This window comes from Clostridium sp. JNZ X4-2 (assembly GCF_054889485.1).
The window spans coordinates 2247826-2305496 of the sequence record NZ_CM142685.1; the positions used below are offsets into that span (position 1 = coordinate 2247826).

Annotated in this window: 56 protein-coding genes, 1 pseudogene and 1 riboswitch (1 of these 58 running past the window's edge); of the genes and pseudogenes, 10 read left to right on the plus strand and 47 right to left on the minus strand. The window is 34.2% G+C overall.

The genetic code is table 11. The features are described from left to right. The 7 genes from ACYUJ6_RS10755 to ACYUJ6_RS10785 form a co-directional block, all read right to left on the minus strand. On the minus strand, positions 1-913 hold the 5' portion of the coding sequence (locus ACYUJ6_RS10755) for an exonuclease SbcCD subunit D (protein ID WP_461842785.1). It extends 308 nt beyond the left edge of the window; only the first 913 of its 1221 coding nucleotides appear in the window; its start codon is at positions 911-913; its stop codon lies beyond the left edge, outside the window. A 158-nt stretch (positions 914-1071) separates the two neighbouring features. Continuing rightward, complete coding sequence (locus tag ACYUJ6_RS10760) at positions 1072-2325, minus strand: nickel pincer cofactor-dependent isomerase, group 22 (protein WP_461842786.1); 1254 nt, start codon at positions 2323-2325, stop codon at positions 1072-1074. A 177-nt stretch (positions 2326-2502) separates the two neighbouring features. Continuing rightward, positions 2503-3486 (minus strand): bile acid:sodium symporter family protein, encoded by a 984-nt coding sequence (locus ACYUJ6_RS10765; RefSeq protein WP_461842787.1) that lies wholly within the window; start codon positions 3484-3486, stop codon positions 2503-2505. Positions 3487-4085: 599 nt separating this feature from the next. Continuing rightward, on the minus strand, positions 4086-5960 hold the full coding sequence (htpG, locus tag ACYUJ6_RS10770; RefSeq protein ID WP_461842788.1) for a molecular chaperone HtpG: 1875 nt from the start codon (positions 5958-5960) through the stop codon (positions 4086-4088). Between the two features lie 212 nt (positions 5961-6172). After that, the gene (locus ACYUJ6_RS10775) at positions 6173-7399 is read right to left on the minus strand and encodes a S8 family serine peptidase (RefSeq protein ID WP_461842789.1); all 1227 of its coding nucleotides are present in this window, start codon (positions 7397-7399) and stop codon (positions 6173-6175) included. A 92-nt stretch (positions 7400-7491) separates the two neighbouring features. Then, a complete protein-coding gene (locus ACYUJ6_RS10780) occupies positions 7492-7620 on the minus strand; it encodes a hypothetical protein (RefSeq protein WP_461842790.1) in 129 nt (42 codons plus the stop codon). A gap of 29 nt (positions 7621-7649) precedes the next feature. After that, positions 7650-7787 (minus strand): aspartyl-phosphate phosphatase Spo0E family protein, encoded by a 138-nt coding sequence (locus ACYUJ6_RS10785; protein ID WP_461845490.1) that lies wholly within the window; start codon positions 7785-7787, stop codon positions 7650-7652. A 157-nt stretch (positions 7788-7944) separates the two neighbouring features. On the opposite strand from ACYUJ6_RS10785, the gene ACYUJ6_RS10790 reads away from it, so the two are divergent. Further along, complete coding sequence (locus tag ACYUJ6_RS10790; RefSeq protein WP_461842791.1) at positions 7945-8175, plus strand: helix-turn-helix domain-containing protein; 231 nt, start codon at positions 7945-7947, stop codon at positions 8173-8175. A 95-nt stretch (positions 8176-8270) separates the two neighbouring features. Here ACYUJ6_RS10790 and ACYUJ6_RS10795 read toward each other — a convergent pair whose 3' ends face one another. Beyond that, positions 8271-8450, minus strand: a complete 180-nt coding sequence (locus ACYUJ6_RS10795; protein WP_461842792.1) for a small, acid-soluble spore protein, alpha/beta type — start codon at positions 8448-8450, stop codon at positions 8271-8273. A 230-nt stretch (positions 8451-8680) separates the two neighbouring features. Then, a riboswitch (SAM riboswitch) is annotated at positions 8681-8793 on the plus strand. Between the two features lie 107 nt (positions 8794-8900). Here ACYUJ6_RS10795 and ACYUJ6_RS10800 point away from each other — a divergent pair. Continuing rightward, positions 8901-9185 (plus strand): DUF2325 domain-containing protein, encoded by a 285-nt coding sequence (locus tag ACYUJ6_RS10800; RefSeq protein WP_461842793.1) that lies wholly within the window; start codon positions 8901-8903, stop codon positions 9183-9185. A gap of 22 nt (positions 9186-9207) precedes the next feature. On the opposite strand, the gene ACYUJ6_RS10805 is transcribed toward ACYUJ6_RS10800, so the two are convergent. Genes ACYUJ6_RS10805 through ACYUJ6_RS10840 form a run of 8 tightly spaced genes read right to left on the minus strand, consistent with a single transcriptional unit; the run spans position 9208 to position 15640 of the window. Further along, on the minus strand, positions 9208-9498 hold the full coding sequence (locus ACYUJ6_RS10805; protein WP_461845491.1) for an EamA family transporter: 291 nt from the start codon (positions 9496-9498) through the stop codon (positions 9208-9210). Next, positions 9474-9707 carry a hypothetical protein gene (locus tag ACYUJ6_RS10810; protein WP_461842794.1) on the minus strand — a complete coding sequence of 78 codons (234 nt, stop codon included), beginning with the start codon at positions 9705-9707 and terminating at the stop codon, positions 9474-9476. The genes ACYUJ6_RS10805 and ACYUJ6_RS10810 overlap by 25 nt, the downstream gene beginning before the upstream one ends. Positions 9708-9751: 44 nt before the next feature. Beyond that, positions 9752-10714 (minus strand): ABC transporter ATP-binding protein, encoded by a 963-nt coding sequence (locus ACYUJ6_RS10815; protein ID WP_461842795.1) that lies wholly within the window; start codon positions 10712-10714, stop codon positions 9752-9754. Next, positions 10680-11507 (minus strand): ABC transporter ATP-binding protein, encoded by an 828-nt coding sequence (locus ACYUJ6_RS10820; protein ID WP_461842796.1) that lies wholly within the window; start codon positions 11505-11507, stop codon positions 10680-10682. Before ACYUJ6_RS10820 ends, ACYUJ6_RS10815 begins: the two co-directional genes overlap by 35 nt. Further along, positions 11504-13054 carry an ABC transporter substrate-binding protein gene (locus ACYUJ6_RS10825; protein ID WP_461842797.1) on the minus strand — a complete coding sequence of 517 codons (1551 nt, stop codon included), beginning with the start codon at positions 13052-13054 and terminating at the stop codon, positions 11504-11506. Before ACYUJ6_RS10825 ends, ACYUJ6_RS10820 begins: the two co-directional genes overlap by 4 nt. A 22-nt stretch (positions 13055-13076) precedes the next feature. Then, positions 13077-13901, minus strand: a complete 825-nt coding sequence (gene nikC, locus ACYUJ6_RS10830) for a nickel transporter permease (RefSeq protein ID WP_461842798.1) — start codon at positions 13899-13901, stop codon at positions 13077-13079. Between the two features lies 1 nt (position 13902). Next, positions 13903-14841 carry a nickel ABC transporter permease gene (gene nikB / locus ACYUJ6_RS10835; RefSeq protein WP_461842799.1) on the minus strand — a complete coding sequence of 313 codons (939 nt, stop codon included), beginning with the start codon at positions 14839-14841 and terminating at the stop codon, positions 13903-13905. A 52-nt stretch (positions 14842-14893) separates the two neighbouring features. After that, positions 14894-15640: a class I SAM-dependent methyltransferase gene (locus ACYUJ6_RS10840; RefSeq protein WP_461842800.1), complete on the minus strand. Its 747-nt coding sequence runs from the start codon at positions 15638-15640 to the stop codon at positions 14894-14896. Positions 15641-16016: 376 nt separating this feature from the next. Here ACYUJ6_RS10840 and ACYUJ6_RS10845 point away from each other — a divergent pair, with 376 nt between their 5' ends. Then, entirely contained in the window at positions 16017-17399 is a 1383-nt protein-coding gene (locus ACYUJ6_RS10845) for an amino acid permease (RefSeq protein ID WP_461842801.1), read from the plus strand. A 126-nt stretch (positions 17400-17525) separates the two neighbouring features. Here ACYUJ6_RS10845 and ACYUJ6_RS10850 read toward each other — a convergent pair whose 3' ends face one another. Both ACYUJ6_RS10850 and ACYUJ6_RS10855 read right to left on the minus strand, forming a co-directional pair. Next, a complete protein-coding gene (locus tag ACYUJ6_RS10850) occupies positions 17526-18971 on the minus strand; it encodes a HAMP domain-containing sensor histidine kinase (protein WP_461842802.1) in 1446 nt (481 codons plus the stop codon). Then, the gene (locus tag ACYUJ6_RS10855; RefSeq protein ID WP_461842803.1) at positions 18961-19641 is read right to left on the minus strand and encodes a response regulator transcription factor; all 681 of its coding nucleotides are present in this window, start codon (positions 19639-19641) and stop codon (positions 18961-18963) included. The genes ACYUJ6_RS10850 and ACYUJ6_RS10855 overlap by 11 nt, the downstream gene beginning before the upstream one ends. 171 nt (positions 19642-19812) lie before the next feature. On the opposite strand from ACYUJ6_RS10855, the gene ACYUJ6_RS10860 reads away from it, so the two are divergent. Both ACYUJ6_RS10860 and ACYUJ6_RS10865 read left to right on the plus strand, forming a co-directional pair. Next, complete coding sequence (locus tag ACYUJ6_RS10860) at positions 19813-20538, plus strand: ABC transporter ATP-binding protein (protein WP_461842804.1); 726 nt, start codon at positions 19813-19815, stop codon at positions 20536-20538. Continuing rightward, positions 20519-21697, plus strand: a complete 1179-nt coding sequence (locus ACYUJ6_RS10865; protein WP_461842805.1) for an ABC transporter permease subunit — start codon at positions 20519-20521, stop codon at positions 21695-21697. The genes ACYUJ6_RS10860 and ACYUJ6_RS10865 overlap by 20 nt, the downstream gene beginning before the upstream one ends. Before the next feature lie 203 nt (positions 21698-21900). On the opposite strand, the gene ACYUJ6_RS10870 is transcribed toward ACYUJ6_RS10865, so the two are convergent. The 7 genes and pseudogenes from ACYUJ6_RS10870 to mdcA all read right to left on the minus strand — a co-directional run bounded on the left by ACYUJ6_RS10870 (position 21901) and on the right by mdcA (position 28805). Next, a complete protein-coding gene (locus tag ACYUJ6_RS10870) occupies positions 21901-23313 on the minus strand; it encodes a LysM peptidoglycan-binding domain-containing protein (RefSeq protein ID WP_461842806.1) in 1413 nt (470 codons plus the stop codon). A 319-nt stretch (positions 23314-23632) separates the two neighbouring features. Next, positions 23633-23971 (minus strand): annotated as a pseudogene (eutB, locus tag ACYUJ6_RS10875) (ethanolamine ammonia-lyase subunit EutB); the annotation flags it as partial. Positions 23972-23984: 13 nt separating this feature from the next. After that, the gene (locus tag ACYUJ6_RS10880) at positions 23985-24233 is read right to left on the minus strand and encodes an ethanolamine ammonia-lyase reactivating factor EutA (protein ID WP_461845492.1); all 249 of its coding nucleotides are present in this window, start codon (positions 24231-24233) and stop codon (positions 23985-23987) included. After that, entirely contained in the window at positions 24212-24958 is a 747-nt protein-coding gene (locus ACYUJ6_RS10885) for an ethanolamine ammonia-lyase reactivating factor EutA (protein ID WP_461842807.1), read from the minus strand. Before ACYUJ6_RS10885 ends, ACYUJ6_RS10880 begins: the two co-directional genes overlap by 22 nt. Positions 24959-25203: 245 nt before the next feature. Further along, positions 25204-26841 carry a biotin-independent malonate decarboxylase subunit beta gene (locus tag ACYUJ6_RS10890; RefSeq protein WP_461842808.1) on the minus strand — a complete coding sequence of 546 codons (1638 nt, stop codon included), beginning with the start codon at positions 26839-26841 and terminating at the stop codon, positions 25204-25206. Next, positions 26825-27136, minus strand: coding sequence for a malonate decarboxylase acyl carrier protein (locus ACYUJ6_RS10895; RefSeq protein ID WP_461842809.1), 312 nt, complete (start codon positions 27134-27136; stop codon positions 26825-26827). The genes ACYUJ6_RS10890 and ACYUJ6_RS10895 overlap by 17 nt, the downstream gene beginning before the upstream one ends. Before the next feature lie 16 nt (positions 27137-27152). After that, positions 27153-28805 (minus strand): malonate decarboxylase subunit alpha, encoded by a 1653-nt coding sequence (mdcA, locus tag ACYUJ6_RS10900; RefSeq protein ID WP_461842810.1) that lies wholly within the window; start codon positions 28803-28805, stop codon positions 27153-27155. 104 nt (positions 28806-28909) lie between these two features. Here mdcA and ACYUJ6_RS10905 point away from each other — a divergent pair, with 104 nt between their 5' ends. Next, positions 28910-29776, plus strand: coding sequence for a LysR family transcriptional regulator (locus tag ACYUJ6_RS10905; protein WP_461842811.1), 867 nt, complete (start codon positions 28910-28912; stop codon positions 29774-29776). Positions 29777-29785: 9 nt separating this feature from the next. Here the strand turns inward: ACYUJ6_RS10905 and ACYUJ6_RS10910 are convergent, their stop codons facing one another. The 3 genes from ACYUJ6_RS10910 to tnpB form a co-directional block, all read right to left on the minus strand. Further along, the gene (locus ACYUJ6_RS10910) at positions 29786-29962 is read right to left on the minus strand and encodes an ATP-binding protein (protein ID WP_461842812.1); all 177 of its coding nucleotides are present in this window, start codon (positions 29960-29962) and stop codon (positions 29786-29788) included. Next, positions 29937-30065 (minus strand): ANTAR domain-containing protein, encoded by a 129-nt coding sequence (locus ACYUJ6_RS10915; RefSeq protein WP_461842813.1) that lies wholly within the window; start codon positions 30063-30065, stop codon positions 29937-29939. The genes ACYUJ6_RS10910 and ACYUJ6_RS10915 overlap by 26 nt, the downstream gene beginning before the upstream one ends. 297 nt (positions 30066-30362) lie before the next feature. Then, positions 30363-31469 carry an IS200/IS605 family element RNA-guided endonuclease TnpB gene (gene tnpB, locus ACYUJ6_RS10920; RefSeq protein ID WP_461842427.1) on the minus strand — a complete coding sequence of 369 codons (1107 nt, stop codon included), beginning with the start codon at positions 31467-31469 and terminating at the stop codon, positions 30363-30365. 95 nt (positions 31470-31564) lie between these two features. On the opposite strand from tnpB, the gene ACYUJ6_RS10925 reads away from it, so the two are divergent. Together ACYUJ6_RS10925 and tnpA are read left to right on the plus strand one after the other, a co-directional pair. Further along, positions 31565-31738 (plus strand): hypothetical protein, encoded by a 174-nt coding sequence (locus ACYUJ6_RS10925; protein ID WP_170065774.1) that lies wholly within the window; start codon positions 31565-31567, stop codon positions 31736-31738. Next, the gene (gene tnpA / locus ACYUJ6_RS10930; RefSeq protein ID WP_242977743.1) at positions 31704-32045 is read left to right on the plus strand and encodes an IS200/IS605 family transposase; all 342 of its coding nucleotides are present in this window, start codon (positions 31704-31706) and stop codon (positions 32043-32045) included. The genes ACYUJ6_RS10925 and tnpA overlap by 35 nt, the downstream gene beginning before the upstream one ends. Before the next feature lie 148 nt (positions 32046-32193). Here tnpA and ACYUJ6_RS10935 read toward each other — a convergent pair whose 3' ends face one another. From ACYUJ6_RS10935 to ACYUJ6_RS10995, 13 genes are all read right to left on the minus strand, one after another. Continuing rightward, on the minus strand, positions 32194-32466 hold the full coding sequence (locus tag ACYUJ6_RS10935) for a response regulator (protein ID WP_461842814.1): 273 nt from the start codon (positions 32464-32466) through the stop codon (positions 32194-32196). Between the two features lie 56 nt (positions 32467-32522). Beyond that, positions 32523-33692, minus strand: coding sequence for a M20 metallopeptidase family protein (locus ACYUJ6_RS10940; RefSeq protein ID WP_461842815.1), 1170 nt, complete (start codon positions 33690-33692; stop codon positions 32523-32525). A 17-nt stretch (positions 33693-33709) separates the two neighbouring features. Next, positions 33710-35152 (minus strand): M20 family metallopeptidase, encoded by a 1443-nt coding sequence (locus ACYUJ6_RS10945; RefSeq protein ID WP_461842816.1) that lies wholly within the window; start codon positions 35150-35152, stop codon positions 33710-33712. Between the two features lie 31 nt (positions 35153-35183). Continuing rightward, positions 35184-36098, minus strand: a complete 915-nt coding sequence (gene opp4C / locus ACYUJ6_RS10950) for an oligopeptide ABC transporter permease (RefSeq protein ID WP_461842817.1) — start codon at positions 36096-36098, stop codon at positions 35184-35186. 12 nt (positions 36099-36110) lie between these two features. Beyond that, on the minus strand, positions 36111-37061 hold the full coding sequence (locus ACYUJ6_RS10955; protein ID WP_461842818.1) for an ABC transporter permease: 951 nt from the start codon (positions 37059-37061) through the stop codon (positions 36111-36113). Between the two features lie 20 nt (positions 37062-37081). Then, positions 37082-38095 (minus strand): ABC transporter ATP-binding protein, encoded by a 1014-nt coding sequence (locus ACYUJ6_RS10960; RefSeq protein ID WP_461842819.1) that lies wholly within the window; start codon positions 38093-38095, stop codon positions 37082-37084. Positions 38096-38098: 3 nt separating this feature from the next. Continuing rightward, complete coding sequence (locus ACYUJ6_RS10965; protein ID WP_461842820.1) at positions 38099-39094, minus strand: ABC transporter ATP-binding protein; 996 nt, start codon at positions 39092-39094, stop codon at positions 38099-38101. A gap of 95 nt (positions 39095-39189) precedes the next feature. Further along, positions 39190-40818, minus strand: coding sequence for an ABC transporter substrate-binding protein (locus tag ACYUJ6_RS10970; RefSeq protein ID WP_461842821.1), 1629 nt, complete (start codon positions 40816-40818; stop codon positions 39190-39192). A gap of 382 nt (positions 40819-41200) precedes the next feature. Next, a complete protein-coding gene (gene hydF / locus ACYUJ6_RS10975) occupies positions 41201-42439 on the minus strand; it encodes a [FeFe] hydrogenase H-cluster maturation GTPase HydF (protein WP_461842822.1) in 1239 nt (412 codons plus the stop codon). A gap of 16 nt (positions 42440-42455) precedes the next feature. Next, positions 42456-43853 (minus strand): aspartate ammonia-lyase, encoded by a 1398-nt coding sequence (locus ACYUJ6_RS10980; protein WP_461842823.1) that lies wholly within the window; start codon positions 43851-43853, stop codon positions 42456-42458. A 37-nt stretch (positions 43854-43890) separates the two neighbouring features. Further along, positions 43891-47484, minus strand: coding sequence for a BREX-1 system adenine-specific DNA-methyltransferase PglX (pglX, locus tag ACYUJ6_RS10985; protein ID WP_461842824.1), 3594 nt, complete (start codon positions 47482-47484; stop codon positions 43891-43893). Between the two features lie 87 nt (positions 47485-47571). Beyond that, positions 47572-47907 carry a hypothetical protein gene (locus tag ACYUJ6_RS10990; RefSeq protein ID WP_461842825.1) on the minus strand — a complete coding sequence of 112 codons (336 nt, stop codon included), beginning with the start codon at positions 47905-47907 and terminating at the stop codon, positions 47572-47574. Between the two features lie 76 nt (positions 47908-47983). Further along, positions 47984-49099, minus strand: coding sequence for a YibE/F family protein (locus ACYUJ6_RS10995; protein WP_461842826.1), 1116 nt, complete (start codon positions 49097-49099; stop codon positions 47984-47986). Between the two features lie 276 nt (positions 49100-49375). Here ACYUJ6_RS10995 and ACYUJ6_RS11000 point away from each other — a divergent pair, with 276 nt between their 5' ends. Next, a complete protein-coding gene (locus ACYUJ6_RS11000; protein WP_461842827.1) occupies positions 49376-50092 on the plus strand; it encodes a TerC family protein in 717 nt (238 codons plus the stop codon). A gap of 22 nt (positions 50093-50114) precedes the next feature. Here the strand turns inward: ACYUJ6_RS11000 and ACYUJ6_RS11005 are convergent, their stop codons facing one another. From ACYUJ6_RS11005 to ACYUJ6_RS11030, 6 genes are all read right to left on the minus strand, one after another. Then, positions 50115-50576 (minus strand): PadR family transcriptional regulator, encoded by a 462-nt coding sequence (locus ACYUJ6_RS11005; protein WP_461842828.1) that lies wholly within the window; start codon positions 50574-50576, stop codon positions 50115-50117. 5 nt (positions 50577-50581) lie between these two features. Continuing rightward, positions 50582-51433: a DegV family protein gene (locus ACYUJ6_RS11010; protein ID WP_461842829.1), complete on the minus strand. Its 852-nt coding sequence runs from the start codon at positions 51431-51433 to the stop codon at positions 50582-50584. A 230-nt stretch (positions 51434-51663) separates the two neighbouring features. Then, positions 51664-52059: a hypothetical protein gene (locus tag ACYUJ6_RS11015; protein WP_461842830.1), complete on the minus strand. Its 396-nt coding sequence runs from the start codon at positions 52057-52059 to the stop codon at positions 51664-51666. Between the two features lie 155 nt (positions 52060-52214). After that, the gene (locus ACYUJ6_RS11020; protein WP_461842831.1) at positions 52215-53486 is read right to left on the minus strand and encodes an L-cysteine desulfidase family protein; all 1272 of its coding nucleotides are present in this window, start codon (positions 53484-53486) and stop codon (positions 52215-52217) included. Positions 53487-53691: 205 nt separating this feature from the next. Next, positions 53692-55446, minus strand: coding sequence for a sigma-54-dependent Fis family transcriptional regulator (locus ACYUJ6_RS11025; RefSeq protein ID WP_461842832.1), 1755 nt, complete (start codon positions 55444-55446; stop codon positions 53692-53694). Between the two features lie 117 nt (positions 55447-55563). Continuing rightward, positions 55564-56376, minus strand: coding sequence for an ABC transporter substrate-binding protein (locus tag ACYUJ6_RS11030; RefSeq protein WP_461842833.1), 813 nt, complete (start codon positions 56374-56376; stop codon positions 55564-55566). A 223-nt stretch (positions 56377-56599) separates the two neighbouring features. On the opposite strand from ACYUJ6_RS11030, the gene ACYUJ6_RS11035 reads away from it, so the two are divergent. Then, positions 56600-57607 carry an AI-2E family transporter gene (locus ACYUJ6_RS11035; protein WP_461842834.1) on the plus strand — a complete coding sequence of 336 codons (1008 nt, stop codon included), beginning with the start codon at positions 56600-56602 and terminating at the stop codon, positions 57605-57607. The last annotated feature ends 64 nt before the right edge of the window (positions 57608-57671 follow it).

The window sequence follows — 57671 nt, forward strand, 5'->3', positions numbered from 1 at the left end:
CCTCTTCAATACTTTTACATTTCCAAATTTCTATAGGCTTATATACTTTAAATTCAACTTCTTCAACTCTGCAGTCCTCCCCTGCTTTCACATCTATAATAAAACATTTTTTCTTAAAATTAATTTCCCTTTTATTATATTGAATAGGTGAACCCGAATATCTTGCCCTTCCATGAGTTCCAGGCACTATTTGGGGTTTATGAACATGTCCCAGTGCAATGTACTGGGCACTTTCAGGAAAACAGCTTCCATCTACAATAAAACTTCCGCCCAGCTGAACATTCCTTTCTGAACCCGCCTCATCACTTCCCATTGCAAATAGATGGGAAACTACAATATTTATAGTATCCTCCCTATAATTTTTACTCAAATTATCAAATAACATTTTAATTCTGTCACTGTATGATTTTACCTTTTCCCTTTCCTCCTCCATTTCGTCATACAAAACTTCATTCAACCTTTTTTCACTAGGATATGGCACCGTAATAATCACAGCTTTTTCTCCATTTATTTCAACCTCAATGAAACCTTCACCAGAATTGACAACCTTGTGTTTGCCATAATTGCCGCAAGGTATTACTGTTTTTGGTGTACCTACCATTATAATTCCATGATCCCTTGCCAGAGGTCCTGCTGCCACCAGCCTGTCCGGATTATCATGATTGCCTGCTATGACTAAAGTTATCCTTTCTCCATTTGAAGATAATTTTTTCAGCGTATCATAGAAAAATTTTTCAGCCCTGGCCGGGGGATTAGCATTGTCATAAATATCTCCTGCAATAATTATCAAATCCACATGATTGGTTTGAACTATTTTTATAAAATCTTCAAGAAAGGCCTCTTGTTCATCCATTCGGCTGTATCCCTCTAAATTTTTACCCAGATGCCAATCAGAAGTATGTAAAATTCTCATTGTTTTCTCCTCCAAATCAAATAGTATGATATTTGTATATTGACAATTATAACATATGAACAGACAGCTCTAATATTTAAGGCGGCTGTTTCAAAATAGAATTTTGAAACAGCCGCCTTCAGCATCCTTGGGGGATGATTTTACATATTAATACTTTTTTAAAACAAAACTAAATTTCCTTCTTCATCAAAAACCTTTGTAATATCAGTTCCAGAAATTTTATATTCAGGTGGAACTTCCGGCAATAGTGCCGAAGATACATATACCTGTGAAAGTTCAAGAGTGCTGTCTATCAGCATAATACGTGCTGTTTCCTGATTTACAGCCCGTCCACAAGTTTGTAATCCTATTCGAATGGCCTCCTTATCTGTAGGAGCTACTACCGGTATAAAACAGCGCTCCAAGAAACCAGATGTTATAGTATTCATATAAGTTTTTTGAATATCAACTTTATCATAAAGTCTGCGTGTAGTTACATCAGCAATACCCATTCCCAAAGCATTTCCCTCGGATTCATCTGTCAAATCCAGTATGACAATTCTACTTGCAGTACCCTTGTCATCAGGTATACCGTTAATTCTCATACGTCCAATTACATTTGGATCCATTCCAACACCAGAAATATTCTTTCCCATTTCTTTAATTACTAAAACATCTAAATTGTTTAAGGGCAATTTAGCTAATAATTTTTTTGAATGTTTGAGAAGTTCTGCATCCCTTTCAAAAATATTTTCGGCGTTTAAAACTTCTACAACTGCTGTCATATCTTTTTTATTTTCAACAATAGCTACAGCAGCCAACAGTGGAATATGTTCCAATACTTTTGCAGCTACTTTGGGAATCAGATTTTTAAGCCCACTGGCACCATGCTGGTGTACTGCTTCCGCCTGAGCTTGTTTTCCTATGCCGATAACAAGCATTTTTATAACTCCGCTCTCATGTTCACCATGAAAATCAGTATGAGCTTTAACCCGGTTCACTGGAACTATATAGTCCAGATCCAGCACCTTTTTATCTACATATACCGGCTGGTTACCTATATGATCAATAGTTGCCACTTCCATGTTTGACACTATTGGAACTCCAAGTTCCTTTTCGTTGATACCATAATGATCCAGAATTGAACGCTGTCCCTCTGCCGTTGCACCCCCATGACTGCCCATGGCAGGTAAAACCACTACATCAGCTCCATGTGCCTTTAAATTAATTATAACATGTTTTATAATCAGCTGAATATCCCGTATGCCTCTGCTTCCAGCCAGTACACCCACTTTTTTTCCCTTAACATTTTTTCCTGCAAGTTCCTTGTCTATTCCATTTTTAACTGTCTCAATTATTTCTTTTTCTGATAAACAGCTGCAACTTTCTTCAGTAACTATTTTATGAATTACCGGCATTTTTATATCAAGCATAATAAGCCTCCTTATAAGAATAAATTTCAATTATATTATGCATAAAATCGCATCGTTCACATAAGCTGCGTAAACTCTTTGTACTATTTGAAGTTTTTATATAAGTCCAACAAATCTTTCTTTTTGTATATAATACAGTTTTAAATTATATTATCAATACCATCTTGCATAATTTTTCTAAACTACACCATTTTCAGTTCCAATATTTTTAGCATCTTTGGCATCTTCAGCATCGTCTTTCTCTGCTCTTTTAGCCCAGTAAGTTGCCAGTGTAGATCCTGTAACATTATGCCAAGCACTAAAAATTGCACCTGGAATAGCAGCTAAAGGATTTAAGTTCATTAAAGCCAGAGTAACTGCAAGTCCTGAGTTTTCCATACCTATTTCAAATGCAATTGCTTTGGATTTACGTTTGCTGAGTTTACCCAATCTGCGGGCAGCATTATATCCAAGGAATAATCCAGTCGCATTATGAAGTGCTACTGCTAAAAAGGCCATGAATGCTACGCTGGCAAGGTTTTCAGCATTGACAGCAACACCTGTTGTTATAATAAACATAAGTGCAATTGTAGATGCTACGGGTACAAACTCCACAACTTTCTGAACTGGTTTATCCGCAATTCTACGAATTAATACTCCCAGGAAAACGGGAACAACCACGCTTTTTACAATACTGAGAAGCATTGATGCTGCATTCACCTTAACCATTGAACCTGCAAGCATCAAGAAAATTGCCGGTGTGAGAATAGGTGCCAGAACAGTGTTTACACTTGAAACAGTAATTGAAAGTGCCTCATCCCCTTTTGACAAAAATGTCATAAGATTTGAAGCAACAGCACTAGGACAACATCCAACTAGAATAAGTCCGGCAGCTATAGGAGCTGGCAAGTGCAGCAGTTTTGATATTGCAAATGCAACAAAAGGCATAATAAGATAACGTGGTACCACACCCCAGAGTACATCAAGCGGGCGGGAGAATACCAGTTTAAAATCATCAGTTGTCATGGTAAGACCCATACAGAACATTACAGTTCCTAAATAGTAAGCAGTATAGGCACTTAAAGGCTTAACATGAGCCGGGAATATGAAAGATAAAATTGAACCTATAACCACCCACACCGGAAAATATCCAGTAATTAATTTACAAATCTTTTTTATCATTTTTTTCAATCTCCTTTTTAAAGTTTTTTAGTGAAAATTTTTATACATAGCTTTTTATTTTCACATCACCCCCTTTTATCTGCTTTAAAAATTGATAACTTAAAAACAATTAATATTTTTTAAACCGTTTTCAAGGGTTTATCCAGCATACTCATTTATACCTACTATTAATTAGTATAGAAATAATATTTTTATTTTTCCTGAAGGAATTTTAATTAATTCTTTAGTAGTAAATATACTATTATGTATAATATATAGAAGTAAATTTACTACTATATATAAGTATACTATTTAATTGTTTTCATGTAAATAGAAACAATCAGGTTACTATTAACATTTTACACAGCAATAACTATACCAATTGTCTATTTTTCTATCAATAGTTCCTTAAAGTTACTTAAATAGACCTTTATCTTACGACACCAGTTATGGCATTTTGTTAGAGAATTTTAAAAATGTGAGATAATTGTTATATTCATTGTTATAATTTGATTATCCTAACAACTTTTTAATTCAGATTTCTTATTATTTATCTATTTGCAAAGTATAAAAATACAGGCTTTGCCATAAAAGCAAAGCCTGTAACATTGAATTATAAATTATTTAATTAAGCAGCACACATCATTTGCAAATTGCACGGGATCCTCTACAGGAAGTCCTTCAATTAGGAGTGCCTGGTTATACAGCAGATTGGAATACATTTTTAATTTGTCTTTATCTTCTGCATATGCTTTTTTAATTGCCTTGAACATCTCATGGTTAGTATTTACTTCCAAGATTTTATCTGCTTTGATATTTTGATTATTTGGCATCATATTAAGTACCTTTTCCATTTCAATAGACACTTCCCCTTCATTTGCAAGGCAGACAGGATGGGTTTTCAATCTATTGGATGCCCTGACCTCTTTAACTTTATCTTTTAGCACCTCTTTCATAAAATCAAACAGCTGCTTGTTTTCCTCAGTTTCTTTTTTACTTTCCTTATCATCGGAATCAAAACCCAAATCTTTGCTGGAAACAGATTTAAATTCTTTTTCCTTATATTTTGCAAGCATTTTAATTGCAAATTCATCCACATCATCAGTAAAATATAATATTTCAAAACTCTTATCTTTAACCAGTTCAGTTTGAGGTAATTTCTCAATTTTTTCTATGTTTTCACCGGCTGCATAGTATATATACTTTTGATCCTCTTTCATACGTGAAACATATTCATCAAGACTTACAAGCTTTTTCTCCGTAGAAGAATAAAACATCAGTAAATCCTGCAGCACTTCCTTGTTAGCTCCGAAGTCAGAATAAACTCCATATTTAAGCTGTTTTCCAAAGCTGGTATAAAATTCAATATATTTCTCTCGATCATTTTTAAACATCAAAAGAAGTTCATCTTTTATTTTATCCTTTATTTTTTTTGCAATAAATTTAAGCTGCCTGTCATGCTGAAGAAGTTCTCTGGAAATATTAAGTGAAAGATCTGCTGAGTCCACAAGACCCTGCACAAAGCTAAAATAATCCGGCAATAAGTCAGCACATTTTTCCATTATCAAAACGCCATTTGAATAAAGCTCCAATCCTTTTTCAAATTCCTTTGTATAAAAATCATAAGGTGCCCTGGCCGGAATGAAAAGCAAAGTTCTATAACTTACCACTCCTTCAACACTTGAGTGTATCACCCTGAGAGGTTTGTCATAACCAAAATGCTTATCCATATAGAATTGATCGTAATCCTCAGGTTTCAATTCATTTTTATTTTTTCTCCAGATAGGTACCATACTATTTAAAGTTTCATCCTCAAAATAATCTTCCTGCTCCTTGTCATTATCCTTTTTAGGTCTGCTTTTCTTTACCATCATCTTAATTGGATACTTTATAAAATCAGAATACTTTTTAACCAATGATTTGATTTTATATTCATCTAGAAACTGATCATACTTTTCATCTTCAGTATTTTCTTTAATCTTTAATATAATTTCAGTACCTGCGGTTTCCTTTTCACAAGGCTCAATATTATATCCATCTGCACCTTTTGATTCCCATTTATATGCCTTATCCGAATTAATGGAACGACTTTTTACAGTTACTACATCAGATACCATGAAAGCAGAATAAAATCCAACTCCAAATTGACCTATGATATCCACTCCGTCTTTTATATCATTTTGACTTTTAAATGCAAAAGAACCGCTTTCTGCAATAGTTCCAAGATTATTTTCAAGTTCCTCCTCTGTCATACCTATACCTGTATCGGTAATTGCAAGTGTTCTTTTTTCTTTATCCGCAGTAATTCTGATATAGAAATCATCCTTGTTGAAACTGACATTTTCGTCAACAAGTGACCTATAATAACTCTTGTCAATTGCATCACTGGCATTTGATATAAGTTCCCTTAAAAATATTTCTTTATTTGTGTAAATTGAGTTAACCATTAAATCAAGCAGTCTTTTTGATTCTGCCTTAAATTCTTTTACAGCCATTCTATCATTTCCTTTCAATTCAATTATATCTAATATATCTAATATGTATTAACTTAAATAATACTTGAGTTGATAAGTATTTAAATGTTTTTTGTTAGCACTTATATCACTTGAGTGCTAATTTTATTTTAGCAATAATTCTGCCTTTGTCAATATGTTTTTGTAAATTTATCTACTGAATTTATTTATCAGGATTATAACATAGAAAATTCTCATGAATTGTTTTTTAAACTTTGAATCAATTTTAGCGGATTAATTATCTTAGCTGAACTACATAATTTACTATTTTTACCAAATTTAACGGTACTTCCGGTTTTTAGTGCTGTCCTCCAAAATTCATCGGGAGTTATACTCGGCTTCACTTCACAAGAAAGAGCATAAATACCCGCTATATAAGGAATTGACCAACTCCAACCACCCTCCCTGTAGAAAACATAATCCTTGTATCCTGTTGGACTTGCTGTACATCTTGAATCCATGGGAATAAGCAATGTATTATTCAAATTATATTTTCCTTCATAATATTCGTTCTGCCAGAATAAACCTGGAGTATAAGATGAAGAAGCATCAGGATCAGACAGAGGGTTTCTTCCAAGCCCATTAAATTTAAATCCATAAGTATCTTTAAGTGATGATGAAACTACAAATATATTTTCTTCTTTGGCCCTGTCCACCGCTTTTACCACTTCATTATAACCCACATCTCTTGAGCCCCATCCTATTGAAATGGAAATAACCCTTATCTTTTTACCTCGAGGTAATTTTTTATTGAGTTCTATTATTCTGTTTATGGCATGAGCAGTGTAATTAAAATTGGCTTTTGATTTTTGGCATATATCAATAGGATCTTGCCCTATATAATACAAATCAGATTTTGGAGCAATACCCGTTTTTTTACCAACAGCTATTGAAGCTACTGCAGCTCCATGCATTGAAGTCTCACGTCCACAATGGAGCTCTTCATAAGATTTTACATTATCTTTATATTCATCATGATTTACAAGAAGACGCTGATCTATTATTGCAATACCAATATTTTTCCCATTTACTCCCAAATTATGGACAGTCCTTATCCCAAGTCCTGGATTTTTCCCTAATGACATAATTTTTTCAGGTAAAAAAACTGATGTGATATTTTGGGGCCATTTTGTTTTACTATCAAAACTTGAATTTAAAAGTTCTTTTTCCTTCCCACCAATATCAGCTTCTGATAGATCCTTTGAACGTAAATCCATTACTTTACTGTTTTTAAAACTTGAGGTTAACTGTGGCAGTTTATCTAATTTTCTAACCTTCCAATCTGCTGGCGTCACTTTTACAGCAATTCCAGCAGTTCCTTTATTTAATGCCGTGTTGGGCTTTCTCAATACATTTAAAGATACCATACCCACAATAAACAATATAAATACTATAATTAAAATTTTATATTTTTTCTTCATGTAAAATATCTCCTTATTTTTTTAATTTTCATTATAATTAAATTGTAGTATTTATTTTTAAAGAAACACTTATCAAACCCATTAAGATTTGATTAAGATATTATATTTGAAATATAGCCCCATCTTTTTGAGATGAGGCCTTTCACTATTTTAACATTATTTTTGACAAGTCCGCTGCCTGCTGCTGAATCCAGTACATTCACTATCTGCCTATACCTCAAAAAAGGCAGATCTCCGCTTTTTTATATAATTAACTGCTTGTACTTTTCAGGACTTGATTTATATATTTATCTAATTTTTGGCTTACCTTTAATATTTCCCTGTAATCTGCCTTTTCCTCAATTAATTTATGCAATCTCTCTCTTAAATCGTTTACCTTATCATCCATCACGTAAATTTCAAACCGCCTTTCTTAATAAATAACAAATTAAAGCTTATAATTCAAAACACTTTTAAATTATATCACAAAAATTCTCTGCTGTAGACTATAGTATGATGACAATTTGCAACATTTTTTTTAAAATTAAATTTGAGAGGTGGTTTACGTGACATTAGAAAGTGCACTTGCTATAACTTTAAAAAACCGCAGAATAAAATGTGGATTATCACAGGAAGATCTTGCTCACAAATGTAATATTGATAGAACTTATATAAGCATGATCGAGCGCCAGAAGCGAAATCCTACTTTAAATATCATTTTTAGAATCTGCAAAAGTTTAGATATAAAAGCCAGTGATTTTATTTTAAACATTGAAAAAACAATGGAAGGTAACTGAAAAATCAAAATTATTTTCCAGCTGACTTGATTCACATTTATAAATAAATTGAATGAAGTTAAAAAGCCCTATCCTCTTGGGACGGGCTTTTAATATTATTTTAATTTTTTTTCATATTTTTCAACCATTTTTTTAACCATCTGTCCGCCTATGGAAAAATTATTTACTGCATTAGGATCTCTGTTCTTTTCAGCCAGTTCCCTGGCTGCTTCTATTTTTAATTTTTCCATACCAATTCTAGCTTCCGGAACCAGTATTTTATTTCTTCTAGACATAAATATCATCTCCTCTATATTAGTTTATACATTTCAAAGAAGCATATAATAGAAATTCATAGTATTATTATGAGAATTTGTAAAATTCCTAATTCATCCCTTTAGTCCACTTTTCCCTCACCATCATTTTAAACATCATGAAATCTGTATTGGTAAAAATAATTTTCAATATTTATTTGCACTGTGAATCACATTGTAGTACAATAAAATTTATATAATTTAATAATGTTCTCTTATCAAGAGCGGTGGAGGGACTGGCCCTTTGAAACCCGACAACCGGACATATTATATGTACCGGTGTTAATTCCTGCAAAGTGAATTGGATCACTTTGAAAGATAAGAAAAATGCTAATTTTAAAAAATTGTTATCAAAAGCTATTTTTCTTATTAAAGGAAAATAGCTTTTTTAATTATATTATAAAAATAAAATGCAAATTGGAGGTATAACTAATGGGGATTTTAGTAGTGGGCGGAGACAGAATTGCAAGCATAAAAAACAAGTTAAGAGAAAATGGATTTAATAAAATAATACATGTAACTGGGAGAAAAAAGGGTGACAGAAAAATAATTATTCCATCAAATATGGATTTAGTAATGGTTCTTACAGATTACATAGGACACAACATGGCTGAAATAGTAAAAGAGCGCTCAAAACGAAATAATGTTACAGTAATGTTTTGCAAGCATTCTTGGTCAAATATATATAAAAATATAAATATTTACATGAAGAAATAGATATTCTGAGTATAATTCCATATTAATTTTCATTACCATTAACAATCCATATACCAATACAGGCTAAAACCAATGCTCCCGGAGTCTTCACCTTCAATATGGAATCTCCAAGTAAAATGGCCGATAATATGACTCCAAACACAGGTATCATAAAACTGTATACAGCTATTCTGCAGACCTTGTTGTATTTATACAAAGCCGACCATATTACCAGTGATACCGAAGACAAAAGTGCCATATAAAGCAGCAGGATTCCACACCTAGGTGATACAAAGATTAAACTTCCACCTAAAGATTTCCCGTCAATTGACAGGGCAAAATCTCAGAGGCCAGCTCGATAGCTGTCTCTATTCCTCCATATTCTGCATTATGCACACCTCCGGAGATAAACACAGTTTTTCCCTCTTTTTCCCCGCAAATAATTGTAACCGGAAGGTCTATTTCTGTTCCTTTCACATTTACATATTCTGATATCTTTTCTCCTGTTTTAGCAGACATGTTTCCTGCTCTTACTGTTTGCATAAAACAAAACTCCTTTCTTCCCTAATATGTACGCAGCCTATACATTATTTATCAAATAAGTGACAAGCCACTAAATGACTTTTTCCTATTACTTTTAATTCAGGCTTTTCTTTCAAACATACATCACCGCATCTTTCACACCTGGAGCTGAAACTGCATCCTGGAGGTAGACAAGAAGGACTTGGCGGCTCACCTTTAATTATTTCTATTCTGCTGTTATCAGCTTTTTTAACAGACAGCACGGATGACAGCAGGGCTTTTGTATAAGGATGGCATGCACTTGAAGTGAGTTTGCAGCTGTCAATAATTTCAACAATTTTTCCAAGATACATAACCACAACCCTATGACTTATATTTTTTACCACTGCCAGATCATGACAGATAAAAATGTAGGACAATTTTTCTTTCCTCTGCAGATCCGCAAGGAGAGAAAGAACCTGCTTTTGTACGGAAACATCCAGGGCTGAAGTGACTTCATCACATACTATAATTTCAGGTTTTAAGGATACCGCCCTTGCTATTGCCACTCTCTGCCGCTGTCCTCCGCTAAGCTGATGGGGATATCTATCTGCAAAATTTTCACTCATGCCAACTGTTTCAAGAAGCTTTGCCGCTTTTTTACGGGCACTGTGCTTATCTATGAGTTTAAAATTCAAAAGAGGCTCAACTATGGTTTCCCAGACCTTCATCCGGGGATTGAAGGTCTCAGAGATGTTTTGAAATATCATCTGAATTTTCCTCCTGTTCTGCCTCAATTTTTCTCCTCTTAAATTTGTAATATCCTGCTTTTTAAAAATAATCTTTCCAGAAGTAGGTTCTTCAAGATGAACCATCATATCGGCCAGAGTACTTTTACCGCAGCCGCTTTCTCCAACCAGTCCCAGGCACTCTCCCCTATACAATTTCAAACTAACATCATTCACTGCAGTCAGCTTTCTTTTATCCTCCATTTCAAATTGTTTTGTAAGATTTTCAATCTCCAGTATAGGCTGCTTCTTTTCCTCCAAAATCGCATCCCTCCAATTCAGGTACCGCCGATAATAATTCCATAGTATACTTGTTTCTTGGATTATTTATCACCTGATCCTTAGTTCCCCACTCCACCAGCCTTCCTTCCTGCATTACTCCTATTTTATCGCATATATAAGCTGCTACTCCCAGGTTATGGGTAACCAGCACTATGCTTGTATTAAAATTCTTTCTGAGTTCAGCCATCTGCTTCACAACCTGGGCCTGAACAGTTACATCCAAAGCGCTGGTAGGTTCATCTGCCAGAAGAAGTTCAGGTTTCATAACCATGGCCATGGCTATGGCAACCCTCTGTTTCATACCGCCGCTCAGCTGAAAGGGATATGAATTCATTACAGCAGCTGCATCTGCCATGTCCATTTTTTTTATCATGAAAACAGCTTTATCAAAAGCCTCTTTTTTTGAAATACGAAAATGACTCCTTATAGTTTCTACAAATTGATTCCCTACTTTTTTTACAGGAGTCAAAAATTCGCCTGAATCCTGAAATATCACTGCCATTCTGTTTCCCCGTATTTCTCTCCATTTTCTTTCAGAATAATTGAAAATATCTTCATTTTTAAAAATTATATTTCCTGAGGAAACAGCTGCTCCTGCAGGCAAAAGTCCAAGTACAGCCCTTATAATCGTGGATTTTCCACTGCCGCTTTCACCTACAATTCCAACTATTTCTTTATTTTTAACTGTCATGCTTAAATTTTCCACCACAGGTGCCTGTTCTCCGTATTTTATAGATATATTTTTTATATCCAATATACTTTTACTTGTCATTTTATACTCACACTGCTGTTAAGCAGATAATAATCAACAGGATACATTGTCAGCCCTCTCACATTACTCTTGCTTACCAGATTAAGCATTGGCGTAACTAAAAATATATTGGAATTATCCTCCAGCAATCTTTTCTCTACATCTATGGCAATATCATTTCTTTTTTGAGTATCTTTTTCATTTTTTAGCCTATCAATAAGAGAATCCACTTCAGTATTACTGTATTTACCATAATTTTCACTTCCTCCAGTCTTGAAATACAATTCCAGAAAAGACTGTGGATCTCCCGATGTTGCAGTATTCACGCTATACAAGCAGAGATCAAAGCTGCCGCTTTTAAGCACATTGGCTACTGATTCATAGGACTGCAGTTTAACAGCTATGCCCATTTCCTTAAGCTCGGACTGCATTGCCTGTGCAATTACCGGAAGCTCGGAACGGCTTGTATAAAATGCCAGGTTCAATTCCAGCTTTTTCCCATTTTTTTCTCTTATACCATCTCCGTCAGTATCCGTATATCCTGCATCATTTAAAAGTTTGACTGCCCCATCCTTGTCATATTTATATGCCTTAAGTTTTTTTTCTCCAAAGGGCAGGGATTTAGGGAAAGGTCCAACTGCAGTTTCAGCAGTGCCTTTTAAAACATCTTTGGCATAGGATTCTCTATTCACTCCCAGAGCTATGGCTTTGCGGACTGCAGGATCCTTCAAAAATTCATTGTTCAGATTTTCATAGGACATTATTATTCTCAGGCTGGTAATCTTATCTATATTGTATTTGGACTTATCAGCAAATAAAGATATGTTGTGGCTTGAAATACTCTGTGCCGCATCAATTTCTCCTGACTGAAGCGCCATTGCCCGGGTATTGGCATCTTTGATATACTTGAAAGTTGCCCCGTCTATCTTGACTTCATCTCCCCAATAGCTTTTGTTCTTTTCCACCACCACTTCTGAATCTGGAACATAGGATTTAACTTTAAAAGGTCCTGTACACACAGGAGCCTTGGTAAATGTATCCTTTGCAGCACTGGTATTTACTATTATGGCAACGGGATCTGCAATGTTTCCCAAAAATGCCTCATAGGGGGTTTTTGTTTTTATACTAACATATTGACCATCTTCTGTTATAGAATCTATAAGTAATATTGACTCTGCTCTTGGATTTAACTTCAGTGACCTTTCCAGAGAAGCCTTTACAGTTTTACCGTTAACAGGTGTACCATCTTGAAACTTAGCTCCATCTTTAATATGAAACTTCCAGGTCAAGTCATTCACTCTTTTCCATGAATCGGCAAGCAGTGGTTCTATTTTCATATTTTTATCAAGCTTCACCAGTGTCTCTCCTACACCATACATGGAAACAAACCAGCCGTTGAATCCTTCTGCCGGATCCAGATTGCTGGGAAACTGATTTACTCCAAATACAATATTTTTTGATTGTCCATTGTCACTTTTTTCAGCAGTCCTCTCACTTTTACACCCTATAAAACCTGCACATAAAAAAATCATTGAAAGTATAACTGCTAGATATTTTTTTATTTTCATTTTCACTAAGTCCTCCTCAATGTTATTTTTTAGGATCCAGTATGTCTCTCATACTATCTCCCAGTAAATTAAATATCATGACGGTTATAAATATGGCAATGCCGGGATATATCATAAGCTCTGGTGAGGTCTGCATATAATTTCTGCCTTCACTGAGCATATAACCCCACTCTGGAGTAGGCGGCTGGGGACCCAGTCCCAAAAATGACAGGGAGGATATTTCAAGCATCATAGTACCTATATCCATGGTGGCCATTACCACAAGAGGTGATATTATATTGGGTGCTACATATTTCAAGATCAGTTGATATTCTCTGGCACCACCCATTTTTGCCAATTTAACATACTCCTTTTCCTTTACAGCCATGACCAGGCTCCGGCTCACCCTGGCATATTTTACCCAATTTACTGCAATCAAAGCTATAACTGTATTAATAGAACTAGGTCCAAGCACTCCTGCAATTGCAATGGCAAAAATAATTCCAGGGAAGGCAAGAAAAACATCGGAAAATCTCATTATAATATTATCGGCCAGTCCTCCAAAATACCCCGCTGCTGTTCCCACCGCCGTGCCAACTATAAATACGGATACAACAAGACTGAAAGTCATTTTCAGAGAATCCTGACCTCCATAGAGCAGTCTCGAAAAAATGCATCTTCCAAGATTATCCGTACCTAGTGGAAACCTGCCGTCTCTTCCCCGAAGAGCATTTGCCATATTGGTTTTAAAGGGATCATTAGGTGCCAGGAAAGGTGCTGTGACAGCTGCCGCAATCAAAGTCAATGCCAGTATACAGAGAAATACAAACAATTTATTATCCTTTAAAAATGTTTCAAATCTCTTCATATCAAGCCCCCTTTTCCAATCGGATACGAGGATCTAAAATGTAGTATGAAATATCTACAGCAAGATTGACAAATACATAGATCAATGTCATCCACACCACATATCCCTGTATTAGCGGATAATCTCTGGTAAATATACCCTCCACCGCAAGTTTCCCCACTCCTGGCCAGGAAAAAATAGTTTCAACTATAGCTGTTCCTCCAAGAAGTGATCCAAGAGACAAACCCAGCAAAGTTATAATTGATAAAAGAGAGCACTTGAGTACATGCTTCAGCAATATGCACCATCTACCAATTCCTCTCGACTTGGCGCCAACTACATAATTCTGGGATATTTCCTCCAGTATGGAGGCCCTCAGCTGCCTTGTATATTTTGATGCCATTGCAGCAGTCAAAGTTGCCGAGGGCAGTATAATACTTGTCCATCCTGAGTCACCCATAACCGGTAAAACTTTTAACTTCAATGAAAATATATACATTAACAATAAGCCAACCCAGAATCCAGGCATGGATATGCCAAAAAATGATACAGTTCTTATTACATAATCAGCCAGCTTGTTTTTATAAAGTGCAGATAAAATACCAAGTGGAAGTGCTATGAGCAGCATCAGAATCATGGACATCACCGCAAGTTTAAAAGTAGCCGGAAGTGTCTCGAATATTAAATCCAGCACCGGCCTATCGTACTTGTAGGAAATGCCAAAATCTCCTCTAATCACACCGGACAGCCAGCTAAAATACTGAAGCAGAAAAGGTCTGTCAAGTCCCAATTCACCCCTCACTTTCTCTACAAGTTCCGGAGAAGGAGTTACCCCTGTGGCATTTAGCATAAGCACTGCAGGATCACCCGGTGAAAAATACGTCAGGGCAAATGTTAAAAATGTAATTCCAAATAAAATCGGAATTAAATATATCAATCTTTTCAATATGTATTTCTGCAACTTGTTTTTGTCACCCCTTCTTAGTAATGCCCTTCAATATGAGTATACTTGTTTACAATTTACAGGCACATATGCTGAACATAGGTGTACTTCTATAGGCCGTTTTTTCCTCTTCAGTGTATATCTTCTCTGAAATATCATTTTCCAGATCAACCTTTGAAAACCCACACTTCATCAATACCTTTTCATCCCATGCAGGACGTAATTCATAAGTCAAGGGAAGATCCCTTGCAATATCTTCACATATTTTCCTCTGTTTTTCATAGGTTTTACAATCATAGCCCAGTTTCAGGGCCTCATCCATATCCTTTACATATTGCTCCTGAAGTTCAGGACATGACAATCTCAGATACCAATTGGCATCAAATATAATTAACTTCCCCTCTGGCCTTAAAAGTTTAAACCAATTTTCATAGGTTCTAACCGGATTTTTCAATGTCCAGGTGACATTTCTGCTTATAATCAAGTCAAACCTCTCTGGAGATAAATTGAGATTTTCCACATCTCCTTTTATAAAATTTATATTTGTTCCTGCCACTTCTGCGTTTTCCCGGGCTTCCTTGATCATTGTGCAGGAACCATCTACTGCAGTTACTTCATATCCCATCTGTGCCATGATTATTGCAAAAAAACCAGGGCCTGTACCTATATCCAATGCCCTTATATCTTTTCTATTTCCCATTTTATTACTGATAATTTCACTCCAGCACTTTCTCTTGAAACTGTTCATATCCTCATTTATCATTTCACTGTATGTATCCGCCCTATTGTCCCAGTAATCTTGAATAATTGTTTCCATCAAATTTCCTCCTATCTAAAAACTTTTCATTTTATACTAAATCTTTTTTCCTACATATATGTAAAACTCATTGTCATCCTGAGTATAAATAAGAATTACTTGATGTATAGTGATTTTAATTAACTTAAGCAGCAATATTCGTGCCAAAAGCATCAATATGTACAGAAATCTTGTCAATACAGCACTACATACCTCTTAATATGAAAATATCCACAAATTGCATTGCTCAAATCAATTCAAAAGTGCAAAATATATCATTATGAGATTATTTTCATTTCATAATGATATCCTAGTTTCATTTTGATAAATTTGAAATTTATATCCTTTTAATGTATAATACCGATAAGAATAGACATCTTGAAGGGAGATATTTTAAGTGGAAAAAAAAGAATTATCACGGGGCCTAAAAGCACGTCATATTGAATTAATTGCTTTAGGCGGTACAATTGGTGTAGGCCTGTTTATGGGATCGGCTAGCACAATCAAATGGGCTGGGCCATCAGTACTGTTGGCTTATGGAGTGGCCGGCATGGTGATGTATGTAGTTATGCGAATTATGGGAGAAATGCTTTATCTTGAACCACTAACTGGTTCCTTTGCAAATTATGCAAAAAAGTACATATGCCCTTGGGCTGGCTATATAACAGCATGGTGTTACTGGTTTATGTGGATAGCTGTAGGCATGTCGGAAATTACTGCCATCGGAATTTATATGAATTATTGGTTTCCAACTTTACCGTCCTGGATTCCGGCCTTAATCGGCGTAGGTATTATAGCTGCTGCTAATATGACTTCAGTTAAGTTCTATGGTGAATTTGAATTTTGGTTTTCTTTGATTAAGATTGTTACAATTATAGCTATGCTCCTAGTGGGATTTGGCTTGATTTTTTTTGGCTTGGGCAATCATGGTATAGCCATTGGTTTAACAAATCTTACAGCAAACGGCGGCTTCTTCGCTGGTGGCTTGAAAGGTTGGTTATTTGCCTTATGTCTGGTAACAGCATCTTATCAAGGTGTAGAACTTATCGGTATCACGGCCGGCGAAGCACAGGATCCAAAAAACACATTGAGAAAAGCAACAAAAAATATAATTTGGCGTATATTAATTTTCTACATTGGTGCTATATTTGTAATTGTAACTATTTATCCATGGAATCAAATCAGTACTCTTGGCAGTCCATTCGTTCTGACATTTGCTAAGATTGGGATTTCCTCTGCTGCTGGTATCATAAATTTCGTAGTGCTGACAGCTGCAATGTCTGGCTGCAACAGCGGAATTTACAGCTGTGGACGTATGCTTTATACTTTGTCAAGAAATGGTCAAGCTCCTAAATTTCTCGGCAAGGTAACCAAACATGGTGTACCAGCAAATGCTATTAAAATAACTTTGCTTTGTTTACTGTTTTGTGTAGTTTTAAACTATATCTATCCAAATTCTAAATTATTTGTTTATATCTATAGTGCCAGCGTTCTTCCAGGTATGGTTCCCTGGCTTGTTTTGTGCATCAGTCAATTAAAATTTCGAAAAGAACATGCAGCCGAAATGGCAGCACACCCTTTTAAGTCAAAGTTTTTCCCATATGGCAACTATATTGTAGTAGTGTATCTTTGCTTAGTTTTAATTGGTATGTGTTTTAACTCCGAAACGCAAATGTCTTTATTGATTGGAGCTGTATTCTGCATCATCGTTACTATAGGCTATTTTGTTCTTGGCATCAACAAACGGACTGCTCCAACAGAAGAAGAATTTAAAAATTAGGAATAAAAACTGAATAAGCAAAAAGTTTTTCAAGGTAGATCTTCTTATAACAGAAGTATCTACCTTATTAATTCGTACAATCAAAATAAATGGTATTAAATTATCAGCTGCAATATTAACCATTATTTACCCTAACCTTATTTTATTTTTCTCCGCTGACATGGATATTTTAAAGCATATTCTGTCATCCTTGTATAAGGAAGTTATTTTTCCTCCATGATGCTCAATTATACTTTTAGCTATGGATAACCCAAGCCCCGAATTGTTATCCGGGCTTGACCGTGATTTATCAGCTCTGTAAAATCTTTCAAAAATCATCTTTATGTTCTCTTCATTTAAATCTTTACAGCTGTTGCTTATGGAGATTACAGCTTTGTCATCTTCTTTACCCAGAGCTACATTCACTTTAGATGGTTTTACACTATATTCCAGTGCATTATAAAATAAATTGTTAAGGGCCCTTAGGAACATGTTTACATCTATATTCACCATTAAATTTTCAGAAATTATATTGTCTTCCAGTTCAAGATTGTTTTCTTGAAAAATAACGGAGAATTCATCCACCACTTGATAAATTAACTCATTAATACATACTCTTGAAAAACTCGACTTCATATTAAGACTATCCAATTTAGTAAACATAAATAAATTATCTGTAAGTCTTTTCATGGATCCGGCTTTTTTTAATGCAATATCTATAAACTTCTTCATCTCTTCTTCAGATTTGTATTCACTGTTTTTCACAATTTCAAGGAAGCCAATTACACTGGTAAGGGGACTGCGTATATCATGGGCAACATTTGTTACAAGTTCACTTTTGGATCTCTGAATGTTTTTCTCCCTCGTGATTTTCTCCTGTATTTTATCTGCCATGTAGTTTACATTGGATACTATACCTGCCAGCTCATCATGACCTTTTTTCATTATTCTAAACTCTATATCTCCACCTGCAATTTTATTTAGTCCCCTGCATATTTCCTTTATATATTTCATTTTTGACATAGTGATCATGTAAAATATGAATACTGATAGACAAAGCATAAGTACAAGCCCCCTTTTACTCATCCAGTTAAAGGAAGTGTCATTTAATGCATTAAAGGGAACACCTGTAATCCACAGCATATATATTCTGTCATTTATTTTCAAGGGAACAGTATAGGAAAATTTAAAGTAATGTGTAACGTTACCTCCTACATTCTTTCCTTTAAAAGTATCTACCATGAATTTTCTCAATTCATTCACATCTATATGCGTCTGCCTGAATTTATAAATAACCCTGTCCCTGCCATCCGTTATTATGAAATTTATTTTAAACAAATGATACCTCTTTTCATAACTTTGAAACAGAGGCTCCAGCTCATTTATGTTTCTAAAATTGCTTTTGCTTAAATCAACGGACAGATTTTCGCCTGCTTCTCTAAGGCTGCTGAAACTATAATTGTAATTTTGTATATTTTCATTGTATGAAGAGTAGATTCTAGTAAAAATGCTCAGTAGGATAAAACTCAAAATCAGAGAAAATATCAATGCTGCAGCAAATTTCAGCTGAATACCAAATATTTTAACTTTCAATTTTATATCCCACTCCCCATACAGTTTTTATATAACCCACCTTTATCTTCTTTCTAAGACGCCTTATATGAACGGTAACGGTTCTGTCAAATTTAAGATAAGGCTCCTCCCATACATTTTCGTATATCTGTTTTATACTCAATACTTTGTCCTTGTTTTTTGCAAGAAAGGCAAGTATCCCAAATTCATGGGGAGTAAGCTCTACCCCCTGCCCATTTATTTTCACCTGATGCCTGCCTATATCCACCACCATATCCTGAATTTTAATCATGTCTAAATCTACAGCAAGGTCAAGATTAAATTCTTTATACCTTCTCAGCTGTGCTTTCACCTTAGCAATTACCACCATTGGGTTAAAGGGTTTGGATATATAATCGTCCGCCCCTATGGTAAGCCCCATTATTTTATCGGAGTCATCTATTTTAGCGGATATCATTATAATGGGCATGTTCAATTTTTCACGTATTTTCATACATGCCATCATGCCATCCATTTTTGGCATCATAATATCCAAAAGTATAAGATCTATTTTATTGCTTTTTAGTATGTGAATTGCTTCCATACCGTCTTTTGCACAGATAGTATCTATATTTTGATTTCTCAGCATTATATTTAGAAGTTCTCTTATGTTTTCATCATCATCTACAATTAGAACTGAATTTTTGTACATATATAAAGACGCCTTTCTAAGTTTATATATTTATTATATACATATTTCTTGTATTTGTAATAATCGTAATAAAATCTTAATAAACTCCATCCATTTTGTAATATTAAATATACCCTTTATGTAATATTGTAAATCTATAATAGATATATTACATAAAGGGATGTGAATTTTGTGGAAGTGCTTAAACTGGAGAATGTATCCAAAAGAATAGGAAAAAGACAAATAGTGAGTGATCTAAATCTAACCGTAAATCAGGGGGAAATCTTTGGATTTTTAGGCCCCAATGGGGCGGGAAAAACAACTACCATAAAGATGATTGTTGGATTTTTAAGGCCTGCCACTGGAAAAATATATATTCAGGGCAGAGATATTCTGCACCATAGAATTGAATCCATAAAAGATATGGCCGCCATGGTGGAATCACCTGATATGTATCCTTATCTTACAGGACTTCAAAACCTCCAGCAGCTTGCCAGACTGGACAGGGGAATTGAAGAAAAGGACATATTAAAGGCTCTAGAGGAAGTAGAGCTAAAAGATAAGATGAACCAGAAATTCAGAACCTATTCCATGGGTATGAAGCAGAGACTGGCAATATCACAGATACTTCTTGGAAATAAAACAATATGGGTGCTGGATGAACCTACAAACGGCCTTGATCCCAGTGGAATAATTCATTTTAGAAATCTATTTAGAAAATACGTCAGGGAAAAGGGAGTCACCATTTTTATTTCCTCACATATACTTGGAGAGATGGAAGTTCTCTGTGACAAAATTGCCTTCATAAAGGAAGGAAGAATCAAAGGCATACAGGATATGTCCAAGCTTCATGGAAGCCTTGAAGACAGATATATTGAACTTATAGGAGGAGATGTTGATGTTGCTGAAAATAATTGAAAATGAACTTATAAAAATATGTCATAAGAAGAAACTCATAGTATGTTTTATACTGATGTGCCTGGTATTTACCGCCTCTTTTTTCTTTTTTAACAAAGATCGCGGTGAAGGTGGTCTGGCAAACAATAAAAGGATTGAAAAATATTATATGGAACAGAAGAAAAATTCCAAAGATCCTTCAGTAATAAAGGAGGCCCAGGAACATGTGGATGAAATTGAAACAGGCATAAGAGAATACCAGCTGGATAAATCCCATCCTGACAGTTGGAAGTCAAATTTAGAAAAACAAATTGCTATCCTGGAGAAAACCTCCAAAGGCAAAAGCATCAGCAATCCGGAATATAAAGCTTTACAATTAAAGGAATATAAATACCTGCTGAAAAACAATTTAAAACCCCTAAACAGCCTTTCAACTACAGGATTCACCTTTTTTCTTGAGTATGTCATGCTCCTCAGCTTTTCAATGATCATAATATTTTTGATAGCCGCTATTATAACTTCGGATATACTATCCAGCGAATACACTCCTGCCACTTTGAAATTTATACTTCTAAGACCTGTAAGCAAGGCAAAGCTCATTTGGGGAAAGTTTTTTGCAGGTGTGATTTCAAGTTCAGCCCTGGTGATATTTTTCTATGCTGCAGTATATGTTTTTGGCGGTATAAAATATGGTTTTGACAGTTTTAAATACCCCGTAACCATAGGCCCTTCTTTCAAATACAGTGCCATAAAAAATATGACTTACAATAAATTTATAGAGGTTATACCAGGCACTTCCACCCTTATACCCCTTTACAAATTTTTAGGTGAATTTGCACTGCTGCAGATACTTTTCATCATTGCTTCTGTGAGCTTTTGTGTTTTGATGTCCACCCTGTTTAAAAACAGTGCAGTTGCAGTCTCCAGTACCATACTCTTTGGAGGTGTCTTTATATTTATTTCAAAAATGCCAGGCTTTTTAAGCGATAAATCCTACATTACTTCTGCTTTTTTTCTAGGATTGAGCAGTCCTCTTGAAATAATAACCAGATCCTTTGTCCAAAAAACAGGAGCATATTACATAAATACCCTGTCTGCAGCTGTAATAATGATTGGGTGGACAGTTTTATTCCTGGGACTGAGCATATTTATATTCCAGAGAAGAGAAGAATACATATAATATGTGAGTTTATTCCCTTTTAGTTGGATATATAAAAACAAGCCCAATACTGTTAAATAATTCAAATTAGAAATACATATATAGAATATACTCCAAAAAAGAAGTGAGTACAAATTTGACTTTTATACGAATCTATACTCATTTCCCAATTTTAATATAATTCTATCATAAATTTTCTTAGATAACTATTTCAGTACACCACATTATACAAGTTTTATGACATTGAAATTATCTTGAAGCAAAGTCCAATTTTGTGGAAATGCAAAACCCAATGCCCAGTAACTGACACCTTTTAATCCATAATCCTTAACTGTATCAAATTTGGCCTGAGCGCTTCTTGCATCCTCAAACCATACCTGGTGCCGCCTTCCCTGTGAATCCGTATAATTATAAAATGGTGTCTGGCTGACTGGATCAAATTGTATGACCACTTGATGTCTCACTGCCCTTGCCACAGCCTCCTGCATGCTGAAAGTCTCTGCCTCCATACCCTGGACATGGGGAAGAATCCAGTCCCTTGCATAAAGTTGAAAACCAAATAAAATCTTTTCCCTTGGTATAACAGTAACCGCATAATCCAGCACCTGTTTTATCCTGTTTAAAGGTGAAATTGCCTGGGGAGGCCCTAATCTATATCCCCATTCATAGGTCATAAGCACGACAAAATCCACAATTCTTCCATGGGCTTCATAATCATGAGCTTCATACAATAATCCCTGCTGACTTTCTCCTGTCTTTGGTGCCAGGGCAGTGGATACAAAAAAATTTTTCCCGTGCAGTCTCTGAACCGCAAGCTCAAGAAATGTATTATAATTTTCCCTGTCAGATGGCAGTACATTTTCAAAATCAATATTCACTCCCAAATACCCTTTAGTTCTCATGATATTAATTATGTTTGTAATAAGATTTTCTCTGATATCCTCATTGGACAGAACAACATGTGCCAAATTATTGCCTAACTCTGTAGCTGTAAAATTTGTTACTGCCATCATGGGAACTATATTTTCAGCATAAGCAGCATTTATTACGGCAGAATCATCTATAGTTTCCAAAGTACCATCTTCTCTGATTCTATAGGCAAAAGGACTTAAATAGGTTAAATCTTCTCCCACTTCCCTCACAATGCCGGGAGAATTTTCAGTAAAATCATAGATATAGCCATTTACATAGATAGAAGGTCTTTTCCTGGGAATAACAATTACAGTCCCAGGATATACAAGAGATGCATTTGGAATATTATTTACATTTATTAATCTTTTCAGTGAAACATGGTATCTTTCAGCAATCTGCTCTAAAGTTTCTCCGGATTTTATCCGGTATCTAACTGCAGGAATATATAATTGAAGCCCTGGATAGATATTTTGCGGATTGATTATTCTATTTGCCTGTAGAATCTCCTGCAGAGAAATCCCATAATTTTGAGCAATCTGCCAAAGGTATTCTCCTGGTTTTACAATATGAGCAGTATCTTCTACGGGAATTATCAAGGATTGACCAATAAGAAGATTGTTTGGGTATTGAAGTCCATTGGCACTGATTATTTCAGCCGTTGAAATTTTATAAGAATTTGATATTTTCCAAAGTGAATCTCCCTGCCTAACTACATAAATAAACACAGACATCCTCCATATTATTACTGTATATATTAACCTATGCATATGATCCGAAAAAGTTCCTATGCTGACACTTTTATCCCATGACTGTCCCTGGCTAAGGCCCCAAAAACAAGTAATACTGTACCCCTTGATAAGCTTTCCTAAGGTTCAGGCAGGGGAAAAAAGCATTCTTTATGGACAAACTCTACCTGAACCTTAAAATCACTTGATATCCATCCCTTAGTTTACTGCTTCTTTCTCTTCTACTTCCAAATCACCTGTAACCTCTGTTCTCTTCTTAAATACTGCAAAATAAAGAATGAACCCTACTAATATAAGTACTACCTTTTTTCCCAATTGCAGTATTGCATGTGGCAAGATCTTTTATCTTTTTAGCTCCATAGATCAAATCCATATTGCTCATAAGCTTGGTAACCACTGCTATCATCTCAGAAGTCAAGCCGTCTCTTATTTCCTTTATGCTCTTTTCATCAGCTCTCAATAAGAACTCTCTAAACCCGCCTACAGTTAAAGATTTTATTTTATTGTAGCAATTTTCGTCCACCTGATCCTGTATAACCCTGGTAACCTCGTCTTTTTCATAGGGTACCACCGGGTTGTTTCTTAAATCTTCAAGAGTTAGTTCGGATAAAACAACTTTTGCTGCAACCCTCTCAGCATCATTTTCTCAATCAACCTTTGAGAATCAAGGTTTTTATAACTACCGGCACTACCCCTGATATAGATTTTCCTATATCAATATAATCTCCATTTGTCACTTCTATGTTGTCAATACATATTACTTTATGATTTGAATCAATATTTTTAATAGTTTGTCCTAACGCTTTTGCAAAATCGCTTTCTACAATTACAATTATTGGATTATCACTGCAGCTAAAAACTTCAACTATGGCATTTGCTATTTTTTTATCTGTGAATATTTAGGAGATTTAGGTCCTTTAAAAGCAATTGCCCAATTTGTATCTTTATATATTCTGGACTTGCTGCAGATATTTTTATAAATGGACTCAGATTTTTCATCTTCACCCATGGGGATTTTCACAATTGGAACACTTTTCACAGGCAATATATCATCTTCAAACATTATGGTACTTCCACTTATCTTTACAGAATGGCTTCCTGCTCCTATTACAGTAGCCCTTATTTTTTCTTTAGGCTGCAGTAATTTACCCTTTTGCATTTTAAAAATCTGCCTTATGGAATATCCTAGGACAGGTCCTATATCCTTGAACCTTAAAGCCTCTGAAAGTGTGTCTATTTTTAAACTGCTGTATACAAATTCAGATACTCCACCTGAGAACATAAGAAATTGTGACTTTATATTTTTACTTTTATGTTGAATAAAAAGTTTCTCCTCTTCTCTGGATAAATCTTGATTATTGAAAGTTTTAAAAATCACTTTTGCAAATTCATCTGTAAGAGCTTTCAAATCACTGAACTCAGGCTTTTCTCCAACACAGAGATTCAATTTTAAATTATATATGAGTTTTCTTATCTTATTTGATATATAGGTTATTTTATCTTCAATTTTGATATTAGGGACAAGAAAAGAGTCAGCTGTATTTTGCATTGTGATTTGACTAAATATAATCTGTGTAGTGCTTGTTCCAATATCAATTCCCACACTTAAAATTTTATCTTCCATTACCTTCTGCAATCACCTCTTTTATTAGAAAATTTTAATTTAAAAAATAGAGCCCAAACACTCCTGTGTTTAAGCTCCATTGCTTATTAAAATTCTATTAATTTTTTCAGAGATATTAAAAACTTTTAATATAAAGTAACTGCTCCATTGCACTTACTTTTTAATTTACAGTAAGTTTATCACAATAATTTGTCAATGTAAAGCGTATTTTTATAATAATTTAATAAAATATTTGTAATTTATTATTAAATCGATTTCCATTCTTCTTCTAATCTTTTTATAACTTCAACTGATACAGGTCTTCCATTCTGTAGACTTTTACTTTTAAGTCCAACCCCAGCGCCTAAATCTGCAGATGAAGAATTTCTTATGTCATCTATATTGGCTTTAATAATTTTTTTGGTTTTTTCCACCTGGACATCCGTTGGGTCATCTACATTTATGCCATCTATGATATTTGAAAGCGAACCCAGTTTACCATAGCAGTTTATGTCATAGGATAATCCTGGGATTTTCTTGCCAATTTCATTCAGGTATTCAGTGTCTTTCTTTAAGGTCTTTGCATAATCATCTTTTTCCATTACATGAACAAATACCTTTGGATCATCAAAAGCTATAATTCTGTTTGCCTGATATCCATGTGAAAGGAATGCTGCCGACACTGCTTTGCCTGCAATAAGAGCAATTACGGGATGTCCTTCTCCCCTGGCAGTTGCATAGGCATCCACTGCAGAAGCACAGGACTGAAATATTCCTAAAAGCTCTTCATTGTATCCATAGGCCTGTCCTGGTACATCCACCACAGCTATTATAGGGGTTTTTTTATTAATAGGCTTGTGTTTATCCTTTTCCACTATCCCCCTTATTCTTTCTGCAATGGTCCATCCTTCATATAATCCCATTTCTCCATTTTTTGCCCCTGGAAATCTATTATTTAAATTTGGAACTACAGATATAATATAAACTTTATCTTCATAAAAACTGGCCACCGTGCTCAGAACAGAGTCATCAACAGCAGCAGTTCCACTCTTTCCAGATAATTTTTCAAACCAGGTTCTTCCCCTGCTTACAGGATTCTTCACTTGTTTCATATCTACTTTTTGGGCAAAATCAATACTGTTTATTTTATCCAGGTAATATTCCTGTTTTCTGCTTCTTAAATCTTTATTTCCATCAGAAGCCATAGCCTTGATTATGGTATTTCTTATACTATCTATATCATCATCAGCTAAATAATCACAAAATCCCTGAGTATATCTTGCCTTGCCCCCAATTGTGTCCCATATAAGTGATTTATTTCTGGAATTAAATTCACTAGCTCCAACTTTTTCTTCTATTGCAGCAGGTTCATTCATAAAATACTTTCCGTGCTTTGTCATTATTAAAATGGAACACAAGGCTGCAGTTACTGCCATTGATCCACAGTTTCCCAGTTTCCCGGGTATGACCCCAATAACAGGCACATACTTTCTAAGTGCAATAACTGCAGATTGTATTTCAGAAACAGCCATAAGACCATAGTTGGCTTCCTGAAGTCTTACTTCTCCATTGTCAAACATAATTATTGGGACTATTTTATTTCCCCTTTTATTTTCTCTCAGGGCAATGTTCAGTGCTCCTGAAAACTTAGCACCAGAAACCTCTCCTATTCCGCCATTTAAGAATATTCCTTCTACTGATATAACAAGACTTTCCTGTCCGTTTATCCTGCCCCTTGACACTATAACTCCGTCATCGCTTTCAGGAACAACATCTTGAATTTCAAGATGTGGGGATTCCATATAATCCTGGGGCCCTAAAAGTTCTCTGAAGGTTCCACTGTCAAAAACTATTTTTGCTCTTTCCCTGCCTTTTAATTCAATGAAACTATCCTTTAATAACATCTTTACTCTCCTCCAATGCTTCAAGTATCCTGAGCTCTATTATACCAGGGGTATTTCCAAAGTCATTTATTTTCATGTTAATGGATACGGGATATTTTTTAAAAAATCTATTTATAATATTTTTGTATATATCCTTTTTCCCCATAGTTCCTGTTCTTATAATCACTTTTGATACATTGCTTTCATTATTTGGTTCAATAGTAACTTCAAGATTTTTTGGACCTACAACTCCTGTATGACTTCTTTTATATACCTTTTTATTGCAATTTTCATATTCAAATTCATATAACTCCATAATTTACATCTCCCATCTACCAATTTCTAAATTTCACAGGTGGCTCATAGAGTCCCTGGGACCATTGAACAAGATCATCTATATCCTTTGCAGCAAGAAGATTTCTCTTTGCATCAGTTCTTTTTATTCCCATATCCTCAGGATAGGCAACAATTCCCCTTCTTCTGAGAGCATTGATTTCACCATCTGTTATTTCAAGTCCAAGATCAGTTACACCTGCAATTGCTGCAAGAGCCTTTTTTCTTTCATTTATGTTTTCTGCCTTATACAAATAAGCTATTCCCTCTTCAGTTACCACATGAGTAACATCATCGCCATATATCATTACAGGTGTTACAGAAAGTCCTGAATCTTTTCCGACTTTCACTGCATCAAGTTTATCTACAAATACAGGATTGTCACCTCTTTTAAAGGTTTCAACAGTTTGAATTACAAGTTTTCTTCCCTTCTCTGTTTCTCCTTTTTCAGTTATCATATCAAGCCAGGCAGCAGTGGAATGTCTTCTTCCCCTTGAATCGGATCCCATATTTGGAGCTCCTCCAAATCCTGAAAGCCTTCCTGCGGTTACAGTTGAAGAATTCCCCTCATTGTCTATCTGAAGTGTGGAACCTACAAAAGCATCTAATGCATACTGGCCTGCCATTTGTGCATAGATTCTGTTTGATCTTAAATTTCCATCATTGCCATCAAAAAATATATCGGATCTTGAAGCCACATATTTCTCCATTCCAAGCTCTCCTCCAAAACTATATACACTTTTCACCCACCCTGTTTCTATTGCAGGTATAAGTGTTGGATGGGGATTAAGCACCCAGTTGGTACATATCTTGCCTTTTAGTCCAAGGGATTCCCCGTAGGTGGGAAGCAGAAGTTCTATGGCTGCCGTATTATACCCTATACCATGATTCAATGAAATAACATGGTGTTTTGCATATATTCCCTTTATAACCATCATGGCTATGAGAATTTGAACTTCATTTATTTTTGCAGGGTCTCTTGTAAACAATGGATCTATATCATATGGAGCATGGGATTCAACTATAAAATCCACCCATGAACCGGGTATGTCCACTCTTGGCAGATGATCAGTAATTTCATTGACCTGAGCTATCACTATACCATCATGAAAAGCTGCTGCTTCCACTAATACGGGGGTTTCTTCAGTATTGGGTCCTGTATAGAGATTGCCATTTTCATCTGCTTTTTCAGCAGCAACAAGTGTTACATCAGGAATAAGATCTACAAACAATCTTGAATACAGTTCCAGATAAGTATGAATATCTCCTACCTTTATTGTTCCATCTTCTATCATATTGGATACCTTTACACTTTGAGAGCCGGCATATGAAAAATCCAGGATACTTGCTATTCCCTTTTTAAATATCTGGAGGTGTTCAGTTCTTGAAAGATTTGATATGACCATATGAAGATTATTCACCTTTTTACTGTCAACTTCTAAAAGTGATTTTGACAAAAAAGATGCCTGCTTTTGGTTATCACCTTCAAGTGTCACTATATTGCCGGGATATATTGCCCTTTCCATTACATCTACAATTTTATCAGCTGGTATTACCTTTCCTTTAGATATTTTTAAAACAGCATTAAGTTTTTTTTCTTTTTCAGCATGCCTTGTGTCCCATTTTCTCTCACTTAGCTTGATTTGTTTCATTTACATCACCCCTATAATTAAAATTTTAGTCTTTTGTTCTTATAACTTCCAATACATGTTATTATATATGTATATAACATATTTGTTATAAGGGGGGATTTATTATGGAACTTCAACAACTTAAGTATTTTGAAACTATAGCTAAATATGAAAATATGACTAAGGCATCAAAACTTCTTCTTGTATCTCAACCTGCCCTGAGCAGAACACTTAGGCAGCTTGAAAATGAACTGGGCGTTAAGTTATTTGATAGGAATGGCAGAACTATACAATTGAACAGATATGGCAAAGTGTTCTTTAAAAAAGTACATTCTGCACTGAGTTCCATAGAAGATGGAAAAAGGGAACTAGTGGATATGAAGGAAAATAAACCTCAAAATATAAAACTGATGGTACTATCCGCATCTGGACTTATTCCCGATCTTTTAAGTTCCTTCAGGGAAATATATCCTAAAGTAGGTTTCAGCCTTTTTCAAAATGAAAATGAATACGGCAGTGATGACTGCGATTTTTCAATTTTATCATCATACTCAGATATTTTAAACAAATTCAGTATTCCACTCAGAACAGAGGAAATATATCTTGGAGTACCAAATAATCATCCTCTTTCCTGTAAAAAAAGTATAAATCTCATTGAAGCAAAGGATGAGTCTTTTATAAGTCTTAAACCAAACAAGGCATTGAGAAAGATAACGGATATATTTTGCGAACATTCAGGATTCATTCCCAATATAGTTTTTGAAAGTGATGAACCATCAATGGTAAGAGGACTTATAAAGGCAGGACTTGGAGTTGCATTTGTTCCTTACATATCCTGGACAAAGCTTATCGGTCCCTCAATCTCCCTTATACATATAGATATGCCTAAATGTGAACGGACAATATATCTTTCCTGGAAAGAAGGAAAATACCTTACAAAATCTGATTATCTTTTTAAATCTTTCACAGAAAAGTATTTTAAAGAACTGTAATATTGCCTGTTAATTTTTAAAAGAAAATACTGCTTTTGTGCCACTTTTATTTGATTCAATGTTTATGTCACCCTTTAATTTATCTTTTATTATACTCTTGACAATATTTAAGCCAAGACTATTATCCTTTATTTGACCTGTGTCAAAACCGCTGCCATTGTCAATTACCGATATATTGTAATACATAATTCCCTTTTTTTGAAGTTTCCAGAATTGAACACTGATTGTTCATACTAAGTTTTCGTATTTTGCCATAGGCTTCATTTTCAGTTATACTGTATTTTTCCATGAGCAGTTCTTTAGCTTTGTAAATTATTTTAGTTTTTCCAGCCTGCTGTTTTATCTCTACGACTTTATTTCTAATTGATTTTATCTCCCTGCCCTTAGATATTGCAATTTCAATTTGGGGAATCAGCTTTCTTTCGTCTATAGGCTTTACAATATATCCGAAAACACCAATTTCCTTGGCTTTATTGGTGAACTTACCCCACCCACAAGGGGATGGGGCTTCCTGCTTCTTCGACCTCGCAACCTACTATCTCCACAGGCTTAATTCCGATAGTTCCTACCGTATTTATCTACAGGCTTACGCCACTGATATTTTTAGTTCTTTCAATCCTTGCTTTAGAATATTTTTACTTGCATTGGTATCCCTATCGTGTTTGCTATCGCATTTAGGACATATCCATTCCCTTATGTTTAAGTCCTTTACTTCTGCATTTTGATAGCCACATACCGAACATAATTGACTTGAAGGGTAGAAAGTATCTATTTTATGTACAGTTCTACCATACCATTCAGCCTTATATTCAAGTAGTCTTGTGAACTCCGACCAACTGCAATCACCTATTCTTTGTGCTAACTTTTCATTCTTCATCATGTTTTTTACATTCAAATCTTCAAGAATTATAATTTGATTTTCTTTTATAAGTTTCAAAGATTCCTTATGCAAAAAATCTGCTCTTTGATTGGCAATTTTCTCATGGATTTTTGCAAGTTTAACCCTTGCTTTATGATAATTCTTACTTCCTTTAGTTTTACTGCTTAATCTTCTTTGAACCTTAATCAAATTCTCATAAGACTTTTGAAGATATTTAGGATTTTCTATAGTTTCCTCATTGGACATAGCACAAAATGACTTTATACCTACATCAATGCCTATTGCATTAGAATTTTGAGGTAGTTTTTCACTTTCAATATTGGTGCAACAAATGGAAACAAAGCACTTATTCGAAGGGGTTCTACTTACCGTAACATTAAGTATTTTACCTTGAATTTCTCTATGTTTTTTAAACTCTATCCAACCAATTTTAGGTAGTTTAATTTTATTGCCTTCAATTTTGATGTTATCATTAACCATTTGAGTTCTATAACTTTGATTATGATTATGTTTACTCTTGAATTTAGGGAAGCCACTACCCTTAAAGAAATTCTTATATGCTTTATCCAAATCTCTCAAACTCTGTTGAAGTGATATTGCGTCTATTTCTTTAAGCCATTCATGTTGACTTTTAAGGCTTTTCATATCGTTGGCACACTCAACATAAGACATGGATTTCCCTTCACTTTTGTATAAGTCTATCTTCTTTTCAAGATAGTGATTATATACAAATCTACAAGAGCCAAAAGTCTTACTTAATATTATTTCTTGTTCTTTAGTTGGTACTAATCTAAACTTGAAAGCCTTTTCCACAATATCACTTCGTTTCTCATATAGTTCATGTAGTTATTATACAACATCATTGAAGCAGCGTCAACTATATGGTATAGTTTATATGAGGTGATAGCATGGCAAGAAAAAGCATTAATACAACTTTAGATGTTGATTTATATTCTAAAATTCAAATCCTTGCTCTTAAAGTAAGTGCTGAAAAACAAACTAAAATCAATGCTAATGACTTAATTGAGGAAGGAATGAAACTTATAATTGACAAGTACGAAGGTACTGAAAACAAAGCATAGCATTTACAATATTAATTACCACATTGTCTTTTGTCCTAAATATCGTCATAGCATTTTTAAGAATACTTTAGAGCAAGAACTCAAAAAAGTTTTTCAAATGATTTGCTTCAACTATGGTTATGAGTTATTAGAAATGGGAATAATGCCTGACCATTGTCATTTATTTATTTCTACACCTCCAACCATTGCACCAGTAGACATTGTTAAGACTTTGAAAAGTGTATCTGCACTGTATATTTTTAGAACCTTTCCAAATCTGAAACGACAAAGGTTTTGGGGTAGTGGATTATGGAGCAAAGGTTATTAGGTTGGTACAGCAGGTTCGGTATCGACTGAAACAATTCAAAGGTACATTCAAAATCAGAAGTTAGTGTAATGTTAAGTTAAGGGAGTATTGAACTCCCCTAACTTAAAGCCCTTACATCCTCGACCACAAGGGTACGAGGTTTTACAGGCTAATTTATAAATTCTTTTCCACTATAGGCTGTAAGCATTACCACAGCTTCCGCCAGCTCTTCTTTTATTATTAATTGTGCAGCCTGTATACCATCCAATTTGGACATTTTTATATCCATGATGGCCAGATCCGGTCTGCACCTTCTGCATAAATCTACCGCTTGAAGTCCATCAGAAGCTTTTCCCACCACATCATATCCTGAAGATGTAAGCATCTCATAAATATCCATTCTAGTAATAGGTTGGTCTTCAGCTAATACTATCTTACCCATTTTAAATCACCCCTATGCTAAAATACAATATAAACATGCTGTAGCTATTCAAGATGTTAATTTTGCAAAAAATCCACAGCTATCTGGGCATAAACTGCTGCTCCTATGGGAAGACAATTCTCATCAATAGTAAAATGATTGGAATGCTGGGAATACATCCATCCCTTTTCCTTATTCCCTCCACCCAGTATCATAAAAGTACCCGGTACCTTTTCAAGATAGGATGAGAAATCTTCAGAACCCATGATTTTTCCTATTTGAATTATATTCTCTTTACCTATTATTTTAGCTATTGATTTTTCTGCAAACTCAGTTGAAGTATCTTCATTGACAGTGGGGCTGTATCCTTCTTTATACTTAAAATCATATGTACAGCCATATGCACCGCATATGCCGTCTATTATTTTTTTCATCCATTTAGGCATCATTTCCCGGGAATGCCTTGAAAATGTCCTATTCATTCCCGTCATTTCAACTTTTCCCGGAACCACGTTAAACCTTTCACCAGCATTTACGGTTCCCACATTAATAACTATGGGATTTCTTGCATCATTGAATCTGGTTACGATGGTTTGAAATCCCTCCATTATTGCAACAGCACAGGGCATGACATCCACTCCCTGCCAGGGTGAAGAACCGTGACAGGATTGTCCCTCTATAGTGAGCTGCCATTCATCACCAGAAGCCATAAAAGGTCCTTTTTGAACTACTACCTTACCGGTTTCAATCATACCAAAAGTATGCATTCCTATAATTATATCCACCTTAGGATTTTCAAGGGCCCCATGTTCTATCATATAATCCGAGCCAGCTGCTGCTTCTTCTGCTGGCTGGAAAATAAACTTTACACTGCCATTTAATTTATTTTTTAAATTGCACAATATTTTTGCAGCCCCTAAAAGTTCTGAAATATGAGTATCGTGCCCACAGGCATGCATATATCCCATATTTTTTGAACTATAGGGAAGTCCTGTATCCTCTGTAACGGACAATGCATCAATATCAGCACGAAGTCCAATGACTTTTCCAGCATTTTGCCCCTGTAACAGCCCAATAACTCCTGTTTTACCTGTAGCCCTCACATCTATACCCATCTTTCTAAGTTCCTCGGCTATAATTTTCGATGTTCTCACTTCTTCAAAAGATGGTTCAGGATACATATGAAAATCTCTTCGCAATTTAATCATCCAGGGTTTAATTTCTATAGCCTTTTTTAGCATATTCATTTTTATACTCCCCCCAATCAAATAACTTTTTGAAGACTTTTCTTATTTATAGAAGGCTCGATATCCGAAGGAATAGGACATACATATTTTTCTCCATGAAGCCTTTCCTTTAATTCTTTTTTAGATTTATTGATGAGCTCAGGCTTTTCAAACAATTCCAGTACAGAAAGTGCTATAATTTTTCCTGCCATAAGCATACTTTTATGAGAAAATTCCCCTTTCATCTGGGCTACTACCTGCCAGGAATGGCCTGGTGTACCCAATGCATAACAAGCTGTAAAACACTGTGCTGTTGGAACCACCCAGCTTACATCACTTACATCTGAAGATGCATGAATTATACGGGAGCTCTCTTTATAGGGCATAATAAAATCTGCAATAGCTTTTTCTTTTAATTCATCCTTAAATTCCTGATTTATAGCAATTGGAAAATAATTTTTCTGCTCTTCAGTTAAAGTCTCCCTTATCTTTTTAGCGTATTCTATATCTTTTTCATCAGGGATCACAGGTCCCAATTCCGACATTTTTTCATACACTATTTTATTTAAAGTACTATTTATAACAAGATTTGAAAGTGCATTGTCAAAAATCACCTCACATCTTGTGTCTGTCATAAGTGCAGCTCCCTTAGCAATATTTTTAATTCTCTCGTAAATATCCTTTACCTGGTTCATTTTAGGTGCTCTAACCAGATAAAGTACTTCTGAATAGGATTGTACAACATTAGGTGAAGAACCCCCACTGTTTGTAATGGCGTAGTGTATCCTAGCATCCTGAATGACATGTTCTCTTAAATAATTTGCACCTATATTCATAAGTTCTACTGCGTCCAGTGCACTTCTTCCCAGATGAGGGCAATCTGCTGCATGGGCACTTACACCGTAAAATCTAAAATAAGTTTCTATATTGGCAGTCATACTGCTGCCCAATACTGCATTTATACTTTGGGGATGCCATCCAAAAACTGCATCTACCCCCTCAAATACCTTTTCCCGAACCATATAAGTTTTACCTGAACCCCCTTCCTCTGCAGGGCATCCAAAATAACACACAGTTCCACTCATATTATGTTTTTTTAAATAATCCTTAACTGCCACTGCAGCTGCAAGAGAGCCTGCCCCTAATGCATTGTGTCCGCATCCATGTCCATTTCCACTTTCCACCAAGGGCTGCTTTTGTGCAATTTTTCCTTTTTGACTTAAATTATACAATGCATCATATTCACCTAGAATTCCAATTACCGGTTTGCCGCTGCCGTAAACTGCCTTAAATGCAGTATCAATACCTGCTGCACCTTTATACACAGTGAAACCCTCATCTTCAAGTACATTACACAGAAGATTGGATGATTTGAATTCTTTAAAGCTATTCTCAGCAAATTCCCATATTCTATCACTAACTTCAACAAATAAATTCCTTTTTCCCTCTATAATAGATATGATTTCATTTTTATCCGCCATAAAATACTGCCTCACTTTTTAATAAAAATTTTTATTGCCTTGCATTTGTTGGATCAAACGCATCCCTTAAACCATCACCGATAAAATTAAATGCCAATACAGTGAGAACAATCATAATTCCTGGTGGAAACCATAACCATGGTTCACTGGTTAAAACAGTAAGAGCCTGGGCATCCGTAAGCATATTTCCCCAGCTTGCAGTAGGCGGCTGTACCCCCATTCCCAGGAAACTAAGTGAAGCCTCATATATAATAGCTCTGGCAATTCCAAAAGTTGCATTTACCAGAATAGGTGCCATAGTATTTGGAAGTACATGGGAAAACAATAACCTTGGAGTACTAAATCCAAGTGCTACAGCAGATTTTACATAATCCATTTCTTTAATAGAAAGTACATTACCTCTAACCAAACGTGTTACACCCGGCCACCCCAAAAAACCTAGAACCCATATAATATTCCTAAGACCAGGTCCAATAATACTTACCACCACTAATATAAGCATCATCTGAGGAAATGACATAAAAATATCTGTTATACGCATGATAATCATATCAATTTTTCCACCAAAATAGCCCGATATAAGTCCAAGTACCGTACCTATGCTCACACTTAAAATCATAGTTCCAATACCAACAAGCAGAGAAACTCGTGCAGCATATATAAGACGACTTAACACATCCCTGCCAACCTGGTCAGTTCCAAGCAAGTGCCTGGAAGATGGTGCAGCACCAAATAAATTTTCTACGGCATATGGACTTTTAGGAGCTATAAGTGGAGCAAATACTGCGATTACAGCTAGTATAAATATGAATATAACTCCCGTTACAGCCATTTTATGTTTTTTAAATCGCTTCATAATTAAATGTGTATAACTTTCACTAGCTACAGATGTTTCAACAGCTAATTCATCTGAACTATTTTGCAATTCTGCTTCCATTTTGCTCATAATATTAACCTCCTAGTTATACCTAATACGTGGATCCACAATAGAATATATAATATCAATCAACAGGTTGGCCACTATAACAACTAGAGTTCCAAATAAAATAAGACCCATTAAGGTGGTATAATCACGACTCATTACAGAAGATATAGTAAGCTGTCCTATCCCTGGCCACTGAAATACCTGTTCTGTAACTACAGAGCCGCCCAGTAAAGTTACAATCTCCAGACCCGTTACAGTTATAATGGGGAGCATTGCATTTTTAAAGGCATGCCTGTTTATAACTATGGATTCTTTTAGTCCCTTTGATCTTGCCGTACGCAAATAATCCTGATCCAGTACTTCCAGCATACTGGAACGCACATATCTTACAAGTGTTCCTGCTTCATTTACCCCAAGAACAACCGCAGGCAGTATCAAATGTTTAAGTACATCTAAAAATCCATTATTTTGTCCTAAAGTTATCATGCCTCCAGAAGGCAATAATTTTAATTTCAGGGCAAAAATATATATAAATACAAGACTAAGAAAAAAAGTTGGAACTGATATTCCAATAAGTGATCCGGTTGTAGCTATATAATCCAATTTTGAATACTGTCTAGTAGCACTTAAAATTCCCAGTGGAATAGCTATTACAAATCCAATTACAAGAGCAGCAGCCATAAGCAAAAAAGTAGGAAATATCCTCTGCCCTATTATCTGGGATACAGGCTGAAATGAAGTCAATGAATATCCCAGGTTACCGTGAAGTACATTCCCCAGCCAGCTTAAATATCTGACATACAGCGGTCCATTCAGCCCCAGTGCAGCTTTCCTGGCTGCAATATCAGCTGCAGTCAGATGCGGATCAATCATTTTATCCAGCGGGCTGCCTGGTGCCATATTAATGATTACAAAGCTTATTATAGTTACACCAATTAAAACTGGAATACTTATTAATATTCTTCGAACAATATAGTTACCCATTTAAAAGTCCTCCTTATTAATTAAAAACTATCCTGAAAAAAACAAGCCGACAGATGTTCCTCACGCTCCACCCCTTTTACCTGTTTTAATCCAGGAGTTTTTTCACTGCATATATTTTTTTTAGCAAATTTACAACGGGTATGAAATCTACATCCTTTTGGTGGATTTGCAGGGCTTGGCACATCACCCTCCAAAATAACCCTCTCTTTGTTTCTCATATGTGGATTGGGTATTGGATATGCACTCAAAAGAGCTTTAGTATATGGGTGCTTTGGATTTTTAAAAATTTCCTCCGTACTTGCAACCTCCACTATCTTGCCTAAATACATAACTGCAATTCTATCACTTATATACTTTACTGCTCCCAATCCATGAGCTATAAAAAGATAAGTGAGATTGAACTTCTCTTGTAAATCCTTAAGGAGGTTCAGTACCTGTGCCTGAGTAGATACGTCCAGTGCTGACACAGGTTCGTCACAGACAATAAGCTTTGGTTTTAGTGCAAGTGTCCTGGCAATGCCAATACGCTGTCTCTGTCCACCTGAAAATTCATTGGGGTATCTATTTTTAAAACTTTTAGGCAGTTCCACATAATCTATAAGCCTGTCAACTTCTTCAGGTATTTTATCCTCTGGTACAATTTTATGAACTTTAAGAGGTTCTGCCAGTATATCATATACACGTTTCTTAGGATTTAAGGAAGAATAGGGATCTTGGAATATTATCTGCAGCTCAGTACGAATACTAGCCATACGTTTATTTGAGTATGCTGCAATATCTTCATTATTAAAAAATATGCTGCCTTCCGTGGGATCTTCAAGTCTTACAATTGTACGGCCCATTGAAGATTTTCCACACCCTGATTCTCCTACCAGTCCCAATGTCTCTCCTGGATAAATCTTCAAATTCACACCATCCACTGCTTTTATATGTCCCACAGTTTTTGATAAAATACCCCTTTTTATGGGATAATAAGTTTTTAATTTCTCAATGGAAAGTAATGGTTTCATATGTTTCTCTGCTTCTTTAATCATAAGCTATATTGCCTCCTTATCTGCTTCCCCCATAGTTTCATCTAAAAAGCAGCGCACTTTATGACCTTCACCAGTAGAATTCAAACCCGGTGCTTCCATTTTGCATCGTTCAGATGCATAGGGACAGCGATTATGAAAACGGCATCCCACTATACCCTGATACGTGGATGGAACCATTCCCTTTATGGATTCCAAACGTTGGTTTCCATTTGAGTCAATTTGGGGGATTGACTTTATAAGTGCCTGGGTATAAGGATGTTTTGGATTGTCAAATAAGGTAAACACATCCGTCTCCTCAACTACCTGTCCAGCATACATTACAATAACTTTATCCGCCATTTCTGCTACAACACCCAAATCATGAGTAATGAGCATAACTGACATTTTCATATCTTTTCTCAGTTTTTTAATCAAATCCAGAATCTGTGCCTGAATAGTAACGTCCAGTGCAGTAGTAGGTTCGTCTGCAATTAAAAGTTCAGGTTTACAGCAAAGTGCCATGGCAATCATCACTCTTTGTCTCATTCCACCTGAAAGAGTATGAGGATAATCATTAATTATCTTATCAGCTCTGGGTATACCTACTAAATTCAACATATCCACTGCATATTCTTCCGCTTCTTTATGTTCCATATTCTGATGTAATTTTATAGCTTCCGTCATCTGATTTCCTATTGTAAAAATAGGGTTCAGTGAAGTCATTGGTTCCTGAAAAATCATTGATATCTTGTTGCCTCTGATGTTCCTCATCTCTTTATCTCCCAAATTTGCAAGATCCACATTGTCAAATTTTATCTTTCCCTTTTTTATATATCCTTTTTTACCTAAAAGTCTCATTATAGACAGAGAAGTTACACTTTTTCCACAACCGGATTCACCAACTATACCCACTGTTTCTCCACGATTTATATCAAAACTTACATCTTCTACAGATACCACTTCTTTTTTATTTGATTTAAATGCTGTTTGAAGATGTTCTACAGAAAGCAAACAACTCATATTTATCATCCTTTCTATAATATTTCTGGTAAAGCAATCTTTTTATACTGCAAAAGATTATAAGTTTGTAACATATAATCTTTTGCAGACTTCAATTATTTACCTTGTACATCCCATTTATACACATCAATGAACGTACCATAATTCTTAGGTTCTCCATAAGTTACTCTTTTATTTACAGCCCTTAGCTGATTTTGTACATATACTGATGGGCAAGGTAAATCTTGTGCAAATATTTCCTGTACTCTGTCATAATTTGCCTTTACCTGAGCTGGATCCGTAAGATTTAAACCCTTTGAAAGCAAGGTGTCCATTTCTGCATTGCTGTACTGTGACAGATTAAGCCCCTGTCCAGTCTTTAATATAGCTGACAAATCCGGATTCATAGGATAAACAGGTATACCTACCAGATATATATCAAAATTGTGTTTTTTAGCTGTAGCAAGACTTGTAACAAAATCGTATTTCTGAGGGTTTACTTTTATACCCACACTCTGCAAATTCTGAGTTATGATATCTGCAACCTGCTCACGAACTTTATTTCCTGTAGGTATATCAAAATTTATGGCCTTATTGGAATCCCATCCTGCTTCTTTTAAAAGTGCTTTGGCCTTTTCCGGATCATAGGCAGTAGGTTTCAAATTTTTATTTACAAATTTACTTTCTTTTAAATAGGGTAATTCGATTATCTGGCCTTCACCTTTTAACAGACTGCTTATTATCATATTCCTGTTTATAGCATAGGAAATAGCTTTTCTAACCTTTGGATCAGGTACAGTCTGTACATTTATCATCAAAGTCTGGATAGTACTTTGAACACCTGAGGAATCTGTTTTAAGATTGCTCATAGCCTTTACTTTCCCATAATCCTCAAAAGGTATTTGTCCTAAACTTGCATCATTCATATCAATTTCTCCGCTTTGCAATTGAGCAGTTATATTAGCTCCTGGCATAATCTTGAAAATCAATCCGTCTAATTTAGGTGTTCCTTTAAAATAGTCTTTATTTGCAGCAAATTGTACATACTGGTCTTTTACATATTTCTCTAATTTAAAAGGTCCATCACTTACGGTTGGTTTCTGAATAAATGAACTCTGATAAATTTTATCCGGTGCAGTGCTCTGAAGTATATGTTTAGGAAGAGCTTTAAGTTTAGTTCCTATTGTATCTTCAAATAATGTTAATTCCATAGGTGCTTTGGTTGTGATGGTCATGGTATGATCATCAATCTTCTTTACACCGGATATATCAGTACTGCCAGCAGTATTTTTACCTGAATCGTCCAATCCTTCAATAATATTAAAATTTGATGCCACAGTAGATGGCACTTTAGGATTGGATATAAGACCAATGGTATATGTTTCATCATCTACAGTTACAGGTTTCCCATCACTCCATTTGGCTTTTGAATTGAGTTTAATTGTAAATGTCTTATTGTCTTTAGTTGTAATGGAATCAGCCAGCATAGGCTTATAGGTCATATCCTCATCCAATTCCACCAGATCCTGAAACAACAATCCACAACTCACTTCTTGTGCTACGTCTGTCCACTCTAATGGATTAAAGCCGCTTGGAGCATTCATCATGCCTATATTGATAATTTTCTTTTCATTTCCCGAACTGGTGGAACCTCCCCCTGAACTTCCACAGGCAGATAAAACAAGTGCAAATATACATACAAACGAAATTAGTATTTTACTTTTAATTCCCTTATTCATTGTCATCCTAGTCATCCTCCCAAAATTATATTAAATCGCGATTAATATGAATGTTTTTATAATAATACCACCATTTTTTATGCAATTCAATGCCATTTTATTATTTTTTACATTATTATATTACTATTTTATCATTTAAACGTTTAATTATTTATCATTTATCAATACATGTATACGTTTAATGAATTTAAATTACATTATTTATTCAAAATTACAATTACTTTTAACTAACTCATAAATATATTTTAATACCTTACTTATTTTTTATATTAAAAAAAAAGCATAATTAATTCACTTAAATGACATTAATTATGCTTTTTATATTTAATAATATATCCGAATATCTATATAGAATTTTTTAATAATTTTCACAGTTGATTTAAAAAAATCAATTTTCCATGCTGTCCCATATCATTTTGGCTCTTGGGAATGGTTTTAGCGCCCTATCCAATATTCCCTGAACATAGGCAATAACTATACCGTAATTAACTATAGGTACATTAAATTCACTTGCAGTATTGATCCTGTAGAGCATGGCAGATCTATTTAACATACATCCCCCACAGTGAACTATAAGTGCATATCTTTTTATATCATCTGTAAAAGAGACACCAGATGAAAATTGAAAATCTATTTTTTTCCCCGTAATCTGCCTTATCCACCTTGGAATCTTCACCTTTCCTATATCATCAGACTGTCTATGGTGGGTACATCCTTCTGCAATTAACACCTTGTCTCCATCTTTTAACTTTTTTATAGTTTTTACCCCTTTTATAAGCTCCACTAGATCCCCTTTGTATCTGGCAAATAATATGGAAAAGGAAGTCATTAAAATATCTTTAGGTGTATCCGCCGCCACTTTTAAAAATGCCTGGGAATCCGTAATTACTACTTTAGGTTTTTTAGCTAAATTCTCCAGAGTTTCTTTAAGTTCATATTCTTTTGTTACTACTGCCATGGCATCACTTTCTAGAATATCCCTTATTGTCTGCTGCTGTGGGAGTATGAGCCTTCCCTTAGGTGCCGCCTTGTCAATAGGGGTAACAAGCACCACAAAATCTCCTGGATTTATTAAATCCCCAATTATTTTGAATTTATCTTCGTTTTCAGGCAGTACATTTGCTATTTCATTTTTTAATCTTTTAATGCCTTTCCCCGAAGCAGCGGATACTGCTATAATCGGCAAATTCAATTCTGCTTTTATATTTTCAACATAATCATTATCTGCACTCAACAGATCAATTTTATTCAGCACTACTATCAATGGTATTTTTTTTCTTTCAATTTCACCTATCATATACCTGTCATAATCTGTAATGCCAATGGTAAAATCTATTACCACCAATGCTATATCAGTTTTATTTAAAACTTCCATGGTTTTTTTCTTCCTGAGATGTCCTAATTGTCCTTCATCGTCAAGCCCTGCAGTGTCTATTATTACGCAGGGACCTATAGGCAAAATTTCTATGGACTTATACACAGGATCTGTAGTAGTTCCCCTTACATCTGATACTATAGCTGTATTCTGTTCAGTTATAGCATTTATAATACTTGATTTTCCTGCATTTCTTTTTCCGAAAAGAGCTATATGTATTCTTACAGAACGGGGAGATTCATTCAAACCCATAATTGCACCTCCAATATTATTTTCCAGGTATTCCTGGCTTTGTAAGCTGATAGGGATTCATAATTTCATCTATTTTTTCTTTGGATAATACTTTTTCTTCACATAAAACTTTTTTTATGGTTTTATTCTCTTTTAATGCCTTTTCCGCCAATTCACCAGCCCTGTCATATCCTATATAATGCACCAGAGCCGTTACTGCAGCTGTAGATGATTCAAGATTTTTCTTACACCTTTTTTCATTAACCTGAATATCCTCAATACATTTTTCCTTAAATATTATAACTGTCTTTTCCAAAAGTTCCAATGATTCAAGCAGACATTCCGCAATAAGTGGAGTAAAAGCATTCAATTCCAACTGTCCTGAAGCACTGGCCATGGTAATAGCAGTATCATTTGATATTACCCTCATGCTTACCTGGCCCACCATTTCCGCTATAACAGGATTAACTTTCCCCGGCATAATTGTAGAACCTGCTTGAACCTTAGGAAGAATTATCTCCCCAATTCCTCCTCTTGGACCTGAATTCAGGAGTCTTAAGTCATTGGAAATTTTCAAAAGATTAACGGCCAGAGACTTTAAAAGTCCTGAAGCTTCTACAAACACATCACAATTCTGGGTAACATCCATGGGATAATCAGATCTGGCAATACCAAGACCTGTTAAACTTTGAAGTACATCTGTCATTTCATATATGAATTTGTTGGTGGCATTAAGTCCTGTACCTATGGCAGTACCTCCTATATTAATTTCCCTTAACCTTTCTTCTACCTTGTAAATTCTCCACCTGTCCCTTGCTATTGCCTTGGCATAAGCTCCAAATCCCTGACCTGCCATCATGGGAAGTGCATCCATCAATTGAGTTCTTCCAAGTTTTATTATATCTGAAAACTTATTTTCCTTTATCTGCAATTCTTCCTGTAAATCTGCCAGGCAGCTGCTCAGCCTTCTTATCTGTCGTATAGCTGCAATTCTAAGGGCTGTAGGATAAACATCATTGGTAGATTGGAACATATTTACATCATTTAAGGGATGTACCAGCGTATAATCTCCTTTTCTGCCTCCAAGTATTTCTATGGCTCTATTAGCTATGACTTCATTTACATTCATATTGGTAGATGTGCCTGCACCTCCTTGAAATGCACTTAACTCAAATTGATCATCAAATTTACCCTCTATTACCTCTTCACTGGCCTTGATTATAGCACCGGCTTTAACCTCCTCCATTTCTTTCAAATCTGCGTTCACAACTGCAGCCGCTTTTTTTATAAGTGCAACTTCTTTAATTAAATTCAGGTTTACTATCTTACCGCCTAGATTGAAGTTCTCCAGAGCTCTTTTAGTGTTAATTCCAAAATAAGCTGAAGCCTCAATTTTCCTTTCCCCAAGCAAATCCTTTTCCAATCTAAAATTCACATTCTTACCCCCTTGTACCTGTATTATGTACATTATCCTATTTTAAAAGTGCCTTAAGTTTTTCATAGTTGGCTTTAACTCCATCATCCAGATGAATTTTCACCTTCATATCAGCCATATGATGCAGTATTTCATCATATTGTTTCAATTCATCCACTGCTTTGTAAAGGTCCGATAATTTTTTCTTTGCATAGCTCCTTTCATAGGTATCACAACTTTCCCCTATAATATGAACTAAGAATTTTTCTTTTCTGTCCAATTTTTCTTGAAGATCCTGCAAATAATCCATTCTTATTTTGGATAAAATATCTTCATTATACCTATGCATATAAATTAAACAATTAAAAGTTTTTTGCTTTCCCGAAGTAATCAGCCAATATATAGGTCTTTTTTTATACATTTGAACATGATCTTTAAAAAAATCCTTGAGAAAATATCTTTCTATAGTATCCTTATCACTTTCGCCTTTATTTTTTCCAAGAGTTTGTGCTATGAAATTAAGATTTCGAGATAAATTTTTATCTCCAAAAGTTATACCTACAAATTTTATAAATCTGGATACTATATCATTTTGAAAATACCCCTCATCAAATATTGGGATAATATTATCCTGGACAGGGGCAAAAGTAGAATTTACCCAATTATCAGAAATTACATTACCCTTTGCATCCACTTTTGTCTTTCTGACTTTCCAGTTGTCATTTACGATCTGCCACCTGTCACTCCATTTTCCTCCGGCATACACAATTCCCTCTGTATCCAGAGAATACCTTCCAAACATACACCCCACCGCATAAGATATAAAGGATTTAATATCCCTCTGCCTATTGGCCCTGCTTATCGTAATATCCCTTTCTTCAATTTCCGCAGTCATCTCGTTTTGAAATCCATATATCTGTATAAATATTTTATTTAATTCCTCTTCCGCTTCTTTTAATCTGCAAAATTGTTTTTCTGAAAAATCACGCCAATTATCATAAGCCTCCTCTATACTATTTGATCCTTTTTTATGGACCAGCAGAGGATGCCTCTTAAAATCCCATGAAGTTTCAAAAGAATCCCAGTAGTTTTTAGATATACGTATACATTCTTCGCATAAAAAATCGATTTTTTTCCTCAGCAATATATTATGTTCCACATATATGGGAATTTGTTTAACAGTACCTGCAGTAAGATTCAATGTAGGCGAAATAAATTCAAAAATATTCATCATTACCTTAGTGTTGAAAAAGCTCAATATATAATTATAATCAGCTTCATTTTTTACAAATATTGAATCTGCAGATTGATCAAAAATAAAGCCTTCATTTAACACCCTTATAGTATTCCTGCCTGAAGTTATTCTTTTCCAACTTATACCCCTGTGGAAAAAGAATTTTTCATTTCTTATAACAGAACCTTTTTCCCTTTTTACCTTTTGGCCATTATCCTTCCAATAAATTATTTCAGACACATTTCCATACCACTTTCTGGCTTCCCCGCCCATCTGATATGGTATCCAGTACTTCTCCCTGTTATTTTCTCCCGGGAAACTTATAAGATCGTATTCTACTTCAAACCACTGTCTTATATATTCATCATTGTTTCCCGTCTGCATACCCGTACATGGAAATGAAACATCAGCCATGACTTTTGCCCTGTTCAGTATTTCAATTTCCCTGTCAGTAAGCCAATATCCAAATCTTTTTCCTGGAATGTTTTCCATTTTCCTTTGATTTACGGTAAATCTGTAATTTACACAGGGATTAGCTATTGCCTCTATAGTTTTTACCCCTTGATTTCCAGCTCCTTTAAAACTTGACAATTTTATATAATCTCCCCTAATATCCACATTGTAATTTCTCAAGGTAAATGTGCAGATTGGAACTGTAGCTTCTTCAAACCCAGAGTACTGAAGCTGAATTAAACTGCTTATATTCTTATGGTGAATTATAATTTCCCTTAGTTTTTCATAAGATTGTATGAACATCCACACAAAGGGAACCATAAATGCCAAATGTCCATTATACTTAACTTTTGAAAAGCTATATACTATAAAAGCAGAAAATATATCTGCTTTTGCCCTTGAATAATTTTCAGCAATATATTTTCCAAGCAATGGATTAAAATACTTGTTTCCCATATAAGGTGGATTTGTAACTAATATATCGTAGGTTTCTGACATTATCCTAGCCTGTTTTATATATTTAGGCAACAGTCTGATAATCTTTTTTCTGCTTTCATTTTGAGTTAAATTTTCCACCGGACTGCTTATTATGTATTTTAATCTATTTGTAAAAAAGCTTTCATCAAACTCCCCTAACTGTATTAATGAACCATATATTTTAGCATTTCTAAATTTCTCTATAAATGATTTTGTCTTGCTATAATTTTCTCCCAGTCTTTCCCCTGCTATATAAATTATATCATACTCATTAAAACTATTGCTCTCCTGTATGGACACTATATGTAAATCTATGCTTTTTGTCCCGCTGTTCCTGGATTTTCCCTCTGCACTTCTGAGAAGCTTTTTGTTATATTTCATTCCCTGCATGACAACGGCAAAACATGCCAGTTGATATGCCCTGTCATCTATGTCCATTCCATAAAGATTGTTCTTTATAATCAATTCAGGTATTTCCCTCTGCATATAACCACACTTCTCATATATCTGATATAATACATCAAACATATATATAAGTATATGTCCAGAACCACAGGCTGGATCAAAACATTTGATATCTTCAACTCTCAATTTCCTATTCACATAAGGTATCAGTTTTTCTTCAGGCACAGTGTGGGGACTTTCAATATAAAATTTCCAGTTTTTCTTCAGATCACTGTGTTCCGGATGGGATTCCACCCAATATCTTCCCAGTGAATTCTCAACCATATATCTAACTATCCAATCCGGAGTGAAAAGTTGTGTAACGTAGGGTATTTCTTCTTTAGCATATTTCTTCTTTGCTTTCATAACCTTATTTTTTTTTTCAGATATATAATATTCATAAAGCCAGCCTATAATGGTTACATCCTTCCATTGGTTTTCAGATATGAGATTCGTATCTGTCAATCTTCTTATAAAAGCTCCTTCATTTAAAATTCCCCCTGGAAACAGTAATTCAGTACTATTTCCCAGCTTTTCAAACATAAAGGGCAGGGTTTTATTTAGGCTGTTGCACTGGGCTATTATCATATATTTAAATAAACCTTCCATATCATTATTTGATTTCATATGGTATATTTTTTCAGTATCTACCGGGAGCTCCACTTCAAATGCATCTCTTATCAGATCCGGTTCAATATTTCCTGGTAAAGAAGAAGATAGCGCCCTAACCCCTGTGGGCAAATAATCATTTACTTCCATGAACCTCAGTGCCACAAATCTATTAAACCAGATATAGGCAGTTTCCTCAATAACCCTGTCATATCCATTTTCCCCATTATCATTTAAGCTTTTAATTTTCTCAATAAGTTTTTTCCTCTGCAGTTTTTCCTCTTTACCCAAGACAGTTCCATTTACAATTATGCAATCACTTGAATCTTCAATATTATCTTTCTGTATACCATACTGCAGAGCTCTGATCTGTATCCTTTCAATTAGTTCATCTCTGCTTTCACATGCCAAATTTTTTAATATACTCCTGTTCATCTTACATACCTCTAAATTTTAATTTTCCTATTATCAAAAACACTATTGAAATCATAAGGATAAATGAATTCAACAGTGTTTTCAGGTTTAATTTTTACTAAAATCCTTTTTTTCATCAAAATCCAATGTATCTTTAATGGACTCCAATACGGATTTTATAGTCTTATTAGCCAAGTTTTCTATCTCATCCATTATTTCTTCCTTGCTTTTTACACCAGCTATATATATATCCAGCTCTTCTTTATAGAGATTTTTTACCGTTTTAACTATAACATATTCTAAATTATCCTTTTGGGATATTATAATATCTCCTACCTGAAGAGTTAAATATATAGGATCATCGGACTTCACTTGACTATGAAGTTTTTTTAAGTCCTCAGAATTTTCATCTAAAACAGTATAAAAATTTACAGTGACCTCCATTGTATTTCATATCCTCCCATTTCAATTTACTTCACTGTATTATATTTGTTTAGATAAAAAAATGTTACTTTGACTTTTATTCTCCAGATGTTTTTTGTATTTCTTCCCTATGTCTTTTAACAAGTAATGCAGATACAGCTGTTGTAATTGGAATTGCAAAAATCAATCCAATACTGCCGGCCAAAGCCTTTAATATTTCCGAAGCAATAATGTCCTGATCAACAGCTGTGGAAATTGAAGTACCATAAGAATAGGAGGAAATCATGATCATTATATACATAGCCCCTCCTACATAGGCAAGTATTAAAGTATTGGCCATAGTTCCCATAATGTCCTTACCTACATTCATACCTGACTTTATCAATTCCCTCAGGGTTATATCCGGTTTAACTTCCTCAATTTCCTTCACAGAAGAAGCTATGGATATGCTCACATCCATAACTGCACCCAAGGCTCCCATTATTATCCCTGCAAACAAAAGCCCCTGAAAATTAAAATTAGAATTTTGCACAGTATATATAATGGATTGCATTTGATCGTCAGTAAGTCCATTTACTCTTATTATGGAATTTGAAAATATTGCTATGGCTCCTGCAATAAGTACTCCTCCTGAAGTTCCTATAATAGCTGCCAAAGTTTTTTCATTTTTCCCGCCTATTATGATAAGATTCACCACAATCACAAACATGCATATAAGAGAAGAAACAACTATTGGATTAAATCCCTGCATTACAAGAGGTATTAAGACCTTCAGCACCATAAGTCCAGTTATAGCCAAAGTTATAACTGATTTAAATCCTTTTTTTCCTCCTATAATTATTAATAGCAGAATAAAAAATATTCCCAGTTTATAAAGATATTTATATCTCACTATTTCATAGATATATGCCTTTTCAACATTTCCCTTTTTATCATATTTGTCAACATTAATTAATACTTCGTCTCCAACTCTTACAAAACTTTGAGTACTGCTCTCTTCATCTTTTATCTTTCCTCCTACAAAATTCTGTACGGTAATTGTTTTGCCCTTAAGCTTTCCCGAAATAATTTTTACATCCACATTAGAAAACCTTTGAGAATTTTTATCCCCACTGGCTTCTATTTTAATAACCTTGCCATGGATTGATTTATTATCAACCTGAGATGCAGCTTTCACAGAAAATACACTTGAGAGTACTAAAATAAAAATCATTAAAACAACTGAAGCATTTTTACCTGTCCTTATTTTTAATATTTTAATTCACCCTTTCATTGCAAAGCTCCTGCTTATATTGATATATTATAGTTTAAATTATGTAGATATAAAAACCACATTATATAATATACTTTACATTATGTAATGCATATGTTAGAATAAAACCAGTGGACACGTATAAGGTAATATTTGGTATATTTAAAGAATATATTATTTTGTAGAAATAAAATTAGTGTTCACTGCTAAAATCTACCATTAAAAGGAGTATGCAGAATGGATAATTTAGCTACCTTTTTATCAGGAGCCTTGCAGATAACTTTGCTTGACATAGTTTTAAGCGGAGATAATATAGGGGTAATTGCCCTGGCAACCAGAGAACTGCCAAAAAAGCATGCAAAATTGGCATCAATGATTGGAGTATTTACTGCAGTTTTTTTCAGGATACTGTTTGCCTGCCTTATTACTTATATATTGCTGATAGAATGGCTTCCTATAAAATTAGTGGGCGGACTACTGCTCATAAAGATTACCTGGAATTTTATAAAACCCCAGTCAAAAAAAATACAAAAGAAACAAATAAACCCAACTGGCAAATACCTGACGGCAATTTCCAACATAGTTATAGCTGATATAACCATGAGTTTGGACAATGTTCTGGCAATTGCAGGTGCTGCACAGGGACACATATTACTTATAATATTTGGATTATTATTAAATATTCCTATCATATTTTTTGGAAGCCAATATGTAGCAAAACTTATGAACAGGCATCCTATGATAATATATCTGGGAGGTGCTATACTTGCCCACACATCATTTAAAATGCTTTTAGAGGACAAACTTTTACATAACTACACTTCACCTATGATGATAAATATAGTTTCCTTTGGTTTTGCCTTAATTGTATTGCTGTATGGAGTCTACAAAACAAGCAGGCCTGTATCACTGTCTTTTAAAGAATTTAAACAACAGCATTCTAAAACAAATTGAAACAAATAAGTTTCAGAGGATTCTACTCCTCTGAAACACCATACAGATCCTTATAAACTATATTAAACACTTCCAATGACTCTTCTATTTTGCTTTTTAAAAGTCTTTTTCTGCTTTTCAGTTCACCAGCGCCCAAATCAGTTAGAGTATATATTTTTTGCATTTTATTCTTAGAATCAATCCATTTTCCTTCAATTAATTTATCCTTTTCCAGTTTTTTTAGCAGCGGATAAATTCCTCCTGTACTGGGTACCCACCTTCCTCCAGTCCTTTCACCTATTTTGTGGGATATATCATTTCCATTAGTGGCATCTAAACTTAAAATATAAAGAACATATATTGGAAGGAGACCTTTTGTGAATACCTGCCCTACAGCCTCTTTCGCTTTTTTTACCTTTTTAAGTTCAGCAAGCTTTTTCTTATATTCTTTGTATAACCGTTTTTCTTCTTCCTTTGCATCTTTTTCTAAACTAAATTTACTCATAAAATTTATTCTTCCTCAAATAACACTAATCCTACTAGACCCGGTCCACTGTGTAAGCCTGCCACAGGACTTATATCTCCTCCAAAACTTGCAGAAACCACATTTTGATTTTCTTTTATATCATTAAATACCTTTTTAGCATCTTCCAATGCACAGCCATCTAAAATATACAGCCTGCATTTTTTAGTCCTAAGAATATTATTTGCAATTTCAACTATTCTGCTTAAAGACTTTTTTCTTCCCCTTACTTTATCATAAGTAAAATATTTACCATCATTTATATCAATTGCCACAATAGGCTTTATACCTAAAAGTTCTGCAATAGTACCAGCTACCTTGCCTATTCTTCCACCCTTTTTCAAATATTCTAAGGTCCCAACTACAAAATATAAATGTAATCTTTTTCTTAAGGCTGGCAGCTTATTTACTATTTCATTAAAACTGGCTCCCCTTTCTATAAGCTTTCCGCATTCTTCAACCAGTATACCTTCTCCCATAGAAATGGATTTGGAATCATATATATAAGTTTTAATTTCAGGATAATTTTCACTAACTAATTTTACTCCATTCAAAATACCTGTTAATCCTCCAGAAAGAGTTACAACTATGGCATGAGTATATCCTTGCTCCTGAAGACCTTTGAACAATTTTTCCATTTCATCTATAGAAGGCAGTGAAGATGTAGGTATCTCATTATCTAAATTATCATAAACATATTTTGGTGTTATATTTATTCTGTCTATAAATTCTCTATCCTTATATATTATTCTATAATGAAGTATTTTTATATTGTATTTATCCACCATATCTTTAGGCATATCACTGGTGCTGTCTGTTATCAACGCAATCTTCTCCAAAGTTTATTACCTCCGCTTTTATAAAATTCTATTTAAATTTTTACAATATAATAATTATATCACTTTATAATCTATTATCAATAGTGATATATATCAATAGTGATAATAAGTTTTTATTATCATATTTTTAAGGTTCAGGTGAGTTTAATCATAAAAAATAACAGCCCATGAATCATATGACTGTTATTAGTATAACACTATTGAAATGTTAAATTTTATTTGAATAATAATTACTTTGCCTTAAATTTCAAAGAACATTTAGGACATAATATTAAATTATTTTTAACTGAATTTTTTAATAAAACTGGTTTACCGCATCTGGGGCATTTTTTATATTTTTTCTTGTTTTTTAATCCTAAAATTTCTAAAGACATCCTATGATATTTTATATTGTATACAATACAATATATGCCATTTAGAAATTTTAACAAGGCCCTCTCTTCTCTAATTCTTCTCATAATATTTCTGGATCGGCTTCTCCAAAAAGCATATAAAATCATCAGCAGTCCTAAAAAAGCTTCATAAGCAGCAAGTAAACAGAAAATGCATCCAATAAAAACTATAATTTTAGAAAAATTATCCCATCCGTATGTGGTTTCTTTCAGATAATTATTGTTTGTATTCATAACGTTTACATCTCCTTTTTATAAAACTCCTTTCTATTTCTTAATTTAATATTATCATAAAACATCCAGTTAGAGAATAATTTTATAGAATTTCTAAAAATTAATATAAGGGGATTATGTGCCTGAATATTTCAGCCGGCACATAATTCAAAGTATTATTTACATTCTTCCATCATCACATCCAATATAACCCCATCTGTATTTACCATTCCCTCAACAGATATCCTTCCTAAATTTTGTATGGTTTTTTCTGCTGATTTATCCAATATGCCATCTTTAGATGGTATAAAAATATTTCTATTTGCCATCTTAGCTGCATCTAAAGCCGCATTTACAGATATGGCTAATTTATATGAGCATCCAATTTTTGCACCATCACATATCATGCCACTTATTCCTGCAATCATATTTTTAATGGCCCCTTCTATTTGAATCAAGCTCCCGCCCATCAGATAGGAAAGTCCTGCACTAGCTCCCACGCCAGCTGCTACTCCACATCCGCATACTGGTGACAAGGCCCCTGTATAACTTTTTATATAAATAGTTACAAGGTGGCTGAGAGAAACGCTTCTTACTATCTTTTCTTTTCCCAGCTTCATTTTTTCTCCTACTATAGCTATAGGAAGTATAGCCACTAATCCATGATTCCCACTTCCTGCACTGCTCATTACCGGCATTGGATATCCTGACATCCTTGCTTCTGATGCAGCAGACGTAATAGCTTTGGCATATTGTTCCACACTGGAACTATCATTGAACAAATTTCCAATACCTATGCCCAAATCCAGCTTCAACCCTGTCTTACCTATATTTTCATTCATAGTTATTCCATCTTCAATAAATCTTATTCTGTCATAAGAAATATTATCTACAAAATCTTTAAAATCTTCTATGGTGAATCCCTTTATTTTATCTCTCAAAAATAGTTTATCAGCTATACCGTTTTTTTCATCTTGTGAGAAAATACATTGTCCATTTTTTTCAATTAAAATTATATTCAAGTGACTGTTTTTTATTACCACTCTGGAATAATTACCCTCTTGTCTTGCAATTACTTCTATATACAGACCCCTTACATCTTTTTTTAACTTTAATTTAATTATATTCTTATCTATTATATCAAGTGCACTCTTTAAGCTTTTATCTGAAACATCTTTTAATACCTGTAATTTATACTCCGATTTACCTGCAACCATGGATAAAGCTGCTGCTGTCAAAATACCTTTCTTATCTGTGCCAGGTATACCTACTTCTTTTCCGTTTTTAAATATATTTTTATCAACATATATATCAAGACCATTTATATCTCCGCCTAAAGTTTCCTTGGCTTTAGCAACAGCATAAGCCACTGCCATTGGTTCTGTACATCCTAAAGCCGGTACTACCTGATCTTTTAATATATCTACTAATAATTCATAATCTTTCATAGATAAACCTCCCTTTTCCCTATGAATATCAGCAGCAATTATCATACCAATGACTTTAGCTCATATTATTTCCACTTAATTCTCAATAATGATAAATATAAAGAGCATATACCTTAAATATATACTCTTTATATTTATCATTACCTTTATTCAATTTCATATATCAAAAATGATAATCCATTCTCATTTTTGATATATGAAATTCTCAGCTTTCTCCTATTTTTCTATATAGTGTAGCTGTACTTATTTTTAATTTCTCAGCTATAAGTCTTTTTGAAGCAATATCCGACCCATACCTTTCCATAAGTTTATTTATAATATCCCTTTCATATTGCAGTACCATGTCCTTAAGGCTTCTGTCTTCTATAAAGTTTTCACTGGTTTTTCCCGTTCTCCCCCTTATAGTATCAGGACTTATGAAATCTTTCTTTTCAAAATTCATGGCATATTCTATGAGATTTTGAAGTTCTCTAACATTTCCAGGCCAGGAATAACTCAAAAATATTTCTTTTACTTTTTCAGAAAAACCCTTTATACTTTTACCGTATATATTATTATATCTATCTAAAAAATACTGTGAAAGTTCCAGTATATCATTTCCTCTTTCGCGAAGGGCAGGTATTCTTATAGGTATTACATTCAATCTATAAAATAAGTCTTCTCTAAATTGTCCTTTTTCTACCATATTGTATAAATTCTTATTTGTAGCAGCTATTATTCTAGGATTTACCTTTATTGTACTTACGCCCCCCACCCTCATAATTTCTTTTTCCTCCAGAGTCCTCAAAAGTTTTACCTGCATATGAAGGGGCATATCCCCTATTTCATCTAAAAAAATGGTACCATCCTTAGCTATTTCAAATTTACCCATTTTCCCGCTGTTACTGGCTCCAGTAAAAGATCCCCTTTCATATCCAAATAATTCACTTTCCATTAATGTTTCAGGTATGGCACCACAGTTTATAGGCATAAATATTTCATTTTTTCTATAACTTTCACAATGTATGGCTCTTGCAAACAGCTCTTTTCCTGTACCTGTTTCACCTAACAGCAAAACGGGCATGTTTTGCTGTGCCACTTGTTTTACTTGATCTTTAACTTGAGAAAAAGTACTGCTGCTGCCTATTATATCTTTGAATTTGAATATGGAGTTTTTCCCATCTATTTTAAATACGGATTGCTGTAATTTATTAAAATCTTTAAAGGTTATTACTGCCCCATATATTTCTTCATTAAAATTTATAGGCCTGACAGATAATAGGAAGTTAAATCTTGATTTATTAAAATCCACGGTTACAGTTTCTTCCTCTATATAATAATTATTTGGTTTAAACTTATTCACTATTTTATCTGGAATAATTCTGCTTATGTCACGGTTTATAAGGTAAGTTTCCTTTAACTTAAATTTTTCTTTTATATACCTGTTTAAATTCAATATCTTATTATGGCTGTCTATAGTTATAATTCCTTCATTTACAGAATCTATTATGGTTAAAAGTTCAGTAGATTTATACTCCAATTTATGATACATATTTTTTTCTTTTATTCTGGAGGAGATAAGTTCTCCCATTCTCCTGTCAAAGCTCTCATAAATATCCTTTTTCTTAAGAAACATTTCCTTTTTAGCATCGTCGAATATTATCATTGCTATGACACCTTCAATTTTGTCATCTATGATTATGGGGAAACATACTTCTGCTTTTTCATCACACTGCACTTTTGTTTCACAAACCATACATTCAGTACAATTTCTAGGATCTTCAATAAAATATGATTTTCCATTTTTTAAACATTTTTCAAACACGGAATTTTTAGGCGCACTCATTCCAACTTTTCTTTTAAGCTTTCCAGTACCCGCCACTCTCAAAAGTTTTCTATCCATAATAGTTATATCAATATCTATTACTGCCTTGATAGTTTCCGCTATATCCTGCAAATCATTTTTTATTTGTTCTATCACAGAAAGGTTTCCTCCTTTTAAATTTAATATTATTACCAGCGCAAAGTTGCTATATTATCATTTTATAACATATTAAATAAGGATAAAAGTGAAACTGCAACTTTTATCCTTACTTAATTAATTTTCCTCTTTATAAATATCGTGTCCAAACCACTTTATAGAGAGTTTAGACAATGTACCCTCTTTTTTAAGATCTTCCAGTGCTTTATTCAAAGCTTCCTGTAATTTCTTATCCTTCTTTTTTATACCCATTCCAACAGGTTCTTTAGTAAGCTTATCTTTTAGCACAGAATAACCTGTTTTGTCCTTTGCCACATAATATTCACCTACTTCAGAATCACATATTAAGGCGTCAATTCTTCCTATGCTGACTTCATGAAAAGCTTCTGTTATCTTATCATACTTTTTGATTTCCTTAATACCGCTTATTTTGTTTGCAGCCTGCTCTCCAGTAGTTCCAAGCTGAACTCCCACTATTTTGTTTTTTAAATCATTCCTTGTTTTTATGGATACATTTCCTGATTTGACTATAATTATCTGTCCTCCATTAATATAAGGCCCTATAAAATCTATACTTTTTTTTCTCTCATCAGTTATGCTCATGGTAGCCAGTATAACATCAAATTTTCCCGACTGCAGTGCCAAGACTATCCCATTAAAATCTGTAACTACAGGATTATATTTTACCCCCAGCTTACTGGCAAGTTCTTTTCCCAGATCTATATCGAATCCCTCTAATTGATTTTTATCATTTCTGAATTCCATAGGCGGATATGAATCATCCAATCCTATGGACAATTTACCAGAATCCTTAACTCTCTGGAGTGAATTATCCTCCCCGCTGTTATTAGATATGCTGCTGTTTCCGCAGCCTGTAAAAAGTGCAAATATCATAATTACACTTAACACTATTGTACTTATCTTCTTCATATTTCTTGCCCCCAGTTATTTTTTTATAATTATACATTATAAATTATAAATATGCAACAATTAATTTTAAATTAATTAATATTTCTATAATGGATTTTATTTTTATTAAATACCACTTGAAATTTGTATAAAATAATTTTTATAATATAATATAGATACTATGCCATTATAAATACAGGATTATTTAATATATACTATACCAAATATACTAAGGAGAGATTATATGAATTCCATAAAAGAATTTTTTTCAAAAGAATCTGTAAAAAGAGTACTTTTTTTTATCGGTCTCATGCTTTTTTTCTACTGGTCTAAATCTGTATTTGACATATTCTTACTCACATTTTTATTTTCCTATATAATAAACAGCATTCAAAATTTAGTATTGAAAAAAGTTACTAAAGTAACTGCAGCAAAAGAGAAGATTACTACAATAATTTTATATGCGCTGCTGTTCTTATCCATAATACTGATTGTTGTAGGATTTGTTCCACAACTTATAAACCAGACCAAATATATAATAAATAACATATCAGAATTTAAACCAAATTCAAATTCTGATACGGCTCAAAAATATTTAATTGATATATTAAGTCAAATAGATATAAAAAGTTATTTGAAATCCGGATTCAATATATCTCTTCAGCTTGCTACAAATATAGGAAAATGGAGTATTAATATATTTATTTCTATAATGCTCAGCTTATTTTTCATGCTGGAAAAACATAAGGTTATTTCTTTTTTAGAAAAATTTAAATCCAGCAAAATATCCGGATTGTACAAATATCTGTGTTTTTTTGGAAAGAATTTTTTAAATTCATTTGGAAAAGTAATTCAGGCTCAAATTTTAATAGCGTTTTTTAACACTATTATATCGGTGATAATGCTTTCTATACTTCATTTTCCCCAGATAGTTACTATTGGATTTATGATATTCATATTGAGTTTAATTCCAATAGCTGGAGTGATAATATCTCTTATTCCCCTTTGTATTATTGCTTTCAGTATAGGTGGTTTTACCAAGGTAATATATGTGCTTATCATGATCGCAATAATTCACGCTATTGAAAGTTATATTTTAAATCCGAAATTAATGTCTTCCAAAATGGAACTTCCTATATTTTTTACCTTTATAGTACTAATAGTTTCTGAACATCTTATGGGCATATGGGGACTTCTCTTAGGTATTCCATTATTTATGTTTATACTGGATCTTCTGGATATAAAAATTTAAGATTAACCTGATTTCATATAAACCAAGCTGCCCCGGAATAAAAACCACCTTTTATTCCGGGGCA

Excerpts from the sequence above, each read along its gene's own strand:
- ACYUJ6_RS10760 (WP_461842786.1), bottom strand. The coding sequence starts at position 2,325 with ATGCTTGATATAAAAATGCCGGTAATTCATAAAATAGTTACTGAAGAA.
- ACYUJ6_RS10765 (WP_461842787.1), bottom strand. The coding sequence starts at position 3,486 with ATGATAAAAAAGATTTGTAAATTAATTACTGGATATTTTCCGGTGTGG.
- htpG (WP_461842788.1), bottom strand. The coding sequence starts at position 5,960 with ATGGCTGTAAAAGAATTTAAGGCAGAATCAAAAAGACTGCTTGATTTA.
- ACYUJ6_RS10775 (WP_461842789.1), bottom strand. The coding sequence starts at position 7,399 with ATGAAGAAAAAATATAAAATTTTAATTATAGTATTTATATTGTTTATT.
- ACYUJ6_RS10785 (WP_461845490.1), bottom strand. The coding sequence starts at position 7,787 with ATGGATGATAAGGTAAACGATTTAAGAGAGAGATTGCATAAATTAATT.
- ACYUJ6_RS10795 (WP_461842792.1), bottom strand. The coding sequence starts at position 8,450 with ATGTCTAGAAGAAATAAAATACTGGTTCCGGAAGCTAGAATTGGTATG.
- ACYUJ6_RS10800 (WP_461842793.1), top strand. The coding sequence starts at position 8,901 with ATGGGGATTTTAGTAGTGGGCGGAGACAGAATTGCAAGCATAAAAAAC.
- ACYUJ6_RS10810 (WP_461842794.1), bottom strand. The coding sequence starts at position 9,707 with ATGCAAACAGTAAGAGCAGGAAACATGTCTGCTAAAACAGGAGAAAAG.
- ACYUJ6_RS10820 (WP_461842796.1), bottom strand. The coding sequence starts at position 11,507 with ATGACAAGTAAAAGTATATTGGATATAAAAAATATATCTATAAAATAC.
- ACYUJ6_RS10825 (WP_461842797.1), bottom strand. The coding sequence starts at position 13,054 with ATGAAAATAAAAAAATATCTAGCAGTTATACTTTCAATGATTTTTTTA.
- nikC (WP_461842798.1), bottom strand. The coding sequence starts at position 13,901 with ATGAAGAGATTTGAAACATTTTTAAAGGATAATAAATTGTTTGTATTT.
- ACYUJ6_RS10840 (WP_461842800.1), bottom strand. The coding sequence starts at position 15,640 with ATGGAAACAATTATTCAAGATTACTGGGACAATAGGGCGGATACATAC.
- ACYUJ6_RS10855 (WP_461842803.1), bottom strand. The coding sequence starts at position 19,641 with ATGTACAAAAATTCAGTTCTAATTGTAGATGATGATGAAAACATAAGA.
- ACYUJ6_RS10865 (WP_461842805.1), top strand. The coding sequence starts at position 20,519 with ATGTTGCTGAAAATAATTGAAAATGAACTTATAAAAATATGTCATAAG.
- ACYUJ6_RS10885 (WP_461842807.1), bottom strand. The coding sequence starts at position 24,958 with ATGGAAGATAAAATTTTAAGTGTGGGAATTGATATTGGAACAAGCACT.
- ACYUJ6_RS10890 (WP_461842808.1), bottom strand. The coding sequence starts at position 26,841 with ATGTTATTAAAGGATAGTTTCATTGAATTAAAAGGCAGGGAAAGAGCA.
- ACYUJ6_RS10895 (WP_461842809.1), bottom strand. The coding sequence starts at position 27,136 with ATGGAGTTATATGAATTTGAATATGAAAATTGCAATAAAAAGGTATAT.
- mdcA (WP_461842810.1), bottom strand. The coding sequence starts at position 28,805 with ATGAAACAAATCAAGCTAAGTGAGAGAAAATGGGACACAAGGCATGCT.
- ACYUJ6_RS10905 (WP_461842811.1), top strand. The coding sequence starts at position 28,910 with ATGGAACTTCAACAACTTAAGTATTTTGAAACTATAGCTAAATATGAA.
- ACYUJ6_RS10910 (WP_461842812.1), bottom strand. The coding sequence starts at position 29,962 with ATGTATTACAATATATCGGTAATTGACAATGGCAGCGGTTTTGACACA.
- ACYUJ6_RS10915 (WP_461842813.1), bottom strand. The coding sequence starts at position 30,065 with ATGGAAAAATACAGTATAACTGAAAATGAAGCCTATGGCAAAATACGA.
- ACYUJ6_RS10925 (WP_170065774.1), top strand. The coding sequence starts at position 31,565 with ATGGCAAGAAAAAGCATTAATACAACTTTAGATGTTGATTTATATTCT.
- ACYUJ6_RS10935 (WP_461842814.1), bottom strand. The coding sequence starts at position 32,466 with ATGGGTAAGATAGTATTAGCTGAAGACCAACCTATTACTAGAATGGAT.
- ACYUJ6_RS10940 (WP_461842815.1), bottom strand. The coding sequence starts at position 33,692 with ATGAATATGCTAAAAAAGGCTATAGAAATTAAACCCTGGATGATTAAA.
- ACYUJ6_RS10945 (WP_461842816.1), bottom strand. The coding sequence starts at position 35,152 with ATGGCGGATAAAAATGAAATCATATCTATTATAGAGGGAAAAAGGAAT.
- opp4C (WP_461842817.1), bottom strand. The coding sequence starts at position 36,098 with ATGAGCAAAATGGAAGCAGAATTGCAAAATAGTTCAGATGAATTAGCT.
- ACYUJ6_RS10955 (WP_461842818.1), bottom strand. The coding sequence starts at position 37,061 with ATGGGTAACTATATTGTTCGAAGAATATTAATAAGTATTCCAGTTTTA.
- ACYUJ6_RS10960 (WP_461842819.1), bottom strand. The coding sequence starts at position 38,095 with ATGATTAAAGAAGCAGAGAAACATATGAAACCATTACTTTCCATTGAG.
- ACYUJ6_RS10965 (WP_461842820.1), bottom strand. The coding sequence starts at position 39,094 with ATGAGTTGTTTGCTTTCTGTAGAACATCTTCAAACAGCATTTAAATCA.
- ACYUJ6_RS10970 (WP_461842821.1), bottom strand. The coding sequence starts at position 40,818 with ATGACAATGAATAAGGGAATTAAAAGTAAAATACTAATTTCGTTTGTA.
- hydF (WP_461842822.1), bottom strand. The coding sequence starts at position 42,439 with ATGGGTTTGAATGAATCTCCCCGTTCTGTAAGAATACATATAGCTCTT.
- pglX (WP_461842824.1), bottom strand. The coding sequence starts at position 47,484 with ATGAACAGGAGTATATTAAAAAATTTGGCATGTGAAAGCAGAGATGAA.
- ACYUJ6_RS10990 (WP_461842825.1), bottom strand. The coding sequence starts at position 47,907 with ATGGAGGTCACTGTAAATTTTTATACTGTTTTAGATGAAAATTCTGAG.
- ACYUJ6_RS10995 (WP_461842826.1), bottom strand. The coding sequence starts at position 49,099 with ATGATTTTTATTTTAGTACTCTCAAGTGTATTTTCTGTGAAAGCTGCA.
- ACYUJ6_RS11000 (WP_461842827.1), top strand. The coding sequence starts at position 49,376 with ATGGATAATTTAGCTACCTTTTTATCAGGAGCCTTGCAGATAACTTTG.
- ACYUJ6_RS11005 (WP_461842828.1), bottom strand. The coding sequence starts at position 50,576 with ATGAGTAAATTTAGTTTAGAAAAAGATGCAAAGGAAGAAGAAAAACGG.
- ACYUJ6_RS11015 (WP_461842830.1), bottom strand. The coding sequence starts at position 52,059 with ATGAATACAAACAATAATTATCTGAAAGAAACCACATACGGATGGGAT.
- ACYUJ6_RS11020 (WP_461842831.1), bottom strand. The coding sequence starts at position 53,486 with ATGAAAGATTATGAATTATTAGTAGATATATTAAAAGATCAGGTAGTA.
- ACYUJ6_RS11030 (WP_461842833.1), bottom strand. The coding sequence starts at position 56,376 with ATGAAGAAGATAAGTACAATAGTGTTAAGTGTAATTATGATATTTGCA.
- ACYUJ6_RS11035 (WP_461842834.1), top strand. The coding sequence starts at position 56,600 with ATGAATTCCATAAAAGAATTTTTTTCAAAAGAATCTGTAAAAAGAGTA.